Origin of the sequence: Shewanella fodinae (genome assembly GCF_014651955.1) — a bacterium.
Taxonomy (GTDB): Bacteria; Pseudomonadota; Gammaproteobacteria; order Enterobacterales; family Shewanellaceae; genus Shewanella; species Shewanella fodinae.
Genome location: NZ_BMXW01000005.1, coordinates 115,343 through 173,013, shown reverse-complemented (window position 1 = coordinate 173,013; position 57,671 = coordinate 115,343). Strand labels below are relative to the sequence as shown.

Genomic DNA, 57,671 nt, shown 5'->3' with positions numbered 1-57,671 from the left:
GCCTATGGCGAACGAGGTGCTGGCGCCGCGATTCCACCGTACTCGACCTTGGTGTTTGAAGTCGAGTTACTCGACATTTTGTAATTGCTAATCGCTTGGGTTCTCCCAGGCGATTTTTTTGTGTGCAGGAAGGAGGGATTATGAGTGCAAGCGTCAGAGTTGCCATTGCCGGAAGTGGTGGACGCATGGGCCGTACCCTTATTGAGGCCGCATCGCAGCACCCGCTGATTGTGCTGGGTGCGGCAATCGAGCGTGCAGGTTCCAGCCTCGTTGGTGTCGATGCTGGTGAGCTGGCGGCGGTTGGCAAACTAGATGTGGTGGTGACCGATAATTTGGATGGTGTTGCCGACAGTTTCGATGTACTGATCGATTTTACCAGCCCGGAAGGAACACTCGCTAATATCGACTGGTGCGTGCGCCATGAAAAACCGATGGTGATTGGTACCACCGGCTTTAATTCGGCACAGAAAGCTCAGTTAGAAGCGTTTGCTGAACAACTACCCGTCGTGTTCGCGCCTAATATGTCCGTTGGCGTTAACCTGATGTGGAAATTGCTGGAAGTTACGGCCAAGGTAATGGGTGACTACAGTGACATTGAGATCATTGAAGGTCACCATCGCTTTAAGAAAGATGCCCCGTCCGGTACTGCGTTAAAGATGGGGGAGGTGATTGCCGCAACCCTAGGACGGGATCTGGAAAAGGTGGCCGTATATGGCCGAGAAGGAATTACCGGCGAACGGGATCGGCAGACTATAGGATTTGCGACCATTCGTGCAGGTGATTTAGTGGGCGAGCACACCGCCATGTTTGCGGATATTGGTGAACGGCTGGAGATCACCCATAAGGCATCAAGTCGTATGACATTTGCCAATGGTGCCATGCGGGCCGCACTGTGGTTACCGGAACAGAGTGCCGGTTTGTATGACATGCAGCAAGTGTTGGGGCTGAAGCCTTTGTAGTTGAAAAGAACCGCCGTTGGCGGTTTTTTTTCGCGGATTACCGCTGCAGGTCTAGACGGAAGTCGATATGACCTATAAAATATTCAGAATTTGCCAAAATTTCGTGAAGCAGCGGAAATTGCAGGTTGATTTAATAAAAAATATATAATTTTTAATGGCTTGGCTCATTACGGAGGTCGCGTTGACTAAGTCTGCCTTACTCGTACTCGAAGATGGAACCGTCTTTACCGGCACAGCGATAGGTGCCGATGGAATAGCTGTTGGCGAAGTGGTTTTTAACACTTCAATGACGGGATATCAAGAAATTCTCACCGATCCTTCTTATTCCCGTCAGATAGTAACCTTAACCTACCCGCACATTGGTAACACCGGCATTAATGCTGAAGATACCGAATCCAGTGCCATTCATGCTTGTGGTTTGATCATTCGTGACTTACCACTCATCGCCAGTAATTTCCGTTCACAACGGTCACTCAGTGACTATCTCCGCGCTAATAATGTGGTGGGTATTGCGGATATTGATACCCGTAAACTCACCCGTATTCTGCGCGAAAAAGGCGCTCAGTCTGGCTGTATCATGGCTGGCGAAATGGATGCCGACAAAGCGTTAGCCGCTGCCAAAGCCTTCCCTGGCCTCAAAGGCATGGATCTGGCAAAAGAAGTGACCACTGACAGCGCTTATCAGTGGCGCCAAGGTACTTGGACACTTGAAGGCGGCTTACCAGAAGACAAGGCTGCTGATGAATTCAAATTCAAAGTCGTCGCCTATGACTTCGGGATTAAGCGCAATATTCTGCGGATGCTGGTGGACCGTGGTTGTGATGTAACCGTGGTGCCTGCTAAAACCCCAGCAAGTGACGTGTTGGCGATGGCACCTGACGGTATTTTCCTGTCAAATGGCCCTGGTGACCCAGAACCTTGTGATTACGCTATCAGCGCGATTAAATCGTTCCTGCAGACTGATATCCCGGTATTTGGTATCTGCCTTGGGCATCAGTTGCTGGCCTTAGCCAGTGGCGCCAAAACCATGAAGATGAAGTTTGGTCACCATGGTGCTAACCATCCAGTGAAAGATTTGCAGAAAGGCACGGTGATGATCACCAGTCAAAACCACGGTTTTGCAGCTGATGAGGCCAGCCTACCCGCAAATGTCAAAGTGACTCATAAATCACTGTTCGATGGTTCTCTGCAAGGTATCCATCTGACGGACAAACCTGCGTTCAGCTTCCAGGGACATCCAGAAGCCAGCCCAGGCCCGCACGATTGTGCGCCGTTGTTCGACCATTTTATCGAACTGATTGAGCAATACCGTCAAGCGAAGCAGTAACTCCGGGAGAAGATTCAAGCAATGCCAAAACGTACTGATATAAAAAGTATTCTTATCCTAGGTGCCGGTCCTATCGTTATCGGTCAGGCCTGTGAGTTTGACTATTCCGGCGCCCAGGCGTGTAAAGCCCTGCGCGAAGAAGGTTTCCGGGTCATTCTGGTGAACTCTAACCCCGCCACCATCATGACTGACCCGGAAATGGCCGATGCCACTTACATTGAACCGATTCATTGGGAAGTGGTGCGCAACATCATCGCCAAAGAACGCCCTGATGCTATTCTGCCTACCATGGGCGGCCAGACTGCGCTGAACTGTGCGCTGGAACTGGAAGCCAAAGGCGTGCTGCAAGAATTCAATGTGGAAATGATTGGCGCCACTGCCGATGCCATTGATAAAGCAGAAGACCGCGCCCGTTTCGATCAATCCATGCGTAAAATCGGTTTGGAGTGTCCTCGTGCCGGTATCGCACACAGCATGGAAGACGCCTATAAGGTGCTGGATCAAGTGGGCTTCCCCTGCATTATTCGTCCGTCATTCACTATGGGCGGTTCCGGTGGCGGTATCGCTTATAACGTTGAAGAGTTCGAAGAGATCTGTACCCGTGGTCTGGACTTGTCACCTACCAATGAGCTGCTGATTGACGAAAGCTTGATCGGCTGGAAAGAGTACGAAATGGAAGTGGTGCGGGATCGCAACGATAACTGCATCATCGTCTGCTCTATCGAAAACTTTGATGCCATGGGCGTACACACTGGTGACTCTATCACTGTGGCCCCTGCGCAGACGTTGACGGACAAAGAATACCAGTTGATGCGTAATGCCTCGATGGCGGTGCTGCGTGAAATCGGCGTAGAAACCGGCGGTTCCAACGTCCAGTTTGGTATCAATCCCAAAGATGGCCGTATGGTTATCATCGAAATGAATCCACGTGTATCCCGTTCATCGGCGCTAGCCTCTAAAGCAACCGGCTTCCCGATTGCCAAAGTTGCCGCCAAACTGGCCGTCGGTTTCACTCTCGATGAGCTGATGAACGATATCACCGGTGGTCGCACACCCGCTTCGTTCGAACCCTCTATCGACTATGTCGTCACTAAAGTGCCACGTTTCAACTTCGAAAAGTTTGCGGGTGCCAATGACCGACTGACCACTCAGATGAAATCTGTTGGGGAAGTGATGGCGATTGGCCGCACTTTCCAGGAATCTATACAGAAAGCACTGCGTGGCTTGGAAACCGGCAAAAACGGTTTTGATCCGATCGTTGATTGGCAGGATCCTGACGCCATGCAGCACATGCGCCATGAGCTGAAAGAACCGGGTGCTGAGCGTATCTGGTACGTGGCTGACGCTTTCCGTGCTGGCATGAGCATGGACGAAATCTACAAGCTCACCAACATTGACCCTTGGTTTTTGGTGCAGATTGAAGAGCTGGTGCAGTTGGAAGCCAAAGTGGCAACCACTGGGCTGGCGGGTATGGATGCCGATTTCCTCTACCAGTTAAAACGCAAAGGTTTCTCAGATGCGCGTCTGGCCGATGTGCTGGGGATCAGTGAATCAGAAATGCGTAAGCTGCGTTATCGCCTAGAGATCTTCCCGGTATACAAACGTGTCGATACCTGTGCCGCTGAATTTGCCACTGACACGGCTTACATGTACTCCACCTATGAGGAAGAGTGTGAGGCCAATCCTTCCAACCGTGACAAGATCATGGTATTGGGTGGCGGTCCTAACCGTATCGGCCAGGGGATTGAGTTCGACTATTGCTGTGTGCATGCGTCACTGGCGCTAAAAGCTGATGGCTATGAAACCATCATGGTTAACTGTAACCCAGAAACGGTTTCCACTGATTACGATACCTCTGACCGGCTGTATTTCGAACCCGTAACTCTGGAAGACGTACTGGAAATCGCCCGTATCGAGAAGCCCAAAGGCGTGATTGTACAGTTTGGTGGTCAGACACCATTGAAACTGGCGCGCGCGCTCGAAGCCGCTGGCGTACCGATTATTGGTACCAGCCCGGATGCCATTGATCGCGCCGAAGATCGTGAACGGTTCCAGCAGGCGATTCGCCGCCTGGAGATGAAACAGCCTGAAAACGATACCGTTACTACAGTCGAAGCGGCAGTAGTGGCTGCAGAAAAAATCGGTTATCCGCTGGTGGTTCGTCCGTCCTATGTATTGGGTGGCCGCGCCATGGAAATCGTTTACGAAGAACAGGATCTGCGTCGTTACTTCAAAGAAGCGGTTAAGGTGTCTAACGCGTCACCGGTGTTGCTGGATCACTTCCTTGATGACGCTATTGAAGTCGATATCGATGCGGTTTGTGATGGCAAGACTGTAGTCGTCGGTGCCATTATGGAACATATCGAACAAGCCGGGGTGCATTCAGGTGACTCAGGTTGTTCATTGCCGCCATACACCCTCAGTCAGGCAATTCAGGATGAGATGCGTGAACAGGTACGGAAACTGGCATTCGAATTAGGCGTTGTGGGCTTGATGAACGTGCAGTTTGCCGTGCAGAAAAACACCATCTTCATGATTGAAGTTAACCCACGTGCTGCGCGTACCGTGCCGTTTGTCTCCAAAGCGACAGGCGTACCGCTGGCAAAGATTGCCGCGCGGGTGATGGCGGGCCAATCACTGCAAGAGCAGGGCTTCACCAAAGAAGTTATTCCACCTTACTATTCAGTGAAAGAAGTGGTGTTGCCATTCAACAAATTCCCTGGTGTTGACCCGTTGCTTGGCCCTGAAATGCGTTCAACCGGTGAAGTGATGGGCGTGGGTGATACCTTTGCTGAGGCCTATGCCAAAGCACAACTGGGTACCACTTCCAAGGATATCCCGAAATCCGGTCGCGCCTTGTTGTCTGTGCGTAACAGCGACAAGAAGCGGGTTGCCGATTTGGCTGCCAAACTGATTGAGTTGGGCTACGAAATTGATGCTACCCACGGCACGGCTGTGGTATTGGGTGAAGCGGGGATCAACCCACGGCTGGTGAACAAGGTGCATGAAGGACGGCCTCACATTCTTGACCGCATGAAAAACGGTGAGTACACCTATATCGTTAACACCACCGAAGGGCGTCAGGCTATTGAAGACTCCAAGCAACTGCGCCGTGGTGCTTTGCGCTACAAAGTGAATTACACCACCACCATGAACGCGGCTTTTGCTACCTGTATGGCAAACACTGCTGATGACCGCAAAAAAGTATCCTCAGTGCAGGAACTGCATGCGCGAGTCACCAAGTAAGTCGTTGTCTAGCTCGGGAATAAGTTAACACTTATTTCCACCTAAAACGCCTGATGAAGTTCATCGGGCGTTTTGTATTTTAAGGTGCCTGCGGGTGTTTTCTGACCAAATATGCATCATGTGTTGTGAGCACTCATGAGGGCAAGAGTCGTTGGATGTGCGTTTGACGCTACTGTAAGGCCTTTGATATCCGCAAGGATTCTTTAAAAATCTACGAGCCAGACTGTTGCAACTCATAAATTTTCGGTGCATCACTGGCAAGGCCGCCGCAGCTTAGGTAAGCTTGCATTATGGTGAAGTGATACCAACCCGGTGTTCGCCGTGGTTGTCTGGCAAAAAAATCTTTGGCGCCGACAGTATCTGATGTTACGAGCGCCCGTTCACCCCATTGAGACTGTGCAGGCCCTTTTCGGGCCAGCATAGGTCGCTTTTGTTTTACAGGAGACGACAGAGACATGAATAAGGTTCCTATGACGCTGACTGGCGCGGAACAGTTACGTAAAGAGCTGGAAATGCTAAAGTTTGAAAGACGTCCAGCACTGAGTGAAGCCATTGCCACCGCCCGTGAACTGGGCGATTTAAAAGAAAACGCTGAATATCATGCTGCTCGTGAAGAGCAGGGGATTTGTGAAGCGCGTATTCGTGATATCGAAGGCAAGCTTTCGAATGCACAGATCATCGATGTCACCAAAATGCCCAATAATGGCCGGGTAATTTTTGGTGCCACTGTGACTATCTTAAATCTTGATACCGATGTTGAAATGACTTATCGCATCGTGGGTGATGATGAGGCGAATATCAAAGAGAATCTGATTTCTGTAAATTCTCCCATCGCCCGCGGCCTGATTGGTAAAAACCTAGGTGATGAAGTTGGTATTCAAACGCCAGGTGGTCGCACTGACGTCGAAATTGTTGCCGTCGATTACATTTGAGTGAGCTGTGAGTAATAAAACCGCCTAAATGGCGGTTTTATTACGTAGATGAATATTCAAACGCTTAATTACAGTTTTCAGGTTATCATCATAGGTTAATCAACAATTGTTTAGCCTTTGAGCTTGAAAGCCAAATTTCTGCCCATATCATGTAGAACATGAAGGCATATCTGTTGCGGTTTATCCGCCTACTTACCTTAGCGCTGGCTGTCTGCCTGCTCACTACTGTCTATTCTGGCAATGCTGTTAATGCAACCTGGAAGGCGTTTACACAGCCTGACATCGCATCATCGTTTGTTGTAAACAAACAAACCGCTGAGGTGTATACAAGCAACTCTGATAAGCAGTTGCAGATCCACAGCCATTCAGCCCACAGTGATGGCTTGTGGTATGCCCCGGCTAGCCGTGAACGCTGCCTTAGCATGTCGGCATTGTCATCGGTGTTTAATCCGCCGATGTACGCGCTGGCGATAGTTTTACCTCAACCTGTGATCCCTCAGTTTACTAAGGGTTTCGCTATAACATTGCCCCGTCATCCGTGGACCTTGTCTTACCATAGTCGCAGTTTGCGGCTGAATGGCTGGAAAGAGTCAAATCTTCGATACCGTTTCAGCCAGCAGGCCTGAGGCGTTCTGTCTCACCGCTACCTAGCGGAAAATCTCTTATCGGATAGTTAACTTCGCTGTCACAGACGGTGACGTTATCTATACGGTTGTTGCGGCTATGCCGCTGCTCAACGAGACAGAGAGCAAACATGTTAATAGACTCAATTTTAAAGACGTCGCCTCGCCGACGTCCGCAGGCCTTGCTTAATCATTATGCGGTGTGGAAATATGTGGTGTTGGTACTAACCCTGGTTGTTATGGCATTCAGCGCATTACCCACCTGGTTTGGCGAAGATGCCGCAATTCAAATCTCCTCAAAAGCCGGACTCAGCCTCAATGCCCAAGAGATTGCACAAACGCTGGCGCAGCACCATATTCGCTTGAAGCGGTTGGATGCTGACGCCCAACAGACTCAGGTAATTCTGGCCGATGAACAACAACAGACAGCGGCAAAAGTTTTGCTGGCGCGTTTTGCCCGTGATCCAGAACAACTGACATTAGCGCTAACGCCTGCGGCACCTAGCTGGTTACTGGATTTTGGTTTCTCCCCGATAAAGCTCGGTTTGGATTTGCGCGGAGGCGTGCAATTTCTGCTAGATGTTGATATCACGCCAGTGTACCAGGCACAAGCTGCGGCACTGGCGGATGCTATGCGCGATTTTGCCTTAAAGCAGGGCATACGCAGTATACAAATTCAACCGGGGCACGATGAGCAATTGCATCTTAGTTTGCCTGATAGTGCCAAAGCAGCCGTGCGTCAGTTTGTTAACAGCCGCTATCCGCTATGGCAAGTGACTGCTGATGGTCGGCAACTGTTATTGCGATTAGCACCGCAAGAAAAAACCAATCTGCAGAACCTGACTGTGCAGCAGAATCTACAAATTATGCGCAGCCGCATTGCAGCGCTAGGAATTACCGAGGCGTTGGTACAGCGCCAAGGTGAGAACCGTATCCGCATTGAACTGCCCGGCGTACAGGATCCTGCTACCGCTAAACAGGTGATTGGAGCTACCGCAACACTGGCTTTTTATGAAGTTACTCAGGCCGCGGCTGGCAACACGCAGTTGATTAATGACCGCCGTGGCATGCCGATCTCGGTAGCACGACTGCCGGTGGTAACGGGTACTCACATCGTTGATGCTAGGGCCGGGATCGGTGAAATGGGTCAAGCCGAAGTTAACATCACTCTGGATGCGGAAGGTGGGCGGCTGATGACGGCATTTTCCAAAAATCATGTCGGCAAGGCGATGGCAACTGCATTTAGTGAATACGGTCGCGGCGCGGATGGCAAGTTAACGCAGCGAAACGAGATTATCAGCGTTGCTACCATCCAGTCGGTGTTACCTGAACGCTTCCGGATAACGGGTGTCGGCTCACCTCAGCAAGCGCAACAACTGGCATTGTTGTTACGCGCTGGTTCAATGACAGCACCAGTTACCATTGTGGAGGAGCGTACTATCGGCCCTAGTCTTGGTGCTGAGAATATCCACAACGGCTTTGCGGCGCTGGCATTAGGTTTAGGCATGACCTTGCTCTTTATGGCGCTGTGGTATCGCCGTTTAGGGTGGGTTGCCAATATCGCATTGCTGGCCAATATGGTGTTGTTGTTCGGGTTGTTGGCCTTGATCCCTGGCGCTGTATTGACGTTACCCGGAATCGCTGGGTTAGTCCTGACTGTCGGAATGGCCGTTGATACCAACGTGCTGATTTTTGAACGTATTCGCGACAAGTTACAAGAGGGTCGCAGCTTTGCACATGCTATCGATCGTGGCTTTGATAGCGCATTTTCGACTATTTTTGATGCCAATTTTACCACCATGATCACGGCTGTCGTGTTGTATGCCATCGGCAATGGACCGGTCCAAGGCTTTGCATTGACGCTGGGACTGGGGCTGATTACCAGCATGTTTACCGGCATTTTTGCTTCTCGCGCCATTATCAACCTGGCGTATGGCCGTAATTTCTCTCGTGAAGTGAGGGTCTGACATGAAATTTAAATATCCTACTCGCTGGCGCTATGCTTGCAGCGCGATTTCGGCATTGCTAATGATACTTTCCGTGGCGTTGATCAGCTGCCGAGGGCTGAATTTGGGCCTAGATTTTACTGGCGGGGTTGTGAGTGAAATCCGCGTTGATAGTCATCTGCGCGATACCACTATTCGTCCCATTTTGCAGCAAGCATATGGGCAAGATATTCACCTGATTGCCGCTGGGGAGCCTGGACGTTGGGTGTTGCGCTACCCAGTGCCAGCAGCGAATGCCGCGCCACCGCAGATTGCGCAAATTCTGGTGCCGTTACATACCAATGTGGAGGTACTTAATACCAGTATTGTCGGGCCTCAGGTAGGTGCAGAGCTAGCGGAACAGGGCGGGCTGGCATTAGTGGTTGCTGTGGTTTGTATTCTGGGTTACCTGTCGTTCCGATTTGAGTGGCGGCTTGCGAGTGGGGCGTTATTGGCCTTGGTACATGACGTGATTTTTGTCGTGGCGTTTTTTGCAGCTACACAAATGGAGTTTAACCTGACGGTGTTAGCGGCCGTATTGGCAATTTTGGGGTACTCATTGAATGACTCTATCATCATTGCTGACAGGATCCGCGAGCTGTTAATTGCTAAACCTGACATCCCCTTGCCTCACATTAACAATATGGCGATTGCGGCAACTTTTTCACGAACTATGGTGACATCTGGCACAACCCTGCTGACAGTTGCCGCATTGTGGCTTATGGGGGGCGAACCGCTACGCGGATTTTCTATAGCGATGTTTATTGGCATTCTCACCGGCACCTTTTCGTCGATATCCGTGGGTACTTCGGTACCTGAATGGTTGGGATTATCCAGTGAGCATTATCGGTCGCAGGTGTTGCCACAACAGCCCTGATTAAGTCTGACTTAATGCGGTTTTGCCACAATAGCCGGGAGTGAAGCGGTTAAAACAACAAGGCCACCGACGGGTGGCCTTGTTGCAGAAGGGAGATTATTTGGCTTTAGGCAAAGCGATTTTTTTCTCTTCAGACTGGCGATAAAGCACCAGTATGTGCCCGATAACCTGCACTTTTTCGGATTGAGTTTCACGAACGATGGCATCGACGATAGCATTTTTTAGCTCACGATCTTCTGCTGCCACTTTCACTTTGATCAATTCGTGATAAGCCAGTGCGTTATCAATTTCAGCCAGTACCCCTTCAGTCAAGCCATTGGCACCAAGCAGTACCACAGGTTTCAGACTGTGAGCCAGTCCTTTTAAATACTGTTTCTGTTTGGTTGTCAGGTTCATTTTTACCAACTTTTGCTGAGTTACTGTTGAAAAGCCGATATTCTACCCTTATATCACTGGCGTGTAACTCTGATTTGTTGCGGATGTTTGATGGTAGGAAAGAAACGTAGCGCTAGCTCAACGCGCTGGATGCAAGAACACTTTGATGATCATTATGTAAAGCTAGCGCAAAAGCGTGGCCTGCGTTCGCGGGCGGCTTTTAAGTTGGAAGAGTTACAGCAAAAAGATCAGCTGATTAAACCGGGAATGACCGTTGTCGATTTGGGTGCTGCCCCCGGTGGTTGGTCTCAGGTTGCGGTCAAACTTGTTGGTGAGCAGGGCAAACTAGTTGCCTGTGATATTTTACCGATGGACCCAATCGTTGGCGTCGATTTCCTTCAGGGCGATTTTCGTGAAGAATCGGTATTGGAAACTTTATTGCAGATGGTCGGTGATGACAAAGTGGATGTGGTATTGTCGGATATGGCGCCAAATATGAGTGGTTCCGATGCGATGGACCAGCCGCGGGCCATGTATCTGGTTGAGCTGGCACTCGATATGTGTCATCAAGTGCTGGCTCCCGGTGGCAGTTTCGCGGTCAAAGTATTCCAGGGAGAAGGGTTTGATGAGTATATGAAGGCGGTCAAGCAGGCATTTACCACTGTTAAAACCCGTAAACCGGAGTCATCAAGAGCCCGTTCCCGCGAGGTGTATCTGGTGGCTACTGGCTACAAGTTGTAGTAACCTGAAAGAGTAAGTCTTGAGACTGAGAGGTTCAATAATTGAGTGACATGGCAAAAAATCTGATTCTCTGGGTCGTCATCGCCGTTGTGCTGATGTCGGTATTCCAGGGGTTCTCGCCGTCTTCTTCTTCATCGCAGAAGATGGAATATTCCACGTTTCTGGATGATGTTCGTTCTGGGCAGGTTGCGTCCGTGGAGTTCAAGAGCGATCAGCGCACCATTGAGGGTGTGACTAAAGGCGGTGAGAAATTTGTCACCATTATGCCGATTTACGACCAGGATTTGATTAACGATCTCGACCGTAAAGGTGTGACCATGAAAGGACAGGAAGCGGAAGAATCCGGTTTCCTGACCCAAATTTTCATCTCTTGGTTCCCAATGCTGCTACTGATAGGTGTATGGATTTTCTTCATGCGGCAGATGCAGGGTGGTGGCGGCAAAGGCGCAATGTCCTTTGGTAAGAGCAAAGCCAAGCTGATGAGTGAAGATCAGATTAAAACCACCTTTGCTGATGTGGCTGGGTGTGATGAAGCCAAAGAAGAAGTGAAAGAAATGGTGGACTACCTGCGGGATCCCACCAAGTTCCAGAAACTGGGTGGCCGCATACCAACAGGTGTATTGATGGTGGGGCCTCCAGGAACAGGTAAGACTCTGCTAGCTAAGGCGATTGCGGGTGAAGCTAAAGTACCGTTCTTCACTATCTCCGGTTCAGACTTTGTGGAGATGTTTGTCGGTGTCGGCGCTTCTCGCGTTCGCGATATGTTTGAACAGGCTAAAAAATCTGCCCCTTGTATTATCTTCATTGATGAAATTGATGCCGTAGGCCGTCAACGTGGTGCTGGGCTCGGTGGCGGGCATGATGAGCGTGAACAGACCCTCAACCAATTGCTGGTAGAGATGGATGGCTTTGAAGGTAACGAAGGCGTGATCGTTATCGCCGCAACTAACCGCCCTGACGTATTAGATTCAGCGTTGCTGCGTCCTGGGCGTTTCGACCGACAAGTGGTGGTCGGACTGCCAGATGTGCGTGGTCGCGAGCAGATCCTTAAAGTGCATATGCGCAAAATCCCAGTAGCTGATGATGTTCAGGCTAGCGTGATTGCCCGCGGGACTCCTGGTTTTTCCGGTGCCGATTTGGCAAACCTAGTGAATGAGGCGGCCTTGTTTGCGGCCCGTGGCAATCGCCGGGTTGTGACCATGGAAGAGTTTGAACGTGCTAAAGATAAGATCATGATGGGCGCTGAACGCCGTTCTATGGTGATGTCTGAGCAGGAAAAAGAGTCTACTGCCTACCATGAAGCGGGTCATGCGATAGTCGGTTGTTTGGTGCCGGAACATGATCCTGTGCATAAAGTTACCATCATCCCGCGTGGACGTGCGTTAGGGGTAACATTCTTCTTGCCTGAAGCTGATTCCATCAGTGAAAATCGCCGTAAACTCGAAAGCCGGATTTCCGTGGCTTATGGCGGTCGTTTAGCGGAAGAGATTATTTATGGGCCGGAAAAAGTTTCTACCGGTGCATCTCAGGATATCAAACAGGCTACCGCTATCGCCCGTAATATGGTAACGCAATGGGGCTTCTCAGAAAAACTGGGGCCGCTACTTTACGCTGAAGAAGAGGGTGAAGTATTTCTTGGCAGATCGATGGCGAAAGCCAAACATATGTCCGATGAAACGGCGGCGATTATCGATGCAGAAGTGAAAGCCTTGATTGAACGTAATTACCAACGGGCGCGGCAGCTATTGAATGACAATATCGATATTCTGCATGCGATGAAGGATGCATTGATCAAGTATGAAACGATTGATGCTAAGCAGATCGCAGACTTGATGGCACGTCGTGATGTGCGTCCGCCCGCGGACTGGAATATGGATGACAAAGATTCTACGGGAGGAAATAGTCGGCCGCATGTTGATGAGCCTCAGACAGAAGCTTCACCTGCTGATCTTTCTAAGCCTGGTGAGACTCATTAGGTCTCATACGACTTAGTATTTCTGAAAACCCCGAGAGGGGTTTTCTGTTTTTCTAACAGTGACTTTTTCAGATATTTCTCGGTGAATATCTGTACAGGAGGCCGGGTGTTTGAATTGGTGTCAGGCAAAAAACGCCTGAATTTAGATGAGCCCAAGGTGATGGGGATACTGAATGTGACCCCAGATTCTTTTTCTGACGGTGGACAATTTCGCGCCTTTGACGCGGCATGTCGTCATGCTGATGAGATGATTGCAGCCGGGGCTCATTTTATTGATATTGGCGGAGAATCCACTCGTCCTGGGGCGGCTGATGTCAGTGTCTCTGAGGAATTGCAGCGGGTGGTGCCATTGGTGGAATATGTGGCGGCAAACTCTGATGTGTGGATTTCAGTAGATACCAGTAAACCTGAGGTGATGGCTGCCTCAGTTGCTGCTGGTGCACATTTAATCAATGATATTCGTAGCTTAACTGAGCCTGGTGCGCTTGAAGTCGCGGCTCAATTGCAGGTGCCTGTTTGTATTATGCATATGCAGGGACAACCGCGCACGATGCAAGCAGCGCCTCAGTATCAGAACTTACTGACGGAAGTCAGCGATTACTTTGACGCACAAATTGCCCGTTGCACGGCGGCTGGCCTATCACGGTCAATGTTGTTGCTGGACCCAGGATTTGGTTTCGGTAAAACCCTAGAACATAATTATCAACTATTGGCCCATCTGCAGGATTTCGCAAAGTTTGATTTACCTTTGCTGATCGGATTGTCACGTAAGAGTATGATTGGCAATCTTCTGGGGCGCCCAGTGGCTGAACGTTTAGCGGGTAGCCTCAGTGGTGCGCTACTGGCAGCGATGCATGGCGCCCACATTCTCCGAGTACATGACGTACCGGAAACCTTGGATGTTTTGAGAGTATTGGCGGCAACTCGGGCTGCCGACTGAAATAGTGAAACAGTGCAATAACCTGCTGGCCTGAAGGCGAGGTTATGGAGTAAGCAAACGTGAGTTCAACAAGAAAGTTTTTTGGTACCGATGGTGTTCGCGGCAAGGTAGGCTCTGGCAAAATGACGCCGGAATTGGCGTTAAAACTGGGATGGGCAGCAGGTCGCGTGTTATCTCGTACCGGTACCAGAAAAGTGCTGATTGGTAAGGATACCCGTATTTCCGGTTATATGTTTGAGTCGGCGCTGGAAGCGGGGTTGTCAGCAGCAGGGCTGAATGTGTTGTTAATGGGACCCATGCCTACCCCGGCGGTAGCATATTTAACCCGTACGTTTCGTGCTGAAGCCGGGGTGGTGATCAGTGCATCACACAACCCCTACTACGACAATGGCATCAAGTTTTTTTCATCTACAGGTACCAAACTCGATGATGAGTTAGAGCTGGAAATTGAAGCCGAGCTGGAAAAACCATTGGATTGCGTGGAATCGCATCTGCTCGGGAAGGTTTCCCGCATTACTGATGCTGCCGGACGCTATATCGAATATTGCAAAGGTAATTTCCCAGCAGATCAAACCCTAGAAGGACTGAAACTGGTCGTTGATTGTGCGCACGGGGCAACCTATCACATCGCACCAAATGTGTTTCGAGAATTGGGAGCCGAAGTGATCGTCATTGGTGACAAGCCCAATGGTACCAATATCAACGATCAGGTAGGTGCTACCGCAATGGCCAAGATTTGTGAAACCGTATTGGCGGAACAGGCCGATCTTGGTATTGCGTTAGACGGTGATGGTGACCGTATCATGATGGTCAACCGCAACGGCGAGGTTATCGATGGTGACCAGATCCTTTACATCCTAGCCAAAGATGCATTGAACCGCGGTGTACTTAAAGGCGGGGTGGTGGGCACTCAGATGTCTAATCTAGGACTGGAGTTGGCGCTCAAAGCCTTGGACATTCCTTTTTTGCGCTCCAAAGTGGGTGACCGTTATGTCATGGAACTACTCACTGAAAGAGGTTGGCGCATCGGCGGTGAAAACTCCGGCCATATTGTTAATCTCGACCACGGCACTACCGGTGACGGCATTGTCGCTGGTATCCAAGTGTTGGCGGCAATGCGGCGCAGTGATATGACGCTTGAGCAACTGACTGCACCCGTAACCTTGCTACCACAAGTGTTGGTTAATGTGCGCTTTGAAGGTACAAAAGATCCGCTGCAGGCAGCAGCAGTGAAATTTGCCGTAGCTGAGGTTGAACGAGCCCTTGGTGAACGTGGCCGGGTATTGCTGCGTAAATCCGGTACTGAGCCGTTGATCCGTGTGATGGTAGAAGGGGATGATGAAGCCTTGGTGAAGCAATATGCTGAACAGATAGCAACCGCCGTCACAACCGCTGTTAGCTAACTTTATTGCTAGAATAATTGATATAAATTAAGAGGTTAGTTTTTTGCTATTGAGCATTTGCCGCTGTTGAGTGTAAAAAGTAGTCGAACACGCGGCAAATCGCAAAAATTACCCAGACGAGTATTGTAACTTCATAAGTGGTTCGCTATTATTCACGCCGCTTTCAAAGGAGATGGTGATGGCTCTCAGACGCCCAATGGTCGCCGGCAACTGGAAGATGAACGGTAGTGCGCAGTTAGCGCAGGAACTGTTCAAAAAGTTTGCCGCCAAGCTACATAACGACGCCGTGGAAGTCGTACTTTGCCCTCCTGCTGTGTACTTAGAAAGTGTAAGGCAGCAGTTGGAAGCCAATAAAGAAGCGTTGAACGGTTCTGTTGTTCGTATGGGCGCACAGAATTTAAGTCAGCACGATTTTGGTGCTTATACCGGGGAGATTTCCGGTTCAATGCTCAGTGAAGTTGGATGCCGATATGTCATCATTGGTCATTCCGAACGTCGTAGAATGTATGGTGAAACCAGTAATATCGTGGCTGATAAATTTGCAGCTGCCCAGAAACATGGTTTGACCCCTATTCTGTGTGTCGGTGAATCCGGTCCGGCGCGAGAAGCTAGGCGAACTTTTGAAGTGATCGCGGAAGAGCTGGATGTGGTGATTGAGAAAAACGGCACCATGGCTTTTGATAATGCGATTATAGCCTACGAACCTTTGTGGGCTGTAGGTACCGGGAAAAGCGCAACACCGGAACAGGCGCAAGAAGTTCATGCGTTTATTCGCAAGCGACTTTCCGAAGTTTCCCCTTATATTGGGGAAAATATCCGCATCCTCTATGGTGGCAGTGTTACACCCACAAATGCGGCGGATTTATTCGCACAGCCAGATGTGGATGGTGGACTAATAGGTGGTGCCAGTTTAAACTCTACCGAATTTTTGAGTTTATGTACCATAGCGATGAGCGCATAAGTTATGTATGAAGTTCTGATTGTTGTTTACTTGTTGGTTGCACTTGGACTGATTTTTCTGATCCTGATCCAGCAAGGTAAAGGTGCTGATATGGGTGCCTCTTTTGGTGCTGGCGCATCAGCTACGCTGTTTGGATCCTCAGGTTCTGGTAATTTCCTAACCCGCTCCACAGCGATTCTGGCAATCGTATTTTTTGTGTTGAGTTTGGTGATCGGCAATCTAAGTGCCAACCATAACAAGCAGGAAGATACTTGGAAAAATCTAGGCGCTGCTGAACAAACCCAGCAAGCTCCTCAGCCAGAAAAACCAGCGCCAAAGTCAGAAGATAAAATTCCTGACTAAGTAGAATTTGCCGGGGTGGTGAAATTGGTAGACGCGCAGCCTTGAGGTGGCTGTGACCTAACGGTCGTGCGGGTTCAAGTCCCGCCCTCGGCACCACAAATATGACCAGGATAAGGCATTAAATATTCCTGAGTTATTGCAAGTTGAAGGTCGAATCAGTAAACTTGCTGCAATTGACGCGGGGTGGAGCAGCCTGGTAGCTCGTCGGGCTCATAACCCGAAGGTCGTCGGTTCAAATCCGGCCCCCGCAACCAGTTCCCGGTGTTGAATTCCAACGTGAAGTCAGTGCTGAATTACAGGTAATAAAATTAGAATAACCTCGTAATAAACGGGGTTTTTTGTTATCTGGGATGTAGTATTTTACTGCCTAAAAGGTAGTGCGATATCGGGGCTCTATAGCCCTTTTTGTTTTTTCAGGAGTGTAATTTGGCAACTTTGGAGTCAAAGCTGGAAGAGATGCTGCGGCCTACTATTGAAGCGCTAGGATACCAGTTATGGGGGCTGGAGTTCGTGAAGGCTGGCAAGCATTCAACACTACGCTTGTTTATTGACAGCGAGCAGGGTGTTAATGTCGAAGATTGTGCCAACGCCAGCCGCCAGGTGAGTGCGTTGATGGACGTTGAAGACCCCATCCCTTCTGAATACACCCTAGAAGTTTCCTCCCCTGGTCTGGATCGGCCGCTGTTCATTGCCGAACAGTATCAGCGATATCTCGGAGAGGAAGTTAAAGTTCAGCTGACTATGCCGGTAGCGGGTAGTCGCAATTTGAAAGGTACCGTACTGCGGGTAGAGGGGCAGATGATAACCCTCAACGTATCCGGTAATGAATTGATTATTGCCTTGGATAACATCCGTAAAGGCAACCTAATTGCAAAGTTTTGATGGATTCAAGGTGAACGAGGCAAGACGATGAATAAAGATATTTTGCTGGTCGCTGAAGCGGTGTCCAATGAAAAAGCCGTACCCCGTGAGAAGATTTTCGAAGCCTTGGAAATTGCGCTGGCTACTGCTACTAAAAAGAAATATGAAGGCGATATTGATGTGCGCGTAGCCATCGATCGCAAGACCGGTGACTATGAGACCTTCCGCCGTTGGTTGGTGGTTGATAGTCAAGGTGAAACGCTGGAAAACCCCTATCGTGAGATTACGCTGGAGGCCGCCCAATTTGACAATCCAGAGATCCAAGCTGGGGATTATGTAGAAGACGAAATCGAATCAGTGCAGTTCGATCGTATTACTACCCAAACGGCCAAACAGGTCATTGTGCAGAAGGTTCGCGAAGCGGAACGTGCTCAAGTGGTCGAACAGTTCCTGGATAAAGAAGGCGAACTGGTGACGGGCGTAGTGAAAAAATCCAACCGTGATAGCGTCATCGTGGACTTGGGTAGTAATGCCGATGGTGTGCTGTACAAAGAAGACTTGATCCCACGGGAAACTTTCCGCCCAGGTGACCGCGTGCGTTCATTGTTGTATGCCGTGCGTCCAGAAGCCCGCGGGGCACAACTATTTTTGACGCGCTCCAAGCCAGAAATGCTGATTGAGTTGTTCCGCATTGAAGTACCGGAAATCGCTGATGAAATGATTGAAGTGATGGGCGCTGCCCGTGACCCAGGCTCTCGAGCCAAAATTGCGGTGAAGTCTAATGACCGCCGCATCGATCCTATCGGTGCTTGTGTGGGTATGCGTGGCGCTCGTGTTCAGGCGGTAACCAATGAGTTGGGTGGTGAACGTATTGATATCGTCTTGTGGGACGATAACCCGGCACAGTTTGTTATCAATGCCATGGCGCCTGCGGATGTTTCTTCCATCATTGTGGATGAAGACAAGCATGCGATGGATATAGCGGTTGAAGCAGACAGTCTGGCTCAGGCCATTGGCCGTAATGGTCAGAACGTGCGTTTAGCCACTCAGCTGACCGGCTGGGAACTGAATGTCATGACTGTAGATGAAATGAACGCGAAACATCAGGCTGAGAGTGCCAAAGTTAAAAACCTGTTCATGAAAGCATTGCACGTGGATGAGGATTTTGCTCAGGTATTAGCTGATGAAGGATTTGCAACCCTGGAAGAGGTAGCGTACGTACCCGTTTCCGAATTGCTGTCCATAGATGGGTTTGATGAAGATATTGTCAATACGCTGAGAGAACGTGCGAAAGCGGCTTTATCTACCCGAGCGCTGGCTTCGGAAGAAGCCTTGGATGGTGCGCAACCGAGTGAAGAGTTACTGGAACTTGAGGGTATGGAACGTCATACCGCATTTAGCCTCGCCAGTAAAGGCATAGTAACTCTTGAAGATTTAGCCGAACAAGGCGTAGATGATTTGATCGAAATTGAACAAATGACAGAAGAAAAAGCAGGTGAGCTTATCATGGCGGCCCGCAATATCTGTTGGTTTGGCGATGAAGAGTAAGTCGATCAACAGGGGGAAGTAACTGATGGCAGAAACTACTGTAGAAAAGTTGGCCATGGAAGTTGGAAAAGATGTTGATCGGCTGATCGAACAATTTTCCAAAGCCGGCATAAAGAAGAAACGCAATGATCGCGTGACTGAATCTGAAAAACACCAACTGCTGGAACATCTGAAACAGCAGCATGGTCAAGACAGCGCGCCAGCGCGGATGACATTACAGCGCAAGACCGTGTCTACGCTGAGTGTGTCCGGTTCTGGTGGTCAATCAAAAGACGTCAAAGTGGAAGTGCGTAAAACGCGTACCTTCGTAAAACGCGACCCAGCTGAGCTGGCGCGTCAGGCTGCCGAAGCGGAAGCCAAGGCGAAAGCCGAAGCTGAGGCCAAAGCCAAAGCAGAAGCGGAAGCCAAGGCGCGAGCTGAAGCAGAAGCTAAGGCTAAGGCCGCCAAAGCCGAAGCGGAGGCCAAGGCAAAAGCCGAAGCTAAAGCGAAAGCCGAAGCTGAAACTGATGTCGCTAAAGCTAAACCGGTGGAACTAACCCCCGAACAGGCCGCCGCCGCTGAAGCTGCGCGCATAGAAGCGGCTCGACTGAAGGCCGCTCAGGAAGAAGCCGTACGTCGCAAAGCGGATGAGGAAGCGGCAAAGGCCGCTGCCGAAGCGCGTCGTTTGGCTGAAGAGAATGAAAAGCGTTGGGCGGAAGAAGAACGCCAGCGTCTAGAAGCGGAAAATCGTAACGATCACCATATCACCACCTCTAAAGTGGCGCGAGCTGCCGAAGATACCAGTGATATGGATGAAGAGCGCTCTGGCCGCCGTAACCGTCATAAGAGCACAGGTAAAAAACGTTCTAAGGAAGAACGCCTGAGCCGTGATGGTGGTAAAGAGCGGATGTTGCGCTCAAAAGCCCCTCAGTCTATGAAGCATGGGTTTAATAAACCCGTTGCTGCGGTAAACCGTGATGTGCGCATTGGTGAAACTATCACTGTTAACGATCTGGCACAGCGTATGGCAGTCAAGGCCACTGAAATCATTAAAGCTATGATGAAAATGGGCTCGATGGTCACCATTAACCAGGTGTTGGATCAGGAAACTGCACAACTGGTTGCCGAGGAAATGGGTCATAAAGTGATTCTGGTGCGTGAAAACGAACTGGAGCATGAAGTACTGGCCGACCGTGATGGTGAAGATGTCAAAGTAGAGCCCCGCGCACCTGTGGTGACCATTATGGGGCATGTTGACCACGGCAAAACGTCACTGCTTGACTATATCCGTCGCACTAAGGTGGCAGCTGGCGAAGCGGGTGGCATCACTCAGCATATCGGTGCTTACCATGTGCAGACTGATAACGGCATGATCACCTTCCTCGATACCCCAGGACACGCCGCATTTACCGCGATGCGTGCACGTGGTGCCCAAGCGACCGATATCGTGATTCTGGTGGTTGCCGCCGATGATGGCGTCATGCCGCAAACCATCGAAGCTATCCAGCACGCCAAAGCTGGCGGTGCGCCGCTGATTGTGGCTGTCAACAAGATTGATAAGCCAGAAGCTGACGTGGAACGGGTGAAGAGCGAGTTGTCACAGTATGGCGTTATGTCTGAAGATTGGGGCGGACAGAACATGTTTGTCTACGTTTCCGCCAAGACAGGCCAAGGCGTCGATGAATTGTTGGAAGCGATTCTGCTAGAAGCCGAAGTCCTAGAACTGACTGCTGTTAGAGATGGTATGGCTGCAGGTGTGGTTATCGAATCCAAACTGGACAAAGGGCGTGGCCCGGTGGCTACGGTACTGGTTCAGGAAGGCACTCTGCATCAAGGGGATATCGTACTGTGTGGTCTGGAATACGGTAAAGTCCGCGCAATGAAGGACGAAGATGGTAACAGCATTACTGAAGCTGGCCCATCGATTCCGGTAGAGATCCTCGGTCTTTCCGGTGTGCCATCAGCAGGTGATGAAGCCACCGTTGTGAAAGATGAACGTAAGGCCCGTGAAGTTGCGTTATATCGTCAGGGCAAATTCCGTGAAGTGAAACTGGCGCGTCAGCAGAAAGCCAAGTTGGAAAACATGTTTGCCAACATGACTGAAGGCGAAATTCAGGAACTGAATATTGTACTGAAGGCTGACGTTCAAGGTTCTCTGGAAGCGATTTCAGATTCTCTGACTAAATTGTCTACCGATGAAGTCAAAGTGAACATCATCGCCAGCGGTGTTGGTGCATTGACAGAAACCGACGCTACTCTGGCGGCAGCTTCTAACGCCATTATGGTAGGCTTCAACGTTCGTGCAGACGCGCAAGCACGTAAAACGATTGAAAGTGAAAGCGTCGATTTGCGCTACTACAGTGTGATCTACGATTTGATTGACGAAGTGAAGGCTGCCATGAGTGGTATGCTGGCGCCGGAATTCAAACAGCAGATCATCGGTATGGCGGAAGTCCGTGACGTGTTCAAGTCACCAAAACTGGGTGCTATCGCAGGTTGTATGGTCACCGAAGGTCAGGTGAAGCGCAGTGCGCCTATCCGAGTGCTGCGTGATAACGTGGTGATCTTCGAAGGTGAACTGGAATCTCTGCGACGCTTCAAAGATGACGTCAGCGAAGTTCGAGCGGGTACCGAGTGTGGTATTGGTGTGAAGAACTATAATGATGTTCGCGTAGGCGATCAGATCGAAGTATTTGAAACCGTCGAAGTCGCCCGGACACTCTAAACAGGCTGTTGCGACGAATAAGGGCGGCTTCGGCCGCCTTTCTTAATTTGGGGGAATAAGATAATGGCAAGAGAATTTAGCCGTACTCGACGCATAGCACAGCAGTTACAGCAAGAGCTGGCTTTTGTGCTACAACGTGATATGAAAGATCCCCGGATTGGCATGGTGACAGTAAATGATGTTGACGTGTCACGGGATCTGAGTTTTGCCAAGGTGTATGTCACCCTGTTTGAAGAAGACCCAGAGCGTATCCAGGAAAAAATGGCCGCGCTCACCAAGGCGGCACCCTATGTCCGTACATTGGTTGCCGGTCGCATGCAATTGCGGGTCATGCCGGAACTGCGTTTCGTCTATGACAAATCCCTGGTTGAAGGGATGCGTATGTCTAATCTGGTAACTCAGGTCGTGAATAGCGATAAAGCTAAACATCAGCAGTCTGAACATGATGATGACACATCCGGGGATGAGGAAAATAACTAATGGCAAAACGACCTAAGGGCCGTTTCGTAGATGGTGTTGTGCTGTTGGATAAGCCCACCGGCATGAGTTCCAATCACGCATTACAGAAAGTTAAGCGGATTTATAATGCGGTTAAGGCGGGTCATACTGGTGCGCTCGACCCTTTAGCCACCGGAATGCTGCCCATCTGTTTGGGGGAAGCAACCAAGTTCTCACAGCATCTGTTGGATGCCGACAAACGTTATCTGGTTACCGCTAAGCTCGGCGTTCGTACCGATACCAGTGATGCTGATGGTGAAGTGGTCAGCACCCGGCCGTTGACTTTCAGTTCGGCGCAACTCGAAACCGCGTTAGCGCATTTTCGCGGTGACACCTTACAGGTGCCTTCGATGTTTTCGGCCCTGAAATATCAAGGACAACCTCTTTATAAATATGCCCGCGAGGGCAAAGACGTGCCACGAGAAGCGCGGCCGATTACAGTGTACGAGCTCAAGTTTATCGCGCTGACAGATGATGAACTGACGCTGGAAATTCACTGCTCTAAAGGTACCTATATTCGTACTATTGTGGATGATCTTGGTGAACTGCTTGGTTGTGGTGCGCATGTGATTATGCTGCGGCGTTTACAGGTTGGTCATTATCCCTATGAACGTATGGTCACGCTGGAGCAACTACAACAGTTGTTCGATGAGGCGATAGCACAGGAGATTGCACCGTCACAGTTATTAGATCCATTGTTGCTACCTGCCGATGCGGCCGTGGCAGATCTTGATGAATGTAATGTCCCAGAAGCATTAGGGACTTACCTGTTGCACGGTAATCCGGTGCGGGTCAATGGATTAAAACCAGCGGCGTTGGTGCGTATCACCTTGGGGGAAGCACGTCGATTTATCGGCGTAGGCACCATGAACGATGATGGTTTACTAGCCCCTAAACGCCTTATAGTCATGCACGAGACTACCGTTGACTGAACTTGCACTGTAATAGGTAACAGGTTATTATTCTGCGCCCCTCGGCTGAGTTAGTGATCGGCTGAGGTCATTTGATTAAATATTTGGAGAGACTCATGTCACTAAGTACTGAAAAGAAAGCTGAAATCCTGGCTGAATTTGGCCGCGGCGAAAACGATACTGGCTCACCTGAAGTTCAGGTTGCCCTGTTGACTGCTCAGATCAATCATCTGCAGGATCATTTCAGAGAACACGCAAAAGATCATCACTCTCGCCGTGGTCTGTTGCGCATGGTTAGCTCTCGTCGTAAGTTGTTGAGCTATCTGCAGAAGAAAGATGCTGAACGTTATGCTGCTTTGATCCAGAAACTGGGTCTGCGTCGCTAATCAGTTTCTCATCGAAAGAGGAGGCTTACGCCTCCTTTTTTGATCTATTCTTTGAACAATCAAAGCCCTACCTTACTGGGCTGTGCTACCACATAACGCTTTTCAAACTCTGCCAACGGCAATGGCTCGCTAAAGTAGAAGCCTTGACCGATACCACAACCATGACTTTCCAACCAGTCTAGCTGTTGTTTATTTTCAATCCCTTCCGCAATAATTTGTAACCCTAATTGCTTGCCTAACGTCAGAATAGTGGAAGCGATAGCGCTATTACCCGGTAGTTCAGAAATAAATGCGCGATCAATTTTGAGTGTCGTCAGTGGTAGCCGACGCAGATAAGACAGCGATGAATAACCAGTTCCGAAGTCATCCACCGCAATACCAAAGCCTGCAGATTGCAATTGTTGCAGCTTTAATACTGCCTGCTCGACATCATTCATAAAGGCTGTTTCGGTGATTTCGATTTCCAGATACTCAGGTTTTATCTGATAGCGCATTGCCGAACGTTTAATATGTGGAATAAGCCCAGGATCGGCGAATTGCTTTGTGGATACGTTACAGGCAATAGTGGTCTGGAAGTTGTAAAGTTTTTGCCACATATTGAGTGTCTTGCAACTTTGCTCAATTACCCATTCCCCGATTGCCACAATAATGCCGGTTTCTTCTGCAATGGGAATAAAAGTCATTGGGCTGACAAGTTTGTCTCCCCGTTGCCAGCGGATCAGGGCTTCGCAACCAATCAAATGGCCGCTTCGTAGATCCAGCTGTGGTTGGAAATACAACACAAACTCGTCATTTTTGATGGCGTCGTGCAGCGAGGCTTCTGTTCGCAAACGAGTAACGGCACGTTCTGTCATCTGTTGCTTGAAAAATGCCCAGTGGTTGGAGCCTGCAGCTTTGGCGCTATACATGGCAATGTCGGCATGGCGGATCAGATCTTCTGCTGTTTCACCATCGTCAGGGTAAAACGAGATCCCCACTGATGCTGCTGGATGTACAGAATGGTCGCCCAGCTTAATGGTCATCTTTAACTGTTCAAAAAGTTTTTCCACGAAATCTGCTACTTGGCTGGGAGAATGCAGATCTTCGGCCAGAATTACAAACTCGTCACCACCCAAGCGCACCACTAACCCTCGGTTGTCTACAAAACGTTTCAGTAGCAGTGCAATACGGATCAAATATTGATCGCCTAACGAATGTCCCAATGAGTCATTGATATTTTTAAACCGATCTAAGTCAATAAACAGCAGCGCCAGGTTACTTTTGCGAACATTTGCTCGCTGAATCGCAACTGTGAGGGTTTCCAACAGCAGCGTACGGTTTGGTAACCCGGTAAGTGAATCTCGGGTCGCCATTTTCCTGAGTTTTTCTTGGGCTTTACTGAATTGCACCAAAATTTGATTTAATTTCGAGGCAACCAATCCTAATTCATCGTCTTTATGGTTGTTTAGTACGGGTAGCAGATGCTCGTCAGGGCATTCAGGATCGATGCGGTCAATCGCTTCACCGATTTTCGCAATGGGTTGCGTCAGAAATCGGTGAAATACCAAAGATAACACTAGGGTAATAAAGAGGGCTCGTGCCAGCGTCGCCGTAAAACTCACTTTTAACTGGCTGATCAGTCGCTCTGTTAACTCGCGGGTATTGTAATTTATCTGCAGCGTGCCTATTAACTGTGGTTTTTCGTCATTTCCTAGGTATGTAGGCTGATGCAGTTGACGGTTGATTTGGCGAAATTCACCAAATAACTTCAGGCTGATGGCAGAAAAGATATCGTCCGGCAGAGATGTTGTGTTACCCACACTGACAAAGGTATTGCCATCATCTAGGGTAATGATGGCTGAACCGACATAATCGACTTTCAGTAAACCTTCCAGCGTTTGTTTGGCAAGATTGTCATCCAGTGCCCAAACCGCATTTTCTACGGGCTGTTCAACAGAATCGACAACTTCTTTTTGGCTGCGCTTTAGCGTTTCACGTTCGGTGGATAGCACCATCAAAATTTCAACGATAAAGATAGCAATAGCGAAAAAAAGCGCTGTAAATACCACCAGATTGGTTTGTTTCCACGTCAACGACTTGAAACGTCTGGCCCGCATCCGCTTCTTCCTTTGCATCTAAGCCCTTTTTAAAGGCACCGTCGGTTTATATACGAATAATGTTAGTCCATAACTGCATATTTTATGGAATGAATCCCAGAGATCTTACTTTATGGGAAAGTTGTTGTTTTGTCACTTGGTTACGCTCTTTATCTGTACAACTGCTTTGCAGTATACTTACGCGCGAATTCAAGATTATTGAAATTAAGGAATGGGTCACGTGAATCCAATAGTAAAAAGTTTTAAATATGGTCAGCACACAGTTTCTCTGGAAACAGGCGTAATCGCACGCCAGGCCGATGGTGCCGTTCTTGCAAGTATGGGCGACACCACCGTTCTGGTAACCGTAGTCGGTAAGAAAGAATCAGACCCAAGCCGTGACTTCTTTCCTCTTACTGTTAACTATCAGGAAAAAACCTATGCAGCCGGTAAAATTCCCGGTGGTTTTTTCAAACGCGAAGGTCGTCCCTCCGAAGATGAAACGTTGGTTGCCCGTTTAATCGATCGTCCTATACGTCCTCTGTTTCCCGATGGTTTCACCAATGAAGTTCAGGTCATCATTACTGTGGTTTCAGTCGATCCGCAGATTGATCCAGATATCATCTCGATGATTGGTACGTCAGCTGCATTGGCTATTTCTGGTATTCCATTTAATGGTCCGTTGGGTTCCGCCCGGGTGGGTTACATTAATGGTGAATATGTCCTGAATCCAAGTGTTGCGGAGCTGGATAACAGCGATTTGGACTTGGTTGTTGCCGGTACTAAAAATGCGGTACTGATGGTGGAATCGGAAGCGAATATTCTGCCAGAGGAAGTGATGCTGGGTGCGGTCGTTTATGGTCACGAGCAGCAGCAAGTGGTTATCGAGGCCATTGCTGAATTCCAGAAAGAAGCCGGTAAACCTCGTTGGGATTGGACTGCGCCAGTAAAAAATGAAACGCTGGCAGAGAAGATCAAAGCGCTTGCCGAAGCAGATTTTACTGCCGCTTATCAGATTACTGCCAAGCAGGAACGTTATCAGGCTGTGGCAGATATCAAGAAAGCCGTGGTTGAAAAGTTGCTAGCTGAAGATCCGCAACTGGATACCACTGAGGCTGACAACTTGCTCGGTAGTTTGGAAAAACGCGTAGTACGTAGCCGTATTCTGAAAGGTTTGCCTCGTATCGATGGTCGTGAACCGGATATGGTGCGTGCGTTGAGCGTAATGGCGGGTGTATTGCCCCGTACTCACGGTAGCGCATTGTTCACTCGTGGTGAAACTCAGGCGTTGGTTACTTGTACTCTGGGGACTGAACGCGATGCTCAGAAAGTCGATTCTATTCTGGGTGAGCGTACCAAACGCTTTATGCTGCATTACAACTTCCCGCCGTTCTCTGTAGGTGAAACCGGTATGGTTGGTTCACCAAAACGCCGTGAGATTGGTCATGGTAAGTTGGCTTGGCGCGGTGTTAATGCGGTTATGCCATCAGAAGCGGAATTTCCTTACAGTGTGCGCGTGGTATCTGAAATCACCGAATCAAACGGTTCTAGCTCAATGGCTTCTGTGTGTGGTAGCTCTCTGGCGTTAATGGATGCTGGTGTGCCTATCAAGACTTCTGTTGCCGGTATTGCCATGGGCTTAGTGAAAGAAGGTGATGATTTTGTGGTGCTGTCAGACATTCTGGGTGATGAAGATCACCTGGGTGACATGGACTTCAAAGTCGCCGGTACCCGTGATGGTGTTACTGCGTTGCAGATGGATATCAAGATCGAAGGTATCACCAAAGAGATCATGGAAATTGCGCTGCAGCAGGCTTACGGTGCGCGTGTGCATATCCTAAACGTGATGGATCAGGCGATTAATAAAGCCCGTCCAGAAATCTCTGATCATGCTCCTCGTATCACCACTATCAAGATCAATCCGGAGAAAATCCGTGAAGTGATTGGTAAAGGTGGCGCGACTATCCGTGCGTTGACTGAAGAAACTGGCACCACTATTGAGTTGGAAGACGATGGCACAGTGAAGATTGCTTCTAATAACGCGGATGCTACCAAGGAAGCCATTCGCCGTATTGAAGAGATCACCTCTGAAGTGGAAGTTGGCCGTATCTATAAAGGTAAAGTTATCCGTATCGTGGATTTCGGTGCCTTTGTGAATATCCTGCCGGGCAAAGATGGTTTAGTTCATATCTCACAGATTGCTGAAGAACGTGTTGCTAACGTGTCTGACTATCTGCAACTGAATCAAGAAGTCACTGTTAAAGTGATGGAAGTGGATCGTCAGGGGCGTGTGCGTCTGTCCATTAAGGAAGCACAACAGGCTGCTGCGGCTGCACCGACTGATTCAGCTGAATAAGTCATTGACAAAGTTTTAAGGAGATCTTCGGATCTCCTTTTTTATTTGCCCATAGTTTTTTTATGTCGTAGGGTAACTTGGCCGATGGCAGTGGCTCCGCTCTGTTGCTATGATGAACAGCGCATTGGAATTAAGAAGGACTTTTGCATGAATTTGAATTTGCGGGCTGCCGTATTTTGCGTTGTGGCTGTTGGCAGTCTCCTAAACGGCGGTTGTGCGGCAACGTCTGCTGCTGATAATCAAGGGCAGTTATTGGTCGCGCCGTTGTTGCCTGATTACAAGATGGAAATCGCCCTGGCAAAGCTGAATGAGATTATTTCCAATGCCAAGCTTACTCAGCAGCAGCTAGCACGTTTTCATTATGATCGTGGCGTAATATACGATCGTCTCGGTTTACGCATCATGGCGCGTATTGAGTTTCACGAGGCGTTGAAGTTACAACCTGACTTGGCTGATGCGTACAACTTTATCGGCATTTACTATACCCAGGAAGGTGAGTTTGATGCCGCTTACGAGGCTTTTGATTCCGCATTAGAGCTGGCGCCTGATTATGACTATGCCTATCTCAACCGTGGCTTAGCGCTTTATTATGGCGACAGACCACAGCTGGCTGTGGACGATATGCAGTCCTTTCTGAACAAAGAGCCATCCGATGGTTATCGAGTCTTGTGGCTATATCTGGCTGAGTATCAGCTCGAGCCGAAACAGGCATTGCTCACGATGCAGCATAATCGCAGCAAACTCAATGATGACACTTGGTCGACAGTACTGGTGGATTATGTGTTGGGTAAAACCTCGGAAGCCCAGGTTTTTGCATTGGCAAAACAGGGGTTGAAAGGGCCTGCTGAATATGCTGAACGTCTCTGCGAAGCCTACTTTTATCTGGCAAAAATAGCGGAAGAACAGCAGCAAAATGACAAGGCCGCTAACTACCTGCGATTGGCGCTGGCAACCAATATCTATGACTTTGTTGAACATCGATATGCTCGGGTTGAGTTGGCGCTATTGGCAAATACCATGGATAACAGTAAAGACAGTTCGCTGTAATGCTCTCAGATTAGCGGCAACTACGGTTGCCGCTTGCCACAGTTGTTCGAGGCTTTTACCAGAGTTTCAGGTTTGTACGTTGTTTATCCCGTCAAGATCATAGAAAATAGCCGCCTTTAACAGTTGTCATCCTCGCTCCGGCACCGCTGGTTACTCGTCGTGTCGGCGCCATTTATGCAGAAGATAGTTATCCATGTCGAATAAGCTAATCCAGCAGGAAGTGGGCAAACGCCGAACTTTCGCCATTATTTCGCACCCTGACGCGGGTAAGACCACCATTACGGAGAAAGTGCTGCTGCACGGCCATCTGATCCAGCAAGCGGGAACGGTAAAAGGTCGCGGCTCAGGTCAGCATGCTAAGTCTGACTGGATGGAGATGGAGAAAGAACGTGGTATCTCGGTAACCACCTCAGTCATGCAATTCCCTTACAATGATTGCTTGGTGAACCTGTTAGATACTCCGGGGCATGAAGATTTCTCGGAAGATACCTATCGTACACTTACTGCCGTTGACTCCTGCTTGATGGTGATTGATGCCGCCAAAGGTGTGGAAGACCGTACCCGTAAGCTGATGGAAGTCACCCGCTTGCGTGATACCCCGATTATCACCTTTATGAACAAGCTAGACCGTGACATCCGCGATCCGATGGAATTGCTCGATGAAGTGGAAAACGAGCTGAACATCATGTGTGCGCCCATCAGTTGGCCTATTGGTTGTGGTAAGTCTTTTAAAGGCGTGTATCACCTGCATCGCGATGAAACCATCCTGTACCACAGTGGTTTAGGTCATACCATTCAGGAAGTACGCATTATTAAGGGGTTGAATAACCCAGAATTGGATAATGCCGTTGGCAGCGATTTAGCCCAGCAGTTGCGCGAAGAGCTGGAGCTGGTGCGCGGCGCCTCCAATGAGTTCGATGAAGAGCTGTTCCTGAGCGGCGAATTAACACCGGTATTTTTTGGTACGGCGTTAGGCAACTTTGGGGTAGATCATATGTTGGATGGTCTTACCCAATGGGCACCCGCGCCGAAGCCGCGGCAAAGCAGTGATCGACTGGTTGAAGCAACGGAAGAAAATTTCTCCGGTTTTGTCTTTAAAATTCAGGCCAATATGGACCCGAAACACCGCGATCGCATCGCCTTTATGCGCGTAGTGTCTGGACAGTACACCCAAGGGATGAAGATGAAGCATGTGCGCATCGGCAAAACGGTGAGCATTTCCGATGCAGTAACTTTTATGGCGGGTGATCGCGAACGCGCAGAAGAAGCCTTTGCTGGTGATATTATCGGATTACACAATCACGGTACTATTCAGATTGGCGATACATTTACGCAGGGCGAAGAACTGAAATTTACCGGTATTCCTAATTTTGCCCCAGAAATGTTCCGGCGTATTCGTCTTAAAGATCCGCTGAAACAAAAGCAATTGCTTAAAGGCTTGGTACAGTTGTCAGAAGAAGGCGCGGTTCAGGTATTCCGGCCGCTAGAGAATAACGATCTGATTGTAGGTGCCGTTGGGGTGCTGCAGTTTGAAGTGGTTGTCGGCCGCTTGAAATCTGAATATAACGTTGAAGCCATTTACGAAGCTGTCAACGTTGCAACCGCGCGTTGGGTATATTGCAACGACGCTAAAAAACTGGATGAATTTCAACGTAAATGCACTGTTAATTTGGCATTGGATGGCGGCGATAACCTCACTTATATCGCGCCGACTATGGTCAATCTCAACTTGTCGATGGAACGTTATCCCGACATTGAATTTGCCAAAACGCGAGAACACTGATAAAAGGCGGAGTCATACTCCGCTTTTTTCTTGGGCGCATAGAAAGGGTTGGCAACATGAATAAAATGCTTTCACTGATAAAACGTGGCTGGCTTAAATACACCAGTTGGTGCGATAAGATGGGTTTGACTGAGAACAGCCAACGCTGTTGTATGCCGCGTTTGCAGGATCCGCCACTCGAGAAAAAACCATTTAGCAAAGATCCAACCAATTAGTTGGAGATAATGCAGGCCGCAGTGTGTCTTCAATAATACTGCTTGGCTCGTCATTATTAATATATCGATGCTGACTGATTCTCACGCCCATCTTGATGCCATCGAGTTCGATGGCGACCGTGAGCAACTGTTCCTTGAAATGCAACAGGCAGGGATCAGCGGTGCATTAATTCCGGGCGTGTCACCTGCTGATTGGGCCAAACAGCAACAGATTGCTGCTGCCTTTCAATGCCCTTATGCACTCGGCATTCATCCTTGGTATTGCCCGACAGATATTCCTGCGGCGATGGCTTTATTGGAGCGTCAACTTCAGCAGCACTTGGCTGATCCATTGCTGGTCGCCGTAGGCGAGTGTGGTCTTGATAAACCCAGAGCAAAATTCGCGGAAGACGATGTTCGTCGCGTTGCCTGGGAGCAACAAATGGTTTTATTGGACGCGCAGTTGGCATTAGCGGTGAAATACCAATTGCCGGTAGTGTTGCACGCGGTGCATTGTCACGCGGCGATGCAGGCGCTTTTGCAAAAATACCCTAGCTGTCATGGTGTTATTCATGGTTTCAGCGGCAGCTATGAAGTGGCTATGCAATACTGGCAGATGGGTTTTCGTTTGGGGATCGGTGGTTTGTTACTTGAGGCATCCGCTAAAAAGCTGCGTAGCGCGGTGAAGCGTTTGCCGCTACCAGCGTTGTTGGTGGAAACTGATGCGCCAGCCATGGCACCAGCAGCGCTGCGGCCAGCGCGCAACACGCCGTTAACGATACTGGCGGTGGTGGCTGAGATAGCAAAATTGCAGGGAAAAACTGCCGTTCTGGTATCAGAACAGTTACAGAATAATTTTGTTCAACTGTTTGAGCGCTAAATAGAATTAAGGGAACATCGCAAAGTTTTTTGTAAGGTTTTGAAAAATAAACCCTAAAATGTACTACAGCAGGCGATTTTGTGGCGCCCGTTGGTTATAATGCCGCCCAAATAAAGGTCGGTTAACGCCATTAACAAAGCAATTAACAATAAAAAGGGATAGTTAATGAGTATCGTCATGAGTTTAGTGGGATTGTTTTTCCTACTGTTTATTGGCTTCTTGTTTTCCAACAATAAGAAAGCGATAAATCTGCGCACTGTCGGCGGTGCTTTTCTGATCCAGGCGGCTTTTGGTGGCTTTGTTCTGTATGTGCCGGTAGGTAAAGACATCCTTAAAGGTGTTTCCGACGCAGTGTATAGTGTCATTGATAAGGCTAACGATGGTATTCGTTTCCTGTTTGGCGACCTAGCTAACTTTAAAGTCGGCTTTATCTTTGTGATTCATGTGTTGCCGGTGATTGTCTTTTTCTCCTCGTTGATCGCGGTGTTATATCATCTGGGCATCATGCAGTGGGTGATCCGTTTATTGGGTGGCGCGCTTCAGAAAGCGCTGGGTACCAGTCGCACCGAATCTATGTCGGCCACCGCCAATATTTTTGTCGGTCAAACCGAAGCGCCATTAGTGGTACGGCCTTTTATTCCCACCATGACGCAATCTGAACTGTTCGCCATTATGGTGGGCGGTATGGCATCCATTGCTGGTTCAGTTATGGCAGGATATGCGCAAATGGGCGTGCCGATGGAATATCTGGTGGCCGCTTCATTTATGGCGGCACCTGGCGGGTTATTGATGGCTAAATTGATGCATCCAGAAACCGAAGCCCCACATGATGATATTGTGGCGCTGCCAGATGATCCCGATAAGCCTGCCAATGTGTTGGATGCGGCGGCTAGTGGCGCCTCCGCTGGTATGCAACTGGCATTGAACGTCGGCGCTATGCTGCTGGCATTTATTGGCCTTATTGCCTTAATCAACAGCATTATTGGTGGTATCGGTGGTTGGTTTGGCTATGGCAATGCCGCGCTCGCAACAGCATTTGATGCATTAAAAACTGCCGCAGCAGCGACTCCGGAATTGCAGGCAGCGTTCAACAGCAGTGTGCAAGCACTGGCTGATCAAGCGCATGTGGCGGTAACGGCCTTAACAATTACCGATATTGACCGACAACTGGTGATTGAGCAGTTTAGTAAGCTGCAACAACCTGAATTAGCAACTGCAACCAAGGCGGTTGTTGATGCTGCAGCCGCTAAAATTTCCTTGGAAATGATCCTCGGTTACCTGTTTATGCCTCTGGCCTGGATGATTGGCGTACCCTGGAAAGAGGCGATGCTTGCTGGTTCCTTTATCGGCCAGAAGATAGTGGTCAATGAATTTGTGGCTTACTCTAATTTTGCCCCTTATCTGAAAGATCTGGCTGAAGGTGGCAAGCTGGTGGCTGAAACCGGTATGGTGATGACTGATAAAACCAAAGCCATTGTGTCTTTCGCCTTGTGTGGTTTTGCCAACCTTTCCTCCATTGCTATTCTGCTGGGGGGGCTTGGCGGCATGGCACCCAACCGTCGTCATGAGTTAGCGAAACTAGGGATGCGCGCGGTTATCGCCGGTTCGCTGGCTAACTTGATGAGCGCTACACTTGCCGGTTTGTTTGTCGCTCTTTCCTGACCTTTGTTGCCGGGCCAGATCTATGTCTCTGGCCCGCGCGTCAATTTGCCGCTACAGCTATTTTTCAATAATTGTTCGTTAATCTGAACCGCTGGTTCTGGAAATGAAATTATCCGCGGTATATTATTGGCCGCCTTGCAGGAGTCACTCGTCCCTTGCTGTGCTGCTTGCCAGTGACGGCGTATTGATTCAGCTATTTTTCGCGTTAAAAGGAATTTTTCGCGGTAAGGGTGCCCTTGGGGCAATCCTTTCCGGTCTTCACGGAGCCAAGTCGTGAGCCCGATGATTGGTCGTCATGTGCGTACCAGCGCGGGATGTCATGTCGCTGGTAGTGGTAACCAGTGATGAACAGATTATTTCTCGGAGAGCTTACCCATGACTGATTTGAAACAGGCCGCCCGTCAGGCCATTCGACTGATGGATTTGACTACGCTGAACGACGATGACACCGAGCAGAAAGTCATTGCCTTGTGCCATAAAGCGAAAACCCCAGCGGGCAATACTGCTGCTGTGTGTGTATACCCACGCTTTGTTCCTATCGCCCGTAAAACCCTAAATAGTATTGGTGCGACAGATGTAAAAGTGGCAACTGTGACCAATTTCCCTCACGGTAATGACGACCTCGATATTGCGTTGTTGGAGACCAAAGCCGCTGTCGCTTACGGCGCTGACGAAGTGGATGTGGTGTTCCCCTATCGGGCGTTGATGGCGGGTAACGAGACGATTGGGTACGAGTTAGTCAAAGCCTGTAAGCAAGCTTGTGGTAAGCAAGCCTTACTGAAAGTCATTATTGAAAGTGGTGAATTGCAAGATCCAGCATTGATCCGTAAAGCTTCCGAAATCGCGATTGACGCAGGTGCCGATTTTATCAAGACCTCAACCGGCAAAGTGCCGGTAAATGCCACTATTGAAGCGGCTGAAATTATGCTGACGGTTATCAGCGAGAAAAATCCTCAAGTAGGTTTTAAGCCAGCCGGTGGGGTTCGCGATGCCGCGCAAGCCGCGGAGTTTCTTGGGGTAGCCCAGCGTATTTTAGGGGCGGATTGGATCAGTCCCCGCACCTTCCGTTTTGGAGCTTCTAGTCTGCTCACTAATCTGCTGCATACGCTGGAACTGGGTCAGGCACCCGGTACTGAGCAAGGTTACTGAGTTAAACAACGCGTTATGGCAGAGTATTGACCACATGGCGGTCAGTCACAGAATTCTGACTCACAACGCAGGAGCAACTGATGTATCTGGCACAGGAAATCATTCGCAAAAAACGTAATGGTCAGGCGTTAACCGCGCCGGAGATTGCTTTTTTTGTCAATGGCATCACCAACAACAGCATCTCTGAAGGGCAGATCGCCGCCTTAGGTATGGCGGTTTACTTCCAGGGGATGGATATGGCTGAACGTGTTGCGTTGACGCAGGCCATGCGTGACTCTGGACAGGTGTTGAATTGGGATAGCCTACAGTTACCAGGACCTGTGCTGGACAAGCACAGTACTGGTGGCGTTGGCGATTGTACTAGCTTGATGCTGGGGCCGATGATAGCCGCTTGTGGTGGCTACGTGCCGATGATTTCCGGCCGCGGTCTTGGCCACACTGGCGGTACACTGGATAAGCTGGATGCTATCCCCGGTTATCGGACAGAGCCTGACAGCCAGCGCTTTCGCAACACGGTCAAACAGGTCGGTGTGGCCATTATTGGGCAGACAGGCGACTTGGTCCCCGCCGATAAGCGCTTTTATGCCATCCGTGATAACACGGCGACGGTGGAATCGATAGCCTTGATCACGGCCTCTATTTTGTCAAAGAAGCTTGCTTGTAACCTCGATGCTCTGGTGATGGATGTGAAAGTGGGCAGCGGTGCCTTTATGCCCTCTATGGCCGAATCACAGGCCTTAGCGCAATCTATTGTCAGCGTGGCAAATGGTGCCGGAACGCGCACGTCAGCACTGCTGACCGATATGAATCAGGTGCTGGCTTCCAGTGCCGGTAATGCCTTAGAAGTTGCCGAAGCGGTGCGTTTTCTCACGGGTGAGCAGCGCAATCCTCGACTGTTTGACGTTACTATGGCGCTGTGCAGTGAATTATTACAGCTCGGCGGTTTGGCACAAAACGATACTGATGCCAGACGGCAATTGCAGCAGGTACTAGATAATGGTCAAGCGGCGGAACGTTTTGGCCGTATGGTGACAGCACTTGGCGGACCTTCGGATTTTATCGAGCACTATCAAGACCATCTGCCTCAAGCACCGGTTTGCAAACCTGTGTATGCCGAGACTACCGGCATCGTGCAGACCATCGATACCCGCCAACTGGGGTTAGCAGTGGTGGCGCTGGGTGGTGGTCGCCGTAAGCCCGGCGATATGTTGGATTACAGTGTTGGGTTGAGTGAGCTCTGTACTTTAGGTCAGTTTCTGCAACCACAGCAACCGTTAGCGCTATTGCATGCCCGCAACGAAAACGAATGGCAACAGGCGGCAGCTATGGTGCGCCAAGCAGTGCAACTGGGCGATGCTGAACGCGAATGCCCGCCAGAGATTTATGGCTGTATCCGTGATACAGATATGGCCGCGGAGAGTAAATGAAACGCTGTATTATTTTAATGCTGGATTCTTTTGGTATCGGCGCGACAGCTGATGCCGATAAATTTGGTGATGTTGGCGCTGATACTTTCGGCCATATCGCCGAGCGGTGTGCCAACGGTCAAGCAAATATTGGCCGTCATGGGCCGCTGTCATTGCCAAATTTGGCGCGATTGGGACTGGCACATGCTGCTCAGGAAAGCTCTGGTACCATGCCAGCCGGATTTAGCGGCGCCACTCCGGTCAGCGGCGCTTATGGGTACGCAGCAGAACTGAGTTCTGGTAAAGATACCCCTAGCGGCCATTGGGAAATGGCGGGGGTTCCGGTGTTATTTGATTGGGGCTATTTCAGCGAGCGGCAGCAATCGTTTCCGCAGGAACTCACCGATAAGATTCTGGCTCGCGCTGGCCTCAGTGGCTTCCTCGGTAATTGTCATGCGTCTGGTACGGTGATCCTCGATGAACTCGGGGAGCAGCATATGCAGACCGGGTTACCGATTTTTTATACTTCGGCAGATTCGGTATTTCAGATTGCCTGCCATGAGCAAACCTTTGGATTAGACAAGCTGTATCACTTGTGTGAAATCGCCCGTGAAGAATTAGAACCCTACAACATTGGGCGAGTGATTGCCCGGCCATTTGTCGGCAGTGGACGCGGGGCGTTTAGCCGTACCGGTAACCGCCGTGATTATGCAGTGGAACCGCCAGCAGCGACAGTTTTAGACAAATTGAAAGCAGCGGGTGGCGACGTTATCAGTGTTGGCAAAATTGCCGATATTTACGCACACTGCGGCATTACCAAAAAAGTCAAGGCTTCGGGGCTGGAAGCGCTGTTCGACAGCACCCTTGAACAGGTAAAATGCGCCGCCGACAATACTATCGTGTTCACCAACTTTGTGGATTTTGATTCCCAGTTCGGGCATCGGCGCGATGTGGCGGGTTACGCCGGGGCGCTGGAGTATTTTGATCAGCGCTTGCCAGAGTTGCTGGCACTATTACAGGCAGACGATCTATTGCTGCTGACCGCTGATCATGGTTGTGATCCCACTTGGCCGGGTAGCGATCACACCCGTGAACATGTCCCAGTCCTCGCACTGGGCGCTGGATTGCGCGCCGGGTCACTGGGACGTCGCAACAGTTTTGCGGATATCGGGCAGAGTATTGCTCAATATTTTGGGCTAGCGCCTATGGCTTATGGTGAATCTTTTCTGCCGTAATGCTGCAACTCCGCTATGGTTGTGCGGAGCATAACGAATTTATTTTTGAACCAAAGGGGTTATTTTTTCATGGCAACACCACACATCAATGCAGTAGACGGCGCATTCGCGGAAACCGTGCTGTTCCCAGGCGATCCGCTACGTGCCAAATATATTGCTGAGACTTTCCTAGAAAATGTTGAGCAAGTGACTGACGTGCGCAATATGCTGGGTTTTACCGGTACTTACAAAGGTAAGAAAGTCTCTGTGATGGGGTCTGGCATGGGCATCCCTTCATGTTCTATCTATGCCACTGAACTTATCAAGGATTACGGTGTTAAAAACCTGATCCGTGTCGGTACCTGTGGTGCAATCAGCCGTGATATCAAGGTTCGCGACGTGGTGATTGGAATGGGGGCCTGCACCGATTCACGGGTTAACCGCATGCGTTTCAAAGATAAAGACTTTGCTGCTATCGCCGATTATGAACTGCTGACTGCCGTGGTAAATGCCGCCAAAGCACAGAACATCAAGGTACGGGTTGGCAATGTGTTCTCGGCTGATCTGTTCTACTCTCCAGAACCGGATATGTTCGATGTGATGGAGAAAATGGGCGTTCTGGGCGTCGAAATGGAAGCGGCCGGCCTGTACGGTGTGGCAAAAGAGTTTGGGGCGCGGGCGTTGTGTGTGGTAACGGTATCAGACCATATCCGCACTGGTGAAGTGACCACTTCTGAAGAGCGGCAAACCACCTTCAATGACATGATCACTATGACACTGGAAGCGGTGCTAGCGCTGTAACTCTAGCGTCAATTGCGTACAATATTACAAAGGAGCCCAAGAGCTCCTTTGTGGTTATTTGAGTGTGGCGCTGTTGTTGGTGGCGGCAGTCTCTGCCGCATTGCGGATGTTTTTAGCCGTTGTAGCAAGCTGCTTTAGTGCTTTTCGCCGGCGCTTGACTCGGGTGCGACGCCTGTCAAAGTCAGCGCGCTTGAAGGATAATGCCCGCGACAACAGCATACCGATAACCCCGGCGACCAACAGCATAATCTGTTGCTGCTTCATGTTTTGTTCGTGGGCCGCTTTGATCTCGTTAAAAAATAGTTTGGGATCTAACCGAACTTCGATAAACCCAAGATTTTTCCCATCCTGTACCACGCTCTCTACGTAGGGCGGATAAGGGGCCAATAGATTTTCCAGTTCATCGCTATCCGGGTCTACTTGCTCTTCGGTGATATCTTGGGCAAAAGATAGTCGCTGACCTGCCTCGCTGTAGATTGTGGCGGCCATTACTTTGGGGTCTTCTACCAGCGCAGTGGTGAGCCATTGTAATTGCTCATCATTCTGTAACTGTAATGCCGGTGCTGCGCCGTAAGCCGTTTGTTGTACCAATAATCTGGCCATCTTTTCAGTCTGGGACTTTAGCAAAAGCTGGCCTTGTAGTAGGCTGGTCTGCCACAACTGTACCAGCCCAACGATCAGTGTTATTGCTAACGCAATCTGCAGCAGTCTGATAAAGGTGTGGGTAGTCTTTAGCCCCTTGAACAGTAACACTTTGTACCTTAATACCCAGAGGTTTAGCGTTAATCATAATCGATTATCGTCAGCCCCGATAGCCGGAGAAACTTACCGTATGCTGCCAGCGTTTAGCCACTTGACCCGTTCCTCAGCCAATAACAGTGACACCTATCGCTTCCAGCAACAGTCATGGCCCGCTGCGGTGGAAGGTGACCACCGCCATCAGTGGCGTTTACGTTTGGTATTTCCTGCCGCGGTGGAAGCTGAGATGTTGGCGCAATTAAGCGCTTTCCCAATCGCTGCGGTAGTCTGTCTGCAGCGGCAGCAGCCGTTACTGGGGTTAGAATTGCTACTGACCACACCACCGGAAGCTGCATTGCTCGACGTGTTGACGGAGGATGAAGCGCTAGAGTGGTTACTATTGCAGCCGACTGACATTCTGCCTGAGTTGACCCAGCCAGGACTTTTGGTCATGGATATGGACTCTACCGCTATCCAGGTAGAGTGTATCGATGAGTTGGCGGCAGCGGCAGGGGTAGGGGCACAGGTTGCCGCAGTGACTGAGTTGGCCATGCAGGGTGAACTGGATTTTGAGCAGAGTTTGCGGGCGCGGGTGGCCAAACTGAAAGGTGCAGACACCGCCATTATTGAACAGTTGTGTGAACGGCTGCCATTAACGCCAGGGCTAGCATCGATGATTGCCGAACTGCAGCAACATGGTTGGCGTACTGTGGTGGCGTCTGGTGGTTTTACACCATTCGTCAACCATCTGAAACAGTTATTGGCACTGGACGCCGCTTACGCCAATGAGTTAGTACTCCAAGATGGCAAATTTGTGGGTGAAGTGACAGGAAAAGTGGTGGATGCTGCATTTAAAGCCGCTGTGGTTACCGAAAGTGCCACACGTTGGCAGATAGCTGACGGTCAGAAAGTGGCCATCGGTGACGGTGCCAATGATATTCCGATGATCTGCTGTGCCGATTTTGGCTTGGCTTATCATGCCAAACCCAAATTGGCAGCAGTAGCGGATGCTAGGATCCGCCATCTTGGATTAGAGACCTTGCCGTTTTTTTTGCAGGCCAGAGGTTGATAGTTATTAGTTTTTGGGCGGCAGCCGCATCCGCACTTCCGCAGTAATATCTAGCAGTTCACCAACGCCAATGATCCGCCACAGCTGTTGTTCCAACTTTTGTGCCCGATGTTTAGCATGGACTTTGATGTAATCCAGTTCGCGTTGCAGGTAGCTAAAATCCGGTTTACCTGTAGCGCCACGATAGACTTTGAGCGCCATAAAGCGGCCAATATAGTCCGATTGCTGGATGAAATCGGAAAGTGCCTCAGCGTTTGCCATGTCTTCGGCCCGTTTACAGCTGAGAATTTGCGGATGGCCGCTAGTACTAACAACAGCATACAGCTCAAAACTGTCAACATTGTCTTGAGGTTTCATCTGCCGCACTGGTTCGACAAAATCCAGTTTCAGGCGTCCATCGTTTAGAATCGGGCCTAAATCAAATAACAACCGATTACCTTGCTCACGTGTAAAAAGATCGCTGATCAGGTCACGTTGCATGCCAATCCCGATACAGGCCATACGAAATGATTTAGCGGTTTTTTCTAACATGAAAGGTACTGAGTGCAAATGGCGTATCAGTTGATTTTTCAGACCATCGGCTAACTCTTTGGCTTGCTGATTGTTGTCCGTCAGTTGCTGCAGTTTTTCACGGTTACGGATAATTAAGCGATTAAGAAACTCCACCCCTGTATGTGGCGTGTGTCCAACAACCGCTGCTAGATGTAAAGTAGTGCCGTTTTTGCGGCTATGCACTACCCGGTAAGGCAACTCCTGCAGTTTAATTTTGGTGGACAATTCCTGGAGTTTGGGAAAACTGAGCAGCAGTTCTTTACTGGTGTCGAGCTTATGAGGATGCTCCAAGTGCAGTTGCAGACCTCGGCTGGAAATATCGTGGGTCATTGCCGTCAGTTGTTCGCCATCCTGATGGATAGTGACTAGTGTTTTGAACGCAAAACGCGCTTCTCTGCGGCGTTCACTAAAGTTCAGCGCCGCTAGTTTTACCGTATTCCGAGGCGTTTTTGTCATGCCAAAACACTTCAGATCGTTGATGTGCAATGCTGATTGCCACTGCTGATATTGCATCGCAGCGACTTGGTCGGTGAGGTCTATTAGCTGTACCAGACAACGATATTGAACCAGTTGCTGTTCAGTCAGCGGGCTATAGTTAACGTCATCTCCCGGCAGTGCTGAAGATTTATGGGGCTGCTGATGATCGAGCATATCCAGCGACAGTCGACAAACTTTCCAGCTGGATTTGGCCGCACCATAATGGAAAAACAGCGATATCAGCCCAGATGCTTGTAATTCTGCCAAGGTTGCCGCATAAAAAAACAGCCGACCTTTAGCGTTGTAAGTGAAGCAATAAAGGAGGCTGTGACTATCGTCAGCAGGATGATCAATCAGCGCCTGCAGCCTTTGGCTGTGCAGGATCGTTGGCAATTGGTTGACATCGTTTTCGTCAAGAAAATAGTGCAGTAATTCCTGATTATCACTGCTAAGTAAAATGGTACTGATTTCTGGCTGTTGCTGATTGTCGCTGATGAACAGCGGCAGGTGCGGATAATGAGGCAAATAGAAGCGCTCAAATCCTAGGCCACTGGCATTTACCATGACATCGTTGATATCGACTTTGTAACGGAATTTGTAACCCTGAATAAGATCAGACAACATCTGTGACAACTGCTCAGAGCCGCTGACACGTTTTAGCCGCATCAAGCAGTTTTCACCTTCATCATCGGCATCGACCACTTGATAATCGACACCCTGCTGCAGATCGGCAAAATAGAATTCGTCTCCCAGTTCCTGCAACTTAACCGTTAATGGTTGCTGCAGATCAAAGCCATGTTTCAGTGGTAACCGAATACGGGCACCGCTGACTGAGAGATCCAGCGTGTTACCGACGATTTCCCGTTGTCCCGGCTGTGACACCAGAATTTTAATGCTGTAATTCATTCGCTCTTCAGTACGGCGAATGTAGTTGCCTAGAATGATGCCTGGCACCAGCGTTGACACTGACTCCACTTTGCTGGGCTCTTTTTGTTGACGTCGCAGCTGATGTGCCTGCATCACTTCTTCGTATACACCCATAGTGTACTGATTGCGATATAGCGCTAGTGCGTTCTGGAACACCTGCTTGGCGGGTTCATCCAGATAGTGGTGTTGTTCACCGTATATGACTTCAGTACAGGGCAATTCAGATTTATCGCGTAGGTCGATAATCCGCAGGCAAGGATTGGCAAGGCGGCTGATTTCCATTTTCAGCAGAAAGCGACTGGAACTCGATTCTCCTTCGGTCATCTGCTCAAATACGTCATCAAAGTTGGGCTCCATCATCAGCGGTTTTAACTGCTCAATCAGGAGACTGTGGGCGTCTGCACTCATCTATTCACTCGTAAAAGATGCTAAACTGCGGATCCTGTATATTCTATGTCGGCTGCCGCGGCGGTAACTGAATGTAAAATGCCAGTTATCGTGTTGAAAGGGCAGTTATTTTATTTATTTTTATTCAAATTACCCCAAGATTCCATTGCGTATGGCGAAAAATAAAACAGCTTATGTCTGTACCGAGTGTGGTCAGGATTATCCCCGTTGGCAGGGTCAGTGTAGTGCGTGTCAGGAATGGAACACCATTACTGAAGTGCGATTGGGGGCGGCAACTGCGGCGCGTAGCGGCAGTTTCAGTGGATACGCCGGTGCTGGCAGCAGTGAAGTTAAAACTCTAGATCAGATAGATCTTAACGAAGTGCCGCGTATTGCCAGCGGTTTTGCCGAGTTTGACCGGGTGCTGGGCGGTGGGATTGTTGCCGGTAGCGCCATTTTGATTGGCGGTCATCCTGGGGCCGGTAAAAGTACCTTACTGCTGCAGACCTTGTGCCAGTTGGCAGAAACGCTCCCGGCGTTATATGTCACTGGTGAAGAATCGCTACAACAAGTTGCTATGCGCGCCAAACGACTTGGGTTACCAACTGGCAAGCTGAAAATGCTGTCGGAAACCAATGTCGATACCATTTGTGACGTTGCCTTGCGTGAGCAACCGAAAATTATCGTCATTGACTCCATCCAAGTGATGCATATCAGTGATGTGCAATCTTCGCCCGGCAGTGTTGCCCAAGTCCGTGAGTCAGCAGCGTTTCTAACCCGTTTTGCCAAGCAACATAATATCGCCATTATCATGGTGGGACACGTGACCAAAGATGGTAGTCTCGCCGGACCGAAAGTACTAGAACACTGCATCGACTGTTCAGTTATGTTCGAAGGCGATAGCGATAGCCGATATCGAACGCTGCGTTCCCATAAAAACCGCTTTGGTGCAATCAATGAACTCGGCGTGTTTGCCATGACTGAACGTGGCCTGCGGGAAGTGGCAAATCCCTCAGCCATCTTTTTGTCGCGTGCCGATGAGGCCGCATCCGGCTCACTGGTGATGGTGGTGTGGGAAGGTACCCGGCCGCTGCTGGTGGAATTACAGGTGTTGGTGGATCATTCTGCGTTAGCCAACCCCAGACGCGTGGCGGTGGGAATGGACAGCAACCGTCTGGCGATGTTGTTAGCGGTGATGCATCGTCATGGCGGTTTGCAGATGGCCGATCAAGATGTGTTTGTAAACGTGGTTGGTGGTGTCAAAGTGACAGAAACCAGCGCCGATTTAACCTTGTTGCTGGCAATGTTATCCAGTTTTCGCGGCGAAGTATTACCGCGGGATTTAGTGGTGTTTGGCGAAGTGGGGTTATCCGGTGAAATCCGGCCGGTTCCCAATGGCCAGGAGCGTTTGGTTGAAGCTGCTAAACACGGTTTTCGCCGTGCCATTGTGCCTATTGCCAATGCTCCCAAAAAAGCGCCGTCAGGGATGGAAATTATCGGTGTCAGCAAGCTCAGTGAAGCGCTGACGGCGCTATAACGGAGTGGCTCAGGAGTTGTCGTGCTCCTTGATAAATTGGTCCAATTCTCGATGCAGTTGTGAGGCATCACCAGTGTTGAGCTCTAACAACCGCCGCAGGTGGGTAATGCTGTCTACATCAATAAAAGCGCACTTAAGCCCTAGGTAACTGCGTTTACGGTATACCGGTTCGGCAAGCATGCTGACTTCAATATCAGAGGCCGGCAGACGAAAGCTGAGGATCAATGACGGCGATGGCTCGAAATCATCAGGTAATTGTACCATCGCGCCATTGAGACACAGGTCCACTAGTCTGGTATTCCAGATTTTTGTTTCAGTTCGCAATTGGGCCGGTGTTTCAAACAGCACTCGCGAAAATTTGCGCTTGTCTTCCATCAGATGCCTGCATTGTCCTTAAGTTGCCTAAATTGTAGACAGATTTTCAGCGCTTAGCATCTGTCTTTTCATTTTTGTATCACTGTTGCTCAGAATGTGTGCTTTATACGTGCAATTATGCGTTAGTTATTGCCTGTTCACACCGCAGTTGCCAGCTACCGCACAGTTCTTCATTCGGTTATCGCAGTCGTGCGGGAATTGTTTTATGATCGCGCGTCCAATATTACCGCTGGTCGCCTGTTATGACGTCATTTACAGGTATTCTGCTAGTTCCAGCGGGATGTTAAGTACCCTATTTTAAGAACAAGGTAACTTCTATGCAGTCATCTAACACCAATAATGCTGTAACCGCATCATGGCTAGAGCGCTATTTTTGTATTCAGCAACGTGGCAGCAGTGTACGCGGCGAATTGATCGCGGGTCTGACCACGTTTCTGGCAATGGTTTACTCAGTCATCGTGGTGCCATCAATGCTTGGCAAGGCGGGGTTTGATCCAGGCGCTGTGTTTATTGCCACCTGTTTGATCGCTGCCTTTGGCTCACTGTTGATGGGGTTATGGGCGAATTTGCCGATGGCCATCGGCTGTGCGATTTCGCTGACCGCATTTACCGCATTTAGTCTGGTGTTGGGGCAGCATATGTCGATACCCGTGACGCTGGGTGCCATTTTCCTGATGGGGGTAGTGTTCACTCTGGTGAGTGTTACCGGTATTCGGCAATGGGTACTGACCAATCTGCCTCGCGGTATCGCGCACGGAACCGGTATTGGTATTGGTTTGTTTTTATTGCTGATTGCCGCCAATAACGTCAGTTTGATTGTCGGCAATAGTGGCGGCGGTTTGCCGGTGAAACTGGGCGATGTTAACAGCTTGCCCGTTATTGCTACCATCGTGGGCTTAGCCGCCACCATAGGTTTGGAAAAACGCCGAGTGCCGGGCGGTATTCTGTTGGTGATCATTGCGTTATCGGTGTTTGGCTTATTGTTTGACCCCGCTGTGAAATATAGTGGTTTGTTTGCGTTACCGGATTTGACCTCAGAACACAGCTTGTTTGGCAAGCTAGATATTATGGGGGCTCTGAATCCCGTGGTGTTGCCAATAGTGCTGGCGCTGGTAATGACCGCGATTTTTGATGCCACCGGGACAATTCGAGCAGTGGCGGGGCAGGCTAATCTGTTGGATAAAGACGACAATATCATCAATGGTGGCAAGGCGCTGACATCCGATTCGGTCAGCAGTATGTTTGCGGGTCTGGTGGGGGGCGCTCCCGCGGCGGTATATATCGAATCTGCGGCTGGAACTGCAGCTGGTGGCAAAACGGGTCTGAGTGCGACCCTGGTTGGCGCGTTATTTTTACTGCTAATTTTTCTCGCACCACTGTCTTATCTGGTGCCGGCTTATGCCACTGCGCCAGCGTTGATGTACGTGGGGTTGTTAATGCTCGCAAACGTCACCAAACTGGATTTTGACGACAAAGTTGACGCGATGGCAGGTCTCACTTGTGCGGTGTTTATTGTGCTTTCCAGCAATATTGTTACCGGTATTATGTTGGGTTTTGCAACCTTGGTCATTGGCCGGATCTGTAGTGGTGAATGGCGGAAAATCAAGCCGGGTGTATTACTAATCGCTATCGGCTTGGTAGTGTTTTACATGGGTGGTTGGGCTATCTGACCGACCAAGAAAAAAGCGGCATATGCCGCTTTTTTCTCAGACGATGCCTTGATTCAGGAACAACTAAGGCCATCGGCCCCGTATTTTATCATTCCTGAAGTACTGACAGTGATACTGCGGGAATTAACACTGCTGCTATCGGTACAATATATGAAAGTTGCGGCTCCGCTGCTTAAGCCATCAGCGCGAAACGAGACATCTGTCCCTTTCACCGAGTCACCACTGTTAAATCCATCAACGACTTTTAAGGTTTTGTTGTTCCCATCAGGGTCCACTGCATATACCAGAATGCCGTTACGCCAATTGCTGCCGCATACGCCATCACTGGCATAAGCACAGACAGACACTGTCATGCCATAACTGACTGCTTGGTTGCGGGCAAAGGCCAATAGTTGCTCGATACGGCTGATTTCGGAACGTACCCGGTAACCATCATAGAGCGATTTCAGTGATGGTACGCCTACCGAAAGCAGAATGGCTGCCACGGCAACGGTCACCATTAACTCTACCAAGGTAAACCCGCGATACTTGCCTGACATGTGACACCCTGTTATTGAATCGTGAATTTTAAGTATAGGGCGTTCAAGTGTTGAATGTCAGCAGAAATCGCCGTAATCCTTAATGGATGATTAATCATCACATTTAACGTTATCGGTACTGCGACGAGTTCTACCCGCTTGATTAACGACGATACTCTGACCATCCTCTACAGTTTTATCTGGACAATAGCTCAGAGTGCCATTGCTGCCACTGGCGAGACCGTCAGCTAAAAAACGCACCGTCGCGCGATTATAAAAAATGCTGTCCTGGGAATGAAATGGCCCTGACTCCAGCAATAATCGCTCATCACTGTCTAACTGCTGATTACCATTACGATCGATAAAAATACTGATGCCGGGTTGCCAATTACCATCTTGACAGCGATTGTCTTCAAGATGGCACACTGTTACCCGTGAACGGTAGCTGATCGCTTGGTTCCGGGCGAACGCCAGTAACTGCTGCAACTGGCGAATAGCGGAGTCAGTACGATATTGCCGCTGTAGATCGGCGAGTGAAGGCACCGCAATGCCAAGCAATATTGTGAATACCAGTAAAGTAATGATCAGCTCCACCAAGGTGAAGCCGCTGTAGACTTGGCGCTTCATAAGCAACTCCTTTTGCCGAGGCGATCTCGCATCCTGCGAAACCGTTATCTGTCTCAAGTGTAGTCGCCTGCAGGTGTGAATGCTGTGGCGCTTTTAGATCATTAGCTAATAAATGATTAGCTTTTTTATAGTAAATTATCGTCTTTGGCTGTTGGTTTCGCAGGGCTGCGGAGCGTGATAAGCTAGCGCGACAAGACAGTGGTATTTAGGTCATGAAGGAGTGCCTGATGAAAAAAGTAGAAGCCATAATCAAGCCTTTCAAACTTGATGATGTCCGTGAAGCTTTGGCGGAGATTGGCATTACAGGGATGACGGTGTTGGAGGTTAAAGGGTTTGGGCGTCAGAAAGGCCATACAGAATTATACCGCGGTGCTGAGTATATGGTGGACTTCCTGCCTAAAGTCAAAATTGAGCTGGTGATCCAAGACGATTTGTTGGAACAGGCGCTGGATGTGATTGTGGATGTTGCACGTACCGGCAAAATCGGCGACGGCAAAATTTTTGTGACTGAAGTAGAACGGGTAATTCGTATTCGTACCGGTGAAGAGAACGAAGAAGCCGTGTAGTTTACCAAAAAACAAGGGTGGTCTTTTTTGACCACCCTTTGTTATGTTCTGTCCCTTCAATGCGGGCCATGTACCAAAGTTTAACAGTAGCTTAGCGGCATCATTTCCACTTGTCTTCCTTATAGAAGTCCACTTCGGGAGTTTCATCGTAATAACGGCGTTTGGTGTCACGACGACGTTGTTTTACGCGCTTGCTATTGCGTTGTTTGTTACGCAGATGCTCTCCCCATTGAGAGTCATCATCATCAAATTCATTTGGGTTTGACATGGTCCTGTTCCAGAAAATGTGCATAAACGTCGCACACTTCCTTTTTACCTAAAGGGCCTGTCAAGCTAAAGCGAAATATTTAATGTGTATTGGTAAAAATTATTTAACAACAGTCATTATCATCCCGGAGCGAAGTAGACTCAGTTATTTGCGCTATTGACGGCACATGCGGACAACAAACATGCCATCTGTGTCGGCTTCAAACGGCCATACGGTCAAATATTCTGTCCTTTCCCCGGTAAACGGATGTTGCAGCGTTTGCAGTCGAAAATCCGGGTTACTGCTAAGGAATCTGTCCACAACGGCTCGATTCTCTGCGTGTGCTAAGGAACAGGTGGCATACACCAGCTTACCCCCGGTTTTCACCGCGGCACTGGCCCGCTGCAGAATATCTAGTTGCAGTGAGGGTTTGTCGGTTACAGCAGTCACATCATCAAGCCAGCGCATATCGGGGTTACGACGCCAAGTCCCGGTGCAACTGCACGGCGCATCTACCAATACGCCATCAAACTTTTCTTGGGCAACGGGGAGGTGATCAGATTGCCACAGTGCTGTACTGATGATGTCAAATTGAGCGCGACTGGCGCGCTTTTGCAGTTCCAGCAGCGCATGTTGACGAATATCCGATGCCACAATACGGCCACGGTTTTGCATTTGTGATGCCAGTTGCAGGCTTTTGCCGCCAGCACCACAGCAGGCATCCCACCAATGTTCAGTTGCTGTCGGCGCGCAGATATGCCCAATGACTTGCGATGCCAAGTCCTGCACTTCTAGGTAACCTGCTTTATAGAACGGCAATTCATTCAAGTTGATGCTCTGATGACCTAGGCTGATTGCATTGTCAAAGAATGTTGATGCTTTAACAGATAACCCAGCGGCTTCCAAGGACTGAATGGCTTGTGCTGTCGGCAGTCGTTGCACTCTTAACCATAATGGTGGTCGAGAGCTAAGGCTTTGCAATAGCTGCATTTTTTCATGTTCGCTGAGTTCAGGCAATTGTGCCCATAACCATTCTGGCACCAGCGCCTGAGCAGGAAAATCACTGCCAGCAAACCACAGTTGCAACTGTTCAGTGGCTTCCGTTAATTGCTGCCAAGGTGTAGCGACATGTGGTAATAACCCTGCTCGCTGTTGCCAGGCTTCTAGCGTGGGTTGCCAGGAATGTTGCTCCAGTAACCCACAAACGGCGAGTTGCCGAAACCACCGCTGTTCTTCATTGGCTGCTGGTAGGCGTTTTAGCCAGCCGTACCAGCGAAACAGCGCAAACAGTGTCTCACGAATGATGCGTCGATCTCGGCCACCATGTTTTTTATTGAGGCGGAAATAACTGGCGACGACCCGATCAGCACTGTGCTTAGACTGCAGGATGTCAGTAAATAATAAACGGATCGTTTGTGCGTAACTGTCCGCGTGTTTTTCAACAGGAGTCATGACGTAAAAGCGTTGGAAATAACTGGCGCCAAGTGTAACAGATGCCGGGCGTCAACGCGTCAGTAGTCGAGTTCCAAAGCAAAACACAGATAAGCCATCAGTCTCTGCGTGTGTTGCAGCTGTTGGTGACAGTACTCCACAAAATCATCCGCAATGATTGCACTGAGTGGGACTGTTTTTACTGCAATAAAATCCTTACGTTTTAGTTCGTTAATTAACGGATGTTGCTTATCGTAGCCTTTAGGCGGGCGTTGCAGGCTGTCACCATCAAGGTAAAATCCGCCGTTATTGAGGTCCGAGAGCGCCTTTTTGTAGCCGTTGGGATTTTCATCAATACAGGCACGGATTTTACTGAGAATCGGCGATTCTGGGTGCCAAATCCCGGCGGCGATAAAGCAGCCATCGTTGGCAAGATGTACATACAACCCGGGCGCGTGAACATCTTTCCCTTGAAAATGGCGAAACTGGATCCCCACATTGGATTTATAAGGCGCTTTATCATGACTAAAGCGGGTATCTCGCTGTGGACGCATGAGGCTACCGCCAACTTTTTTGGCTACAGCAGTGAGTCTCGGAGAAAGGGCAAATACATGAGGTTGCATCTGTTCAATAAATTGCAACGCCGGCGTGCGTACTAATGCTTCATATTGATGCTGATTAGCCTTAAACCAAGCACGATCATTGTTAAGCTGCAACGCAGCAAGAAAATCAAAACAGCCTTGAGTAAACATGGTCCCTTCCTTGACATCATTAGGGGGAGTATCAATCGCCATTCAGCGCTTGGGAACTGCGGCTTCCAGCTCTATGTCGGTACAACCTCGGTTACAGCGAATGTAGCCAACACTGTTTTCACCCGCCACGGGTAATTGGGCCTGCAATTGTTGGCCGCAATGGCGACATAACACCATGCGACCTGCCAACAGGTTTTTAATTAGCTGTTTTTGCTCATGGAAGGAGGTTGCACTGCGGCGGTTGAGTTCACTAAAGTCCTGCGTGTCCATAGTCGTATGCCGTCATCCACTAAAGTCGCGATTATAATCTGCTTTATGGACAGGCTTCAAACGCCTGTGGCCAAGTTATAAAAAAGCCTCGTAATCGTACGAGGCTTTTTATAACTTGCTAAATTACATAGCGTTTCTGAATATCTGGCAGATTTCTTCGTGTGAGGCCTGTTTCGGGTTGGTCAAGCCACAGGCGTCTTTCAGTGCATTAGTTGCCAGCACAGGAATATCTTCAGCCTTAACACCGATGCTAGTGAGATTAGCCGGAATACCAACATCTGCCGCCAATTTCTTGATAGCATCAATAGCCGCCTGTGCACCAGTAGCATCATTCATGGCGCTAACATCAATTCCCAATGCCTTGGCAACATCTTTTAAACGCGGCGCAGCAACCTGTGCATTGTATTCCTGCACGAATGGCAGCAGCAGCGCGTTACAAACCCCGTGTGGCAGATCATAGAAACCGCCTAATTGATGCGCCATTGCGTGGACATAACCGAGACTGGCATTGTTGAAAGCCATGCCCGCGAGGAACTCCGCATAGGCCATCTGCTCGCGCGCTTCTATGTCATCGCCGTGAGCAACGGCAGTGCGCAGGTTGTCACGAATAAGCTCCATGGCTTTTATGGCACAGGCATCGGTAATGGGGGTGGCGGCTGTGGAGACATAGGCTTCAACTGCGTGGGTAAGTGCGTCCATACCCGTTGCTGCTGTCAAACCCCGGGGCTTCTTCAGCATCAGTTGCGGATCGTTTACCGATAGCAGCGGCGTCACATGTTTATCAACAATAGCCATTTTGATGTGACGGGTTTCATCAGTAATGATGCAGAAACGGGTCATTTCACTGGCAGTACCAGCGGTTGTATTGATGGCAATCAGTGGTAGCTGCGGTTTAGACGACCGATCCAGCCCCTCGTAATCACCGATAGCACCACCATTGGCTGCGACTAACGCAATCCCCTTCGCGCAATCGTGTGGTGAACCGCCACCCAGTGAAATTACACAGTCACAGTCATTTTCCCGCAGTAGTTTCAGACCCGCCTCTACATTTGACACGGTAGGATTGGGATGCACGCCATCGTACACTGTCACTGATAGCCCGACTTGCCCCAGTTTTTCAGCGATAGAGCCAACAATGCCTATGCTGACCAGTGGTTTATCGGTCACAATCAGCGCATGTTTGAATCCGAGAGTTTTTATATCATTAATGGCGTCATCCACGGCGCCTTGACCCAGTACGTTGACTGACGGGATGAAAAATTTCGCAGCCATTTGTACACCTCCTAGTGTTTTTTTGGGCGATTGGATGTGTAAGCATACTTAACACAAGAAAAATCTAATGTAAATGAAATAGGCTTACAGTTCAGATAATTGAATAAATTTACGACAATAATCCCTTATTGTTATTCAATATCTTTATTAGATAAATGTGAAACAATAACACTCGGTTCCACTACATACAAAGTATAGTTCTCTGTACAGTCTGAGGCGCTCTCCCGTTGTAATTCTCTGTCGCTATCAAAGGGATTTGTTATCATGACGTGGTTGTCTTCGTGTACATCTCAATCCTGGCCTAATCAAATGGAAGCAAAATGGAAAAATATGAACAGTTGCTGATTTCATTGCGTAAGATCATTCGGGCCATTGATCTGCATTCTAAACAGCTCAGTAAGCATTCGGGGCTGACTGGCCCACAGTTGATTGTTATGCAGAAAATTGCCTTACTGGGAACGCCTCTGGCAAAGCAGGTGGCGGCGGAAATTAACCTCAGTCCTGCCACGGTGACCACCATTCTGGATCGACTGGAAGCTAAAGGGTTAGTGATCCGCCAGCGCAGTGTCGAGGACAAGCGTAAGGTCCATTTGTTACTGAGTGATGCAGGTCAGATATTGCTGCAATCTGCGCCCAAACCGCTGCAGGAGCATTTCATAAAACGCTATCAGTTGTTGGAAGAGTGGGAGCAAAGCCAGTTGTTATCGGCGGTGGAACGTATTGCAAATATGATGGATGCTGAGAAATTAGATGCCGCACCTATGCTCTTGGTCGGGCAGATCCTGTCACATGAGGATGATGAATCGTCGCGGTAATTTTTGGTACAAGCGTTGCTGCAATCTGGACATTATTTTCCCTAATGTAAAGACTCCACTCTCAATACTCTGAATTAACAATAAAAACCCATAGTTACTTTGGTGGATACTTCACCGCCATATGCACCGCTTTGGTGAACAGTTGCACATTTTTGCACCAACAGCTCATCTGTCTACGCAAAGCCGATAAACCATCAGTCACAGGCAATTTGTCATGTCACTGTAATAGTTATTTGATTTTAAACGTGTTAGATCATGCTGCAGCACGTTACTGTGATGCTGCAGGCGATGGATTTGCTTCTGGCATGGTAACTGCTCAATAATTGACTACTAGCCAACCAACAAACAGGGAGTGCGTTGATGGATCTGGAGAAGTTGCTGTACTTACAGGGAGTAGGTAATGGCTTTGTGGACTGCGATAGCCATTACCACACCACCCCTGCTGCCGATCGGGAAGCGATCCTGCGGGCAATGTGCCACGCGGAGTTACCCGTGGCTGGTGAGCCGCTTACTGCAGATTGGGTGACACAACGCATTAATTTACTTGATGCCGCACCGTGGCATAATTTTCTTCAGCCTTTTCAATGGAGCTACGTCGACGCCCCTTCTATCCGAGTGCGTTGTCCACAAGCTTATACCGGTGCGCTCACGCTGAACCTTTGTACCGAAAATGGCATTGCTACCGAGCTGACCTTTGTCGTTCCTCCGTTGCCAGTGGTTGGTGATTATTACACCGATAACCGTCTGTATCAGGAGCGTGAGCTACGGCTAGCGGAATACCTGCCAACTGAGCAGTTATCGGCACTGAGCGCGGGTTATCACCAGATAAAAATCTCCGCAGCAGACTGTCCTGATGGCATGAATAACGCTTGGTGCGAGGGTATCTGGATGCTGGTGCCCAGACGCAGTTATGGTGCTGAGCTACCACAGCAGTTGTCGCGTAAGCCCTGGGGGGTGAGTGTGCAGCTGTTTTCACTCTGGTCTAAGCAACCAAGTGATAGCCGTCGTAGCGGGATCCCCGCGAAAATTGGTGATTTTCGGGTATTGAGCGAATTTATCCGTTTAATGGCCGCCAAAGGGGCGGATTTTATTCAACTCAACCCCTTGCACGCTCTTCCATTACAAGATTCCGAGGCCGCCAGTCCCTACAGCCCTTATGACCGAAGACGGTTGCATCCTCTATACATCAGCACCTCGATGTGCCCAGAAGCCTGCCACGATGACTGGCAAGCTGCATTACCGCAAAAAATGCCTGCTAATAACAACGGTAGTCTGTGGATAGATTATGCGGCGGCGTTTAAGGTAAAAGTCGCCGAATTGAAGGCGTTGTTTAAGGTTTTTAAAGGTTACCCATCGCATCACCCTCGACAACAGGCTTATGCACGCTTCATCGACGATAACGGTGAGGATCTGCAGTTTTATGCCAGGACACAGGCGCAGCAAGTAACGGCGCCGTGGTTAAAAAATCCCGACTTCTATCTGTATCTGCAATTTGTTGCTGAAGAGCAACTGGCCCATTGCCAGGCATTAACACAGGAACTCGGCATGGCTATCGGGTTAGTACGAGATTTAGCTGTGGGTGCCATTGGTGCTGGCGCTGAAGTTCGCCAGCATCCAAACCAATTTTGTACTTATGCCAGTATCGGAGCGCCACCTGATCCATTCGCCCCGCAGGGGCAGAATTGGGGGTTAACGCCGCTGGATCCCATCGGATTACGGCAGGCAAATTTTGGGCATTTTATCGCTTTGCTGCGCAGCAATATGCGGCATTGTGGTGCCTTGCGTATTGACCACATGATGGGGTTGTTTCGACTTTGGTGGTGGCCGGAGGTAGCCGTTGGTGGCACTCAGCATGGTGGAACTTATGTGTACTATCCGTTCGAGTGTTTGATGGCGATTTTGTTGCTGGAGAGTCAGCGGGCGGCTTGTATGGTGATAGGCGAAGACTTGGGATTAGTTCCTACGGAGATTATTGAGCCGATGTATCGTAGCGGTATTTTTTCCAATGAGCTGTTTTACTTCTGTGTTGACGAACCGCGTTTGCCGCAGTATGCCGGATTCAAACCGCCATCGGAATACAAGCCGCATGCACTGATGATGTTGGCTAATCATGATGTACCGACGATGGCAGCGTGGTGGCAGGGAAAGGATCTGCTGCAGCGTCAGCAACTCAAACTGTATTCCGCGGTGGAGTTACAACAGGCGCAGCAACGTCGAGACCATAAGCGGCAGGGGCTGCTGCATTGGATACAGGATATGACCGGCTGCCAGCTTACTGTGGATGTTGATTTTGCCACACTGTTGCCCATCTGGGCTGGTGCGGTTGCTGCTGGCAACAGTGAGCTGTTCAGCTTAGCACTGGCAGACCTGCTGGCAGAAGAAGATGCCGTAAATATTCCTGGCACCAGTCGCGAGTACCCTAACTGGCGTCGACGTTATTCATTGCCGGTGGAACAACTGTCACAACACGCACTCTTTGGGCAGACCATCGATACCGTTGCTGACGCCAGAAATACCCCTCGCAATTAACTGACAGGAGAACTTGCTGATGAAACCGCAACCATCCGCTCAATCCAATCAACGCTCGGCCGTCGCTGTCGCTCAAAGTGATGGTGCTAGTGGTCTTTGCGGTGATACAGCAACCTGCCAGGCGCTGGCGCAAGGTTGTCATGGCGATGCTTTCAGTTGGTTGGGGATGCACCAAATTGTATTGGAAGGCAAATCAGCCTTGGTTGTCAGAGCCGTATTGCCTGGCGCTACTGATGTGTTCGTTATTGAGCGCAAATCCGGCAAAAAGGTAGCGCAGTTATTACCAGTTGCAGGTGCCGAACCGCTGTTTGTCGGTAAGCTTGGACGACGGACCACACCTTTTGCCTATCAGTTACAAGTGCACTATCCCGAGGCGCAAGTATTATTGGATGACCCTTATGCCGCGCCATCTATCCTAGATGAACGGGATATCTACCTGTTTTGTGAAGGTCGCCAGCAACAGGCTTGGCAGTTCCTCGGTGCTAATTGGCGTCAGAGTGATGGTCTTGACGGGGTGTTGTTTTGTGTTTGGGCACCTAATGCAAAAGCAGTGTCAGTAATTGCGGATTTTAACTGTTGGGATCAACGTCGCCACAGTATGCGTTTTCATCCAGGTTCTGGGCTCTGGGAAATTTTTATTCCAGGTCTGCAAGGGGGTGAGTACTACAAGTATGCCATTCAAACCGCAACTGGCGAGTGGCAGCAGAAAGCCGACCCGTTTGCCAGAGCAATGGAGCCACCGCCTCACAATGCCTCACGAGTGCCTTTTGCTGAAACATGGTCCTGGGGAGATGAAAGCTGGATGCATGGGCGCAGCCAGATTGCTTGGCACAAGGCCCCCATCAGTATTTACGAAGTCCATTTAGGATCTTGGCGGCGTAAAGGTGCTGATGGCCGTGAATATCTGAACTATGAGGAGCTGATTGCCCAGTTAGTGCCTTATGTGTCGGCGCTGGGATTCACCCATGTAGAATTCATGCCGCTGAGTGAATATCCCTTTGATGGTTCCTGGGGTTATCAACCGGTGGGTTTATATGCGCCAACCTATCGCTTTGGTAATGCTGCGGCGCTGAAGGCACTGATTGATGCTTTTCATCAGGCGGGCATTGGCGTGATATTGGATTGGGTGCCAGCGCATTTCCCGAAAGATCCGCACGGTTTAGCACGTTTTGACGGCACCTGTCTGTATGAACATGAAGATCCTCGGCGCGGCAGTCACCCAGACTGGGACACCTTGATATACAACTATGGACGTAAAGAAGTACAAAGTTTTCTGTTGAGCAATGCCTGTTACTGGTTACAGGAGTTCCATATTGATGGCCTGCGGCTGGATGCGGTGTCTTCGATGTTATATTTGGACTACAGTCGCAAAGCGGGTGAATGGGCTCCCAATCAGTATGGCGGTCGTGAAAATCTGGATGCCATCGCTTTGCTGCAGGATCTCAATACCAGGCTCTACTCTCGTTATCCCGGCATTATGATGATCGCCGAAGAGTCTACGGCTTGGGGCGGTGTCAGCCGCGATGTTGGCTCCGGAGGGCTCGGGTTTGGCTTTAAGTGGAATATGGGCTGGATGCATGACACCCTCAGCTATATCAGCCGCGATCCTATTCACCGCAGTTTTCATCATCATGAGATGACCTTTTCTCTGGTGTATGCCTACACTGAAGAATTCATTTTGTCACTGAGCCATGATGAGGTGGTGCACGGTAAACGCTCCCTAATAGAGAAAATCCCCGGCGATGATTGGCAAAAATTCGCTACATTGCGGGCTTACTATGGTTTCATGTGGGCGCATCCAGGCAAACAGTTGTTATTCATGGGCAATGAATTTGCCCAACGCCATGAGTGGCAGCATGACTACAGTCTTGACTGGCATCTGTTGCAATATGCGCCGCATCAGCAGTTACAGCAATGGGTAACTGATCTTAATCAATGTTATCGGCAGTGTCCGGCACTGTGGCAGCGCGATGGTGAAGGCAGTGGCTTTGCTTGGCTGGATTGTACCGATGCGGCTGACAGTGTGCTGGCCTTTTGCCGGTTTGATGATCATGGTAATGCTTTAGTGGCGGTGTGTAATTTCACCCCAACAGTACACCATGGTTATCGTATCGGTTTGCCCAAGGCCGGACATTATCGGGAGCTGCTCAACAGTGACAGCCATTTTTATGGTGGCAGTGATGTGGGAAATGGCGGCGGCATTAACGCCGAAGCCGTGCCTTGGCAGGGGATGCAGCATAGCGCCATGATGAGCCTTCCACCACTGGCGACTGTGTATTTTCAATGGCAGGAGAGTGACTGATGCAGATGCTCAGTGGTCAACCTTATCCGCTTGGTAGCCAGGTTGTCAGAGATGCTGACGGTCAAGTGTTGGGGGTGAATTTTGCCTTATTTTCAGCGCATGCGACGCAGGTCGAGCTATGTATCTTCCGCACTGAAACCGGAGGACACTGGCAGGAGGTTGGTCGTTACTCTTTACCACAGCAGCGCCAACAGATTTGGTGTGGTTTTCTAGCCGGGGCCGAACCGGGTATGTTCTACGGTTATCGGATCGACGGCCCCTACCAGCCACATCTTGGGCACCGTTTTAATCCGAACAAGCTGCTACTGGATCCCTATAGCCGTTGGATCGCTGGAACATTGCAACCTGGCCCCTGGCATCTTGGCTATGCCAGAGTTGACGCATCCGGCAGGCCTCTCGATGACGAATGCCAGCTAGAATTGCCAGAACTTGAACGAGATGGTGCCAAA

Annotated in this window: 51 protein-coding genes and 2 tRNA genes (2 of these 53 running past the window's edge); 40 read left to right on the top strand and 13 right to left on the bottom strand. The window is 49.6% G+C overall.

Annotated elements, in window-relative coordinates:
- The 4 genes from bamJ to carB all read left to right on the top strand — a co-directional run.
- Positions 1–84: the 3' portion of a BamJ family beta-barrel-assembly machinery protein gene (bamJ, locus tag IE064_RS06740; protein ID WP_189617180.1), read on the top strand. It extends 534 nt beyond the left edge of the window; only the last 84 of its 618 coding nucleotides appear in the window; the start codon falls outside the window, past its left edge; its stop codon occupies positions 82–84.
- A gap of 56 nt (positions 85–140) precedes the next feature.
- The gene (dapB, locus tag IE064_RS06735) at positions 141–959 is read left to right on the top strand and encodes a 4-hydroxy-tetrahydrodipicolinate reductase (RefSeq protein WP_189617179.1); all 819 of its coding nucleotides are present in this window, start codon (positions 141–143) and stop codon (positions 957–959) included.
- A 154-nt stretch (positions 960–1,113) separates the two neighbouring features.
- Positions 1,114–2,286 carry a glutamine-hydrolyzing carbamoyl-phosphate synthase small subunit gene (gene carA, locus IE064_RS06730; RefSeq protein ID WP_189617178.1) on the top strand — a complete coding sequence of 391 codons (1,173 nt, stop codon included), beginning with the start codon at positions 1,114–1,116 and terminating at the stop codon, positions 2,284–2,286.
- A gap of 21 nt (positions 2,287–2,307) precedes the next feature.
- Positions 2,308–5,532 (top strand): carbamoyl-phosphate synthase large subunit, encoded by a 3,225-nt coding sequence (gene carB, locus IE064_RS06725; RefSeq protein WP_189617177.1) that lies wholly within the window; start codon positions 2,308–2,310, stop codon positions 5,530–5,532.
- A gap of 211 nt (positions 5,533–5,743) precedes the next feature.
- Here carB and IE064_RS06720 read toward each other — a convergent pair whose 3' ends face one another.
- Complete coding sequence (locus IE064_RS06720) at positions 5,744–5,989, bottom strand: hypothetical protein (RefSeq protein ID WP_189617176.1); 246 nt, start codon at positions 5,987–5,989, stop codon at positions 5,744–5,746.
- On the opposite strand from IE064_RS06720, the gene greA reads away from it, so the two are divergent.
- The 4 genes from greA to secF all read left to right on the top strand — a co-directional run bounded on the left by greA (position 5,988) and on the right by secF (position 9,949).
- The gene (gene greA, locus IE064_RS06715; RefSeq protein WP_133039741.1) at positions 5,988–6,464 is read left to right on the top strand and encodes a transcription elongation factor GreA; all 477 of its coding nucleotides are present in this window, start codon (positions 5,988–5,990) and stop codon (positions 6,462–6,464) included. The two genes, IE064_RS06720 and greA, sit on opposite strands and share 2 nt — an antisense overlap.
- A 158-nt stretch (positions 6,465–6,622) precedes the next feature.
- Positions 6,623–7,090 carry a hypothetical protein gene (locus IE064_RS06710; protein WP_189617175.1) on the top strand — a complete coding sequence of 156 codons (468 nt, stop codon included), beginning with the start codon at positions 6,623–6,625 and terminating at the stop codon, positions 7,088–7,090.
- A 128-nt stretch (positions 7,091–7,218) separates the two neighbouring features.
- Positions 7,219–9,054 carry a protein translocase subunit SecD gene (gene secD / locus IE064_RS06705; protein ID WP_189617174.1) on the top strand — a complete coding sequence of 612 codons (1,836 nt, stop codon included), beginning with the start codon at positions 7,219–7,221 and terminating at the stop codon, positions 9,052–9,054.
- A gap of 1 nt (position 9,055) precedes the next feature.
- Positions 9,056–9,949 (top strand): protein translocase subunit SecF, encoded by an 894-nt coding sequence (secF, locus tag IE064_RS06700; protein WP_189617173.1) that lies wholly within the window; start codon positions 9,056–9,058, stop codon positions 9,947–9,949.
- Between the two features lie 96 nt (positions 9,950–10,045).
- On the opposite strand, the gene yhbY is transcribed toward secF, so the two are convergent.
- Positions 10,046–10,345: a ribosome assembly RNA-binding protein YhbY gene (gene yhbY, locus IE064_RS06695; RefSeq protein WP_189617172.1), complete on the bottom strand. Its 300-nt coding sequence runs from the start codon at positions 10,343–10,345 to the stop codon at positions 10,046–10,048.
- Between the two features lie 90 nt (positions 10,346–10,435).
- Between yhbY and rlmE the strand changes: the two genes are divergently transcribed.
- The 14 genes from rlmE to rpsO all read left to right on the top strand — a co-directional run bounded on the left by rlmE (position 10,436) and on the right by rpsO (position 23,594).
- Positions 10,436–11,065: a 23S rRNA (uridine(2552)-2'-O)-methyltransferase RlmE gene (gene rlmE / locus IE064_RS06690; RefSeq protein WP_189617171.1), complete on the top strand. Its 630-nt coding sequence runs from the start codon at positions 10,436–10,438 to the stop codon at positions 11,063–11,065.
- A gap of 41 nt (positions 11,066–11,106) precedes the next feature.
- Positions 11,107–13,041, top strand: a complete 1,935-nt coding sequence (gene ftsH, locus IE064_RS06685) for an ATP-dependent zinc metalloprotease FtsH (RefSeq protein ID WP_189617170.1) — start codon at positions 11,107–11,109, stop codon at positions 13,039–13,041.
- A gap of 105 nt (positions 13,042–13,146) precedes the next feature.
- Positions 13,147–13,980 carry a dihydropteroate synthase gene (folP, locus tag IE064_RS06680; protein ID WP_189617169.1) on the top strand — a complete coding sequence of 278 codons (834 nt, stop codon included), beginning with the start codon at positions 13,147–13,149 and terminating at the stop codon, positions 13,978–13,980.
- Positions 13,981–14,039: 59 nt separating this feature from the next.
- Positions 14,040–15,383, top strand: coding sequence for a phosphoglucosamine mutase (glmM, locus tag IE064_RS06675; protein WP_189617168.1), 1,344 nt, complete (start codon positions 14,040–14,042; stop codon positions 15,381–15,383).
- 178 nt (positions 15,384–15,561) lie between these two features.
- Complete coding sequence (gene tpiA, locus IE064_RS06670) at positions 15,562–16,344, top strand: triose-phosphate isomerase (RefSeq protein ID WP_133039750.1); 783 nt, start codon at positions 15,562–15,564, stop codon at positions 16,342–16,344.
- A 3-nt stretch (positions 16,345–16,347) separates the two neighbouring features.
- On the top strand, positions 16,348–16,686 hold the full coding sequence (secG, locus tag IE064_RS06665) for a preprotein translocase subunit SecG (RefSeq protein ID WP_133039751.1): 339 nt from the start codon (positions 16,348–16,350) through the stop codon (positions 16,684–16,686).
- 9 nt (positions 16,687–16,695) lie between these two features.
- Positions 16,696–16,782, top strand: a tRNA-Leu gene (locus IE064_RS06660).
- A gap of 81 nt (positions 16,783–16,863) precedes the next feature.
- Positions 16,864–16,940 (top strand) — tRNA-Met (locus IE064_RS06655).
- A gap of 172 nt (positions 16,941–17,112) precedes the next feature.
- The gene (gene rimP, locus IE064_RS06650; RefSeq protein ID WP_133039752.1) at positions 17,113–17,568 is read left to right on the top strand and encodes a ribosome maturation factor RimP; all 456 of its coding nucleotides are present in this window, start codon (positions 17,113–17,115) and stop codon (positions 17,566–17,568) included.
- Positions 17,569–17,595: 27 nt separating this feature from the next.
- Complete coding sequence (nusA, locus tag IE064_RS06645) at positions 17,596–19,095, top strand: transcription termination factor NusA (protein ID WP_189617167.1); 1,500 nt, start codon at positions 17,596–17,598, stop codon at positions 19,093–19,095.
- Between the two features lie 25 nt (positions 19,096–19,120).
- Entirely contained in the window at positions 19,121–21,799 is a 2,679-nt protein-coding gene (infB, locus tag IE064_RS06640) for a translation initiation factor IF-2 (protein ID WP_189617166.1), read from the top strand.
- Positions 21,800–21,862: 63 nt separating this feature from the next.
- Positions 21,863–22,279, top strand: coding sequence for a 30S ribosome-binding factor RbfA (gene rbfA, locus IE064_RS06635; protein ID WP_189617165.1), 417 nt, complete (start codon positions 21,863–21,865; stop codon positions 22,277–22,279).
- Complete coding sequence (gene truB, locus IE064_RS06630; RefSeq protein WP_189617164.1) at positions 22,279–23,229, top strand: tRNA pseudouridine(55) synthase TruB; 951 nt, start codon at positions 22,279–22,281, stop codon at positions 23,227–23,229. The genes rbfA and truB overlap by 1 nt, the downstream gene beginning before the upstream one ends.
- 95 nt (positions 23,230–23,324) lie before the next feature.
- Positions 23,325–23,594 carry a 30S ribosomal protein S15 gene (gene rpsO, locus IE064_RS06625; RefSeq protein WP_133039757.1) on the top strand — a complete coding sequence of 90 codons (270 nt, stop codon included), beginning with the start codon at positions 23,325–23,327 and terminating at the stop codon, positions 23,592–23,594.
- 59 nt (positions 23,595–23,653) lie between these two features.
- On the opposite strand, the gene IE064_RS06620 is transcribed toward rpsO, so the two are convergent.
- Positions 23,654–25,690, bottom strand: a complete 2,037-nt coding sequence (locus IE064_RS06620; protein ID WP_189617163.1) for a putative bifunctional diguanylate cyclase/phosphodiesterase — start codon at positions 25,688–25,690, stop codon at positions 23,654–23,656.
- A gap of 220 nt (positions 25,691–25,910) precedes the next feature.
- Between IE064_RS06620 and pnp the strand changes: the two genes are divergently transcribed.
- From pnp to deoD, 10 genes are all read left to right on the top strand, one after another.
- A complete protein-coding gene (gene pnp, locus IE064_RS06615; protein WP_189617162.1) occupies positions 25,911–28,025 on the top strand; it encodes a polyribonucleotide nucleotidyltransferase in 2,115 nt (704 codons plus the stop codon).
- Between the two features lie 147 nt (positions 28,026–28,172).
- The gene (nlpI, locus tag IE064_RS06610; RefSeq protein WP_189617161.1) at positions 28,173–29,072 is read left to right on the top strand and encodes a lipoprotein NlpI; all 900 of its coding nucleotides are present in this window, start codon (positions 28,173–28,175) and stop codon (positions 29,070–29,072) included.
- Positions 29,073–29,265: 193 nt separating this feature from the next.
- The gene (prfC, locus tag IE064_RS06605; protein WP_133039760.1) at positions 29,266–30,855 is read left to right on the top strand and encodes a peptide chain release factor 3; all 1,590 of its coding nucleotides are present in this window, start codon (positions 29,266–29,268) and stop codon (positions 30,853–30,855) included.
- Positions 30,856–30,911: 56 nt separating this feature from the next.
- Entirely contained in the window at positions 30,912–31,070 is a 159-nt protein-coding gene (locus IE064_RS18350) for a DUF5363 family protein (RefSeq protein WP_505973602.1), read from the top strand.
- Positions 31,071–31,137: 67 nt separating this feature from the next.
- Positions 31,138–31,929, top strand: coding sequence for a TatD family hydrolase (locus IE064_RS06600; RefSeq protein ID WP_189617160.1), 792 nt, complete (start codon positions 31,138–31,140; stop codon positions 31,927–31,929).
- Between the two features lie 165 nt (positions 31,930–32,094).
- Positions 32,095–33,591, top strand: coding sequence for a NupC/NupG family nucleoside CNT transporter (locus tag IE064_RS06595; RefSeq protein WP_189617159.1), 1,497 nt, complete (start codon positions 32,095–32,097; stop codon positions 33,589–33,591).
- Between the two features lie 375 nt (positions 33,592–33,966).
- Positions 33,967–34,740: a deoxyribose-phosphate aldolase gene (deoC, locus tag IE064_RS06590; protein WP_189617158.1), complete on the top strand. Its 774-nt coding sequence runs from the start codon at positions 33,967–33,969 to the stop codon at positions 34,738–34,740.
- Between the two features lie 80 nt (positions 34,741–34,820).
- Positions 34,821–36,167 carry a thymidine phosphorylase gene (deoA, locus tag IE064_RS06585; RefSeq protein ID WP_189617157.1) on the top strand — a complete coding sequence of 449 codons (1,347 nt, stop codon included), beginning with the start codon at positions 34,821–34,823 and terminating at the stop codon, positions 36,165–36,167.
- Entirely contained in the window at positions 36,164–37,381 is a 1,218-nt protein-coding gene (locus tag IE064_RS06580) for a phosphopentomutase (RefSeq protein WP_189617156.1), read from the top strand. The genes deoA and IE064_RS06580 overlap by 4 nt, the downstream gene beginning before the upstream one ends.
- Before the next feature lie 69 nt (positions 37,382–37,450).
- Positions 37,451–38,161: a purine-nucleoside phosphorylase gene (gene deoD / locus IE064_RS06575; protein WP_189617155.1), complete on the top strand. Its 711-nt coding sequence runs from the start codon at positions 37,451–37,453 to the stop codon at positions 38,159–38,161.
- Positions 38,162–38,215: 54 nt separating this feature from the next.
- On the opposite strand, the gene IE064_RS06570 is transcribed toward deoD, so the two are convergent.
- On the bottom strand, positions 38,216–38,914 hold the full coding sequence (locus IE064_RS06570) for a YtjB family periplasmic protein (RefSeq protein WP_189617154.1): 699 nt from the start codon (positions 38,912–38,914) through the stop codon (positions 38,216–38,218).
- Positions 38,915–38,993: 79 nt separating this feature from the next.
- On the opposite strand from IE064_RS06570, the gene serB reads away from it, so the two are divergent.
- Entirely contained in the window at positions 38,994–39,968 is a 975-nt protein-coding gene (gene serB / locus IE064_RS06565; protein WP_189617153.1) for a phosphoserine phosphatase SerB, read from the top strand.
- Between the two features lie 6 nt (positions 39,969–39,974).
- Here the strand turns inward: serB and IE064_RS06560 are convergent, their stop codons facing one another.
- Positions 39,975–42,332: a PilZ domain-containing protein gene (locus tag IE064_RS06560; RefSeq protein ID WP_189617152.1), complete on the bottom strand. Its 2,358-nt coding sequence runs from the start codon at positions 42,330–42,332 to the stop codon at positions 39,975–39,977.
- Positions 42,333–42,483: 151 nt separating this feature from the next.
- On the opposite strand from IE064_RS06560, the gene radA reads away from it, so the two are divergent.
- Complete coding sequence (gene radA / locus IE064_RS06555) at positions 42,484–43,848, top strand: DNA repair protein RadA (protein ID WP_189617151.1); 1,365 nt, start codon at positions 42,484–42,486, stop codon at positions 43,846–43,848.
- Positions 43,849–43,857: 9 nt separating this feature from the next.
- Here radA and IE064_RS06550 read toward each other — a convergent pair whose 3' ends face one another.
- On the bottom strand, positions 43,858–44,223 hold the full coding sequence (locus IE064_RS06550) for a PilZ domain-containing protein (RefSeq protein ID WP_133039771.1): 366 nt from the start codon (positions 44,221–44,223) through the stop codon (positions 43,858–43,860).
- A gap of 317 nt (positions 44,224–44,540) precedes the next feature.
- On the opposite strand from IE064_RS06550, the gene IE064_RS06545 reads away from it, so the two are divergent.
- A complete protein-coding gene (locus IE064_RS06545; protein WP_189617150.1) occupies positions 44,541–45,893 on the top strand; it encodes an NCS2 family permease in 1,353 nt (450 codons plus the stop codon).
- Positions 45,894–45,946: 53 nt separating this feature from the next.
- Here the strand turns inward: IE064_RS06545 and IE064_RS06540 are convergent, their stop codons facing one another.
- Positions 45,947–46,432 carry a GspH/FimT family pseudopilin gene (locus IE064_RS06540; RefSeq protein ID WP_189617149.1) on the bottom strand — a complete coding sequence of 162 codons (486 nt, stop codon included), beginning with the start codon at positions 46,430–46,432 and terminating at the stop codon, positions 45,947–45,949.
- 90 nt (positions 46,433–46,522) lie between these two features.
- Positions 46,523–47,038, bottom strand: coding sequence for a GspH/FimT family pseudopilin (locus tag IE064_RS06535; RefSeq protein ID WP_189617148.1), 516 nt, complete (start codon positions 47,036–47,038; stop codon positions 46,523–46,525).
- Between the two features lie 227 nt (positions 47,039–47,265).
- Between IE064_RS06535 and IE064_RS06530 the strand changes: the two genes are divergently transcribed.
- Positions 47,266–47,604, top strand: a complete 339-nt coding sequence (locus tag IE064_RS06530; RefSeq protein WP_133039775.1) for a P-II family nitrogen regulator — start codon at positions 47,266–47,268, stop codon at positions 47,602–47,604.
- Between the two features lie 100 nt (positions 47,605–47,704).
- Here IE064_RS06530 and IE064_RS06525 read toward each other — a convergent pair whose 3' ends face one another.
- The 5 genes from IE064_RS06525 to yiaY all read right to left on the bottom strand — a co-directional run bounded on the left by IE064_RS06525 (position 47,705) and on the right by yiaY (position 51,576).
- A complete protein-coding gene (locus tag IE064_RS06525) occupies positions 47,705–47,872 on the bottom strand; it encodes a small highly charged protein (RefSeq protein WP_133039776.1) in 168 nt (55 codons plus the stop codon).
- A gap of 153 nt (positions 47,873–48,025) precedes the next feature.
- Positions 48,026–49,303: an RsmB/NOP family class I SAM-dependent RNA methyltransferase gene (locus IE064_RS06520; RefSeq protein WP_189617147.1), complete on the bottom strand. Its 1,278-nt coding sequence runs from the start codon at positions 49,301–49,303 to the stop codon at positions 48,026–48,028.
- A 59-nt stretch (positions 49,304–49,362) separates the two neighbouring features.
- Positions 49,363–50,034, bottom strand: a complete 672-nt coding sequence (locus IE064_RS06515) for a DUF2461 domain-containing protein (protein WP_189617146.1) — start codon at positions 50,032–50,034, stop codon at positions 49,363–49,365.
- Between the two features lie 42 nt (positions 50,035–50,076).
- A complete protein-coding gene (locus tag IE064_RS06510; protein WP_189617145.1) occupies positions 50,077–50,304 on the bottom strand; it encodes a hypothetical protein in 228 nt (75 codons plus the stop codon).
- A gap of 123 nt (positions 50,305–50,427) precedes the next feature.
- Positions 50,428–51,576 carry an L-threonine dehydrogenase gene (gene yiaY / locus IE064_RS06505; RefSeq protein WP_133040388.1) on the bottom strand — a complete coding sequence of 383 codons (1,149 nt, stop codon included), beginning with the start codon at positions 51,574–51,576 and terminating at the stop codon, positions 50,428–50,430.
- A gap of 320 nt (positions 51,577–51,896) precedes the next feature.
- Between yiaY and IE064_RS06500 the strand changes: the two genes are divergently transcribed.
- The 4 genes from IE064_RS06500 to glgX all read left to right on the top strand — a co-directional run.
- Complete coding sequence (locus tag IE064_RS06500; protein WP_189617144.1) at positions 51,897–52,391, top strand: MarR family winged helix-turn-helix transcriptional regulator; 495 nt, start codon at positions 51,897–51,899, stop codon at positions 52,389–52,391.
- A gap of 360 nt (positions 52,392–52,751) precedes the next feature.
- Entirely contained in the window at positions 52,752–54,920 is a 2,169-nt protein-coding gene (gene malQ, locus IE064_RS06495; protein ID WP_189617143.1) for a 4-alpha-glucanotransferase, read from the top strand.
- Positions 54,921–54,939: 19 nt separating this feature from the next.
- Positions 54,940–57,222, top strand: a complete 2,283-nt coding sequence (gene glgB, locus IE064_RS06490) for a 1,4-alpha-glucan branching protein GlgB (protein ID WP_189617142.1) — start codon at positions 54,940–54,942, stop codon at positions 57,220–57,222.
- Positions 57,222–57,671, top strand: the 5' portion of a protein-coding gene (gene glgX / locus IE064_RS06485; protein ID WP_189617141.1) for a glycogen debranching protein GlgX. It continues 1,764 nt past the right edge of the window; only the first 450 of its 2,214 coding nucleotides appear in the window; the start codon lies at positions 57,222–57,224; its stop codon lies off the right edge, out of view. Before glgB ends, glgX begins: the two co-directional genes overlap by 1 nt.

What these genes read in the sequence shown, in the direction of transcription:
- dapB (WP_189617179.1), top strand. Translation starts at nt 141, where the DNA reads ATGAGTGCAAGCGTCAGAGTTGCCATTGCCGGAAGTGGTGGACGCATG.
- carA (WP_189617178.1), top strand. Translation starts at nt 1,114, where the DNA reads ATGGCTTGGCTCATTACGGAGGTCGCGTTGACTAAGTCTGCCTTACTC.
- carB (WP_189617177.1), top strand. Translation starts at nt 2,308, where the DNA reads ATGCCAAAACGTACTGATATAAAAAGTATTCTTATCCTAGGTGCCGGT.
- greA (WP_133039741.1), top strand. Translation starts at nt 5,988, where the DNA reads ATGAATAAGGTTCCTATGACGCTGACTGGCGCGGAACAGTTACGTAAA.
- IE064_RS06720 (WP_189617176.1), bottom strand. Translation starts at nt 5,989, where the DNA reads ATGTCTCTGTCGTCTCCTGTAAAACAAAAGCGACCTATGCTGGCCCGA.
- IE064_RS06710 (WP_189617175.1), top strand. Translation starts at nt 6,623, where the DNA reads ATGAAGGCATATCTGTTGCGGTTTATCCGCCTACTTACCTTAGCGCTG.
- secD (WP_189617174.1), top strand. Translation starts at nt 7,219, where the DNA reads ATGTTAATAGACTCAATTTTAAAGACGTCGCCTCGCCGACGTCCGCAG.
- secF (WP_189617173.1), top strand. Translation starts at nt 9,056, where the DNA reads ATGAAATTTAAATATCCTACTCGCTGGCGCTATGCTTGCAGCGCGATT.
- yhbY (WP_189617172.1), bottom strand. Translation starts at nt 10,345, where the DNA reads ATGAACCTGACAACCAAACAGAAACAGTATTTAAAAGGACTGGCTCAC.
- rlmE (WP_189617171.1), top strand. Translation starts at nt 10,436, where the DNA reads ATGGTAGGAAAGAAACGTAGCGCTAGCTCAACGCGCTGGATGCAAGAA.
- tpiA (WP_133039750.1), top strand. Translation starts at nt 15,562, where the DNA reads ATGGCTCTCAGACGCCCAATGGTCGCCGGCAACTGGAAGATGAACGGT.
- secG (WP_133039751.1), top strand. Translation starts at nt 16,348, where the DNA reads ATGTATGAAGTTCTGATTGTTGTTTACTTGTTGGTTGCACTTGGACTG.
- nusA (WP_189617167.1), top strand. Translation starts at nt 17,596, where the DNA reads ATGAATAAAGATATTTTGCTGGTCGCTGAAGCGGTGTCCAATGAAAAA.
- infB (WP_189617166.1), top strand. Translation starts at nt 19,121, where the DNA reads ATGGCAGAAACTACTGTAGAAAAGTTGGCCATGGAAGTTGGAAAAGAT.
- rbfA (WP_189617165.1), top strand. Translation starts at nt 21,863, where the DNA reads ATGGCAAGAGAATTTAGCCGTACTCGACGCATAGCACAGCAGTTACAG.
- truB (WP_189617164.1), top strand. Translation starts at nt 22,279, where the DNA reads ATGGCAAAACGACCTAAGGGCCGTTTCGTAGATGGTGTTGTGCTGTTG.
- rpsO (WP_133039757.1), top strand. Translation starts at nt 23,325, where the DNA reads ATGTCACTAAGTACTGAAAAGAAAGCTGAAATCCTGGCTGAATTTGGC.
- IE064_RS06620 (WP_189617163.1), bottom strand. Translation starts at nt 25,690, where the DNA reads ATGCGGGCCAGACGTTTCAAGTCGTTGACGTGGAAACAAACCAATCTG.
- nlpI (WP_189617161.1), top strand. Translation starts at nt 28,173, where the DNA reads ATGAATTTGAATTTGCGGGCTGCCGTATTTTGCGTTGTGGCTGTTGGC.
- prfC (WP_133039760.1), top strand. Translation starts at nt 29,266, where the DNA reads ATGTCGAATAAGCTAATCCAGCAGGAAGTGGGCAAACGCCGAACTTTC.
- IE064_RS18350 (WP_505973602.1), top strand. Translation starts at nt 30,912, where the DNA reads ATGAATAAAATGCTTTCACTGATAAAACGTGGCTGGCTTAAATACACC.
- IE064_RS06600 (WP_189617160.1), top strand. Translation starts at nt 31,138, where the DNA reads ATGCTGACTGATTCTCACGCCCATCTTGATGCCATCGAGTTCGATGGC.
- IE064_RS06595 (WP_189617159.1), top strand. Translation starts at nt 32,095, where the DNA reads ATGAGTATCGTCATGAGTTTAGTGGGATTGTTTTTCCTACTGTTTATT.
- deoC (WP_189617158.1), top strand. Translation starts at nt 33,967, where the DNA reads ATGACTGATTTGAAACAGGCCGCCCGTCAGGCCATTCGACTGATGGAT.
- deoA (WP_189617157.1), top strand. Translation starts at nt 34,821, where the DNA reads ATGTATCTGGCACAGGAAATCATTCGCAAAAAACGTAATGGTCAGGCG.
- IE064_RS06580 (WP_189617156.1), top strand. Translation starts at nt 36,164, where the DNA reads ATGAAACGCTGTATTATTTTAATGCTGGATTCTTTTGGTATCGGCGCG.
- deoD (WP_189617155.1), top strand. Translation starts at nt 37,451, where the DNA reads ATGGCAACACCACACATCAATGCAGTAGACGGCGCATTCGCGGAAACC.
- serB (WP_189617153.1), top strand. Translation starts at nt 38,994, where the DNA reads ATGCTGCCAGCGTTTAGCCACTTGACCCGTTCCTCAGCCAATAACAGT.
- IE064_RS06560 (WP_189617152.1), bottom strand. Translation starts at nt 42,332, where the DNA reads ATGAGTGCAGACGCCCACAGTCTCCTGATTGAGCAGTTAAAACCGCTG.
- radA (WP_189617151.1), top strand. Translation starts at nt 42,484, where the DNA reads ATGGCGAAAAATAAAACAGCTTATGTCTGTACCGAGTGTGGTCAGGAT.
- IE064_RS06550 (WP_133039771.1), bottom strand. Translation starts at nt 44,223, where the DNA reads ATGGAAGACAAGCGCAAATTTTCGCGAGTGCTGTTTGAAACACCGGCC.
- IE064_RS06545 (WP_189617150.1), top strand. Translation starts at nt 44,541, where the DNA reads ATGCAGTCATCTAACACCAATAATGCTGTAACCGCATCATGGCTAGAG.
- IE064_RS06540 (WP_189617149.1), bottom strand. Translation starts at nt 46,432, where the DNA reads ATGTCAGGCAAGTATCGCGGGTTTACCTTGGTAGAGTTAATGGTGACC.
- IE064_RS06535 (WP_189617148.1), bottom strand. Translation starts at nt 47,038, where the DNA reads ATGAAGCGCCAAGTCTACAGCGGCTTCACCTTGGTGGAGCTGATCATT.
- IE064_RS06530 (WP_133039775.1), top strand. Translation starts at nt 47,266, where the DNA reads ATGAAAAAAGTAGAAGCCATAATCAAGCCTTTCAAACTTGATGATGTC.
- IE064_RS06525 (WP_133039776.1), bottom strand. Translation starts at nt 47,872, where the DNA reads ATGTCAAACCCAAATGAATTTGATGATGATGACTCTCAATGGGGAGAG.
- IE064_RS06520 (WP_189617147.1), bottom strand. Translation starts at nt 49,303, where the DNA reads ATGACTCCTGTTGAAAAACACGCGGACAGTTACGCACAAACGATCCGT.
- IE064_RS06515 (WP_189617146.1), bottom strand. Translation starts at nt 50,034, where the DNA reads ATGTTTACTCAAGGCTGTTTTGATTTTCTTGCTGCGTTGCAGCTTAAC.
- IE064_RS06510 (WP_189617145.1), bottom strand. Translation starts at nt 50,304, where the DNA reads ATGGACACGCAGGACTTTAGTGAACTCAACCGCCGCAGTGCAACCTCC.
- yiaY (WP_133040388.1), bottom strand. Translation starts at nt 51,576, where the DNA reads ATGGCTGCGAAATTTTTCATCCCGTCAGTCAACGTACTGGGTCAAGGC.
- IE064_RS06500 (WP_189617144.1), top strand. Translation starts at nt 51,897, where the DNA reads ATGGAAAAATATGAACAGTTGCTGATTTCATTGCGTAAGATCATTCGG.
- malQ (WP_189617143.1), top strand. Translation starts at nt 52,752, where the DNA reads ATGGATCTGGAGAAGTTGCTGTACTTACAGGGAGTAGGTAATGGCTTT.
- glgB (WP_189617142.1), top strand. Translation starts at nt 54,940, where the DNA reads ATGAAACCGCAACCATCCGCTCAATCCAATCAACGCTCGGCCGTCGCT.